Origin of the sequence: Sphaerospermopsis sp. LEGE 08334 (genome assembly GCF_015207205.1) — a bacterium.
Lineage (GTDB): Bacteria > Cyanobacteriota > Cyanobacteriia > Cyanobacteriales > Nostocaceae > Sphaerospermopsis.
In genome coordinates this window covers 1-57671 of the sequence record NZ_JADEXH010000036.1, presented here as the reverse complement: position 1 = coordinate 57671, position 57671 = coordinate 1, and the positions used below count along the sequence as shown (strand labels likewise).

Sequence of the window (57671 nt, the reverse complement as noted above, 5' to 3'; positions counted from 1 at the left end):
CCAGTGAATTTATTATTAACCCCACACCAGAAAAACCTGTTGAGGTGGAAGTGGTTTCTGTAACCCCAACTCAGGAATATTGTCAACAGGATTATATTTCATCTAATCAGTTTTTGAATTAGTTGAATTAAATTTAACCTCAAACTTTTGGGTAACAAATAAGGTTGAAAGGGTAAGGAGTAATAACACCTTTACTCTTTACCCTTTCTGAGATGAGGTCAATGTTCCTTATTAAGGGGGGAAAATCAATAAAGGTCTCCCTTTAAAAGAGGGATTTAAGGGTATCTACAAATGTTGGATCCCACACGAAAAAGTTTTCAGACATCCTCTAAAAACAAGCTATATTATTTACATGATTGTTTTGTAGCTTGAATTGGAAGTTCCTGGTAATTTATGAGGTATGGGTCATTAAATCTACATGGTAAAATTCGATATATAAAACTTGAAATGTGACTACAAATGTTGGCATTTATATGAAAAAATAATCACTGACGGCAAACACTATAAAAAGGCAGAATCCTAATCAAAAAACCCTAAATTTAAACCAGTCTCAGGACAGATGAGAACTAATTTAAATCGCTTTAAATTAGCAGACAAGAAGCAAAGGGCGTGACGATGGGTGCAGCTGCGCCAATCACCAAAATAAAAAACACAGAGTAACAAGCATAGTGTTTACTCTGTGTTTATCTGTTTATCAATTGAAAATTGACAATTTTTTATTAAAGGTTTAAAATCTTCCCTTTCCAGGGGAAAAAGGCAAAAATTCCGTTTTTTCAATTCTCCTCCGACTCCTGACTCCTAAATGATTATGAATTATTTTCATCTCGTCGTTGTTCATAATCTTCAGAAGATTTCGGATCTAGTTCCCAACGTGCATCATCACGATGTTCTAAAATATCGTTGGTGCGAAGAAAAGCATAATCATTCATTTCTAAACCTACTGCTGTTTCTAATTCCTCCGTTACATTTTTTTCAGGAGTAGCAACAGTACCACCCACAGCTTCATCTCCTACCGTATCTTGCCAATAACTATCAACTTCATCACCCGCAATAGGGTATTCAGCAGGAAATTCAGGACTATTTTCTGTATACTCTTGTCTATTTTCCCACAGCGATCGCTCACCAATATTATATCCCGGTAAGTTTTTTACGCCTGTACCATAGGATTCAGTAATTCCCTGTGGCAAATCATCCGTTTTATTTTCCTGTTTTTTTCGTTTTTTTGTCATGATAATAGCCACTTGCTGCATTTTTAGTAATTATTCAGCTATCAGTAATCAGCTTTTTGCTGCAATAACAAAGATTCAGAAATTGTAATTTCAGAAACGTTATCTGCATCTGTTTATTTTCACTCTTTGTATTTCAATATTTCAGCTACATGGCTGATGGCTGAATGCTTAACGTTTTCATTATAACTTTTAACCAAATATATTTATCTAACTAAAGATTTATAACTTTAGTTATAAAAAATATATCCCTTGAGAACGAAGTGAAGCAATCTATGAAGTATTAATCTAGTAGGTGGTAAATCATTAGCAATTATAACTAGCAATTAGTTTAGTAATGTAATTGGTAAAAAATTATTTTCAGATTTAATAAATAGAGGAGATTAAAAAATGGAATATACAGAGTTTATTACCCATGTACAAAGTCTAGCTCAATCAAATTCCCGTGAAGAAGCAGAAGTTGCTACTCGTGCGACATTAGAAACAGTGAGAGAACTGATTCCTAAGGATGAAGCACAAGAATTAGCTGCACAAATACCACCAGAATTAGGTAAATATTTACGTGGTAGAGAAACAGAAGCTAGTCAATCTTTTCATCTGCAAGAGTTTATTGAGCGTGCTAGTCAGAAAGAAAATATAGAACCAACTACAGCAGCAATGCACGTGCGGGCAGTTTTTGCGGTTTTACAAAATGCGGTAACTCCAGAGAAATTCAAGAAATTTCATGCTTATTTTACCCATGATTATGAGGAATTATTTGCCACTTCATCAACCAGTGAAATGCCAGCATAACAGTTACAGCAGATTTCATTTATAAGAGGTACAAAACTTACAAAACACGATCATAAAACTCTTGTGGGGTGGGCATACTTCGACAAGCTCAGTACAAGTCTTGCTCGCCAATAGTGTACCTCATTACACCAGAAAGTGCTGTAATTAGAGATCAAATAGATGAGAAAAGTTTAACAAGTTTAATTTGATAATTAACCAGGGAAAGAAAACCAATGATCAACAATAATCATCATTCTAGTCAGAAAAAAGTTGCTATTCTCGTTGAACAAGCAGTAGAAGATTTAGAATTTATAATTCCTTGTCACGCACTCAAACAAGCGGGAATGGATGTAGTAGTTTTGGGTTCAAGGATGAATGAAAAATATAAGGGTAAAAGGGGAAAACTGAGCGTACAAGCTGATGGAACAACAACAGAAGCTATAGTTGATGAATTTGCAGCAGTGGTTATTCCTGGGGGTATGGCTCCTGATAAAATGCGGCGTAATTGTCACACAGTTTGCTTTGTGCGGGAAGCCATGAAACAAGGTAAATTAATAGCCGCAATATGTCATGGACCACAGGTTTTAATTGAAGGTGATTTACTCAAAGGTAAACAAGTAACTGGGTTTACTGCTATTCGTAAAGACATCAGCAATGCAGGAGCAAATTATATAGATGAGCCTGTAGTTGTGGATGGTAATTTGATTACATCTCGTGAACCTGGAGACTTGGCAATTTTTACAACTGCACTTTTAAAACGTTTAGGTTATGGTGGTAAAGATGCTAATTTGCCTGATGAAAAAGACACAAGTGTAGAATGGTGGAAATTAGCTGATGCTTGGGGTGGTTCAACCAAGAATGAAATTGTTAAAGGTTTAAATATTGCTTTAGGTGGAGAACGTTATTCTTTAGAAGCTCTAGAAAAGTATCTAGAAAAAGAATCTGAACAGGAGGTAAAAAACCTGTTTCAAGAAATGATAATTAATAAGCAAAGTCACATTCAAAAACTGGAAACTTATCTGCATAGATTACATGAAAAACCATCTTTTGGCGCTAATATTGCTAATCAATATGCTAAGGTAAAATCTGCATTGACTGGTAGTGATGATATCTATCAAATTCGTTGTGCATTGGGTGATGTACAAACAGGTATTGGTGATGTTAGCCATTTGTCGGCAATGTATACTGACCCAGTAGCAACGGCAATTTTTAAAGAAATTCACAATGATTTAGGTAAATATGAACAGCGATTAGTTGAACTATATCGTTCACGAATTGCCGCTGGTATTAAGCCTCCTAAACCTACTTCTAGTGCTGCTGTTGTCTAAGGATTTAGTATTCAACAAAAACCCTATTAGCAAGGATAATTATGAATCGTCTTTTTAAGAGTTTTCAACGTCTAATTTTACGTCTGCTAGTCATCTCTTTTGTGGTATTTGCCTTTTTTGGTTTCCAAGCTTTTAGCTCTAGTAATGCTATGCTATTAGCACAAGCTGATACCGTGATAACTCCAGAAGGTACTTATTATAAAGGTACTCCTGATCAAGAAGCAATCAGAAATGAGCAGCCCCTAGAAAATACTCAAAGACAACTTCAAGAAACTGCTGATAATATTAGAGAAAAACTCAATCTTGATGAACCTATTCCTGAATCTACCAGACAGTTTTTAGAAGATGTACGCACAAATATTGACAAAAGTTTAGAGCCAATTACTGGTGATAAACCAGGTTATTATCAAGAGAATATACCACCAGAAAGAATATTGAGAGACAAGAGATAAAGCAAGATGTGATGAGTTAGGAGTCCTCACTCCTGTCTTCATTAAAGTTCAAAATACTTCAAATTTAATGCTGTTTGCGGTCTAAAATATTATGAGTGATACAAGTGTTAAAAAAGTAGATTCTGCCTATTCTCCCACAGGTAAACTTGGTCAAAAGTATTTGGCATCGGGAAAAACTGTTTCGATGCGACTATGGGAAAATGAAGAACCAGGTGAGGAAAAAGTACCAACTCAACGGGAATATGAAACTGTTGGTTATGTAATTGATGGACAAGCAGAATTAGATATTTCTGGGCAGACAATTTTACTAGAAAAAGGTAGTTCTTGGGTTGTACCAAAAGGTGCAATTCATTCTTATAGAATTCTGCAACCATTTACAGCAGTTGAAGCGACGAGTCCCCCGGCTCAAATTCATGCTAGGGATGAAAATTAAATATAAAAGATAAAAATATCAAAGGTGTAGGATGTAGATCCCCGACTTCTGTGAAAGGTTGGGGATTTATTTTTGCAGATTATTGATATTTTTGTTGTTTTGTTGTAATATCATTTCTGAAAATTTACCAAGATATCTATAATTTATTGTTTTCATCATGTTGAATTTAACTAAAGTTAAACCTCCTGATATTAATGCTATCGTTAATTTAACTCTTCCACTTACCGCTGAAGAACGCACCCGTAGCCGTCACAAATTTACATTAACAGATGGAAAGGAGGTTTTTTTGCGTTTACCGAGAGGTACCGTTTTACATAATGATGATCTTCTCACTGATGAAAATCAAAACAATTTCATCAGAATTATTGCTAAACCTGAACCTGTTTTGACTGTGGTTGCACACACACCTTTACTCTTATTAAGAGCAGCTTATCATTTGGGTAATCGTCATGTACCTGTGGAAATTACTCCTAATTATTTACGCTTATCTCCCGATTCAGTTTTACGCACAATGTTAGAAAAGTTAGGGTTAGAAATTAAGGAAGAAGTTGTACCTTTTCAACCAGAATTAGGCGCTTATGGAGGAGCTTATGGACACCATCACTCTCACTCATAGTCATTTTTTATCTATTTTACAGTTAGCTAGTCCGGCTTTACCTGTGGGAGCTTATAGCTATTCTGAAGGTTTGGAAATGTTGGTAGAAAATGGTACTATTAATAATAGTAATAGCTTAAAAAATTGGTTAGAAGCTGAGTTGAATTATGGGTCAATTCGCATAGATGTATCTGTGATGATTAGAGGTTTAGAAGCTGCAAAAATGGGAAATTTAGCAGATTTAAAACGATGGAATTTGTGGTTATCTGCGGTGAGAGATACAGAAGAATTACGCGCTGGTAGTTGGCAAATGGGGCGATCGCTCATCCAATTATTAAGTAAACTTGCACCAGAAACTTTACCATTAGCTACCGCTGTGGGTTATCCTTGCAATTATGCGATCGCCTTTGGTATTGCTTGCGCTCATTGGCAAATTAACACTGATGCGGCATTATTAGCATATCTGCATAGTTGGGCAAATAATTTAATTACCGCTGGAGTCAAACTCATTCCCCTTGGTCAAACTGCTGGACAAGAATTATTATTAGAATTGCAAACATTATTAAATATTACAATGTCAGAAATTCTCACCTTAGAAGATGATAATTTAGTTTGTTGTAGTTGGGGTTTATCCCTAGCTAGTATGCAGCATGAAACTCAATATACAAGGTTATTTAGAAGTTAGGGGAGAGGTGACAGGTGACAGGTGACAGGTGACAGTTATCTGTTATCTCTATTCCCAATAACTAATGACTAATGACTAATAACTAATAACTAATAACTAATGACTAATTCTATGAATGCTTTTCGAGTTGGGGTAGCTGGACCCGTAGGTTCTGGAAAAACAGCTTTAGTAGATGCTTTGTGTAAAGCACTGCGAGAAAAATATAAATTAGCGGTTGTTACCAATGATATTTACACTCAAGAAGATGCACAATTTTTAGTGCGTTCTCAAGCATTGGAGAGCGATCGCATTTTAGGAGTAGAAACAGGAGGTTGTCCCCATACTGCTATTCGTGAAGATGCTTCCATGAATTTAGCTGCAATTGAACAACTAGAAGAAAAATTTATAGATTTAGATTTAGTTTTTTTAGAAAGTGGTGGTGATAATTTAGCCGCTACCTTTAGTCCTGAATTAGTTGATTTAACAATATATGTCATAGACGTTGCTGCTGGGGATAAAATTCCCCGCAAAGGTGGTCCAGGTATCACTAAATCAGATTTATTAGTCATTAATAAAATTGATCTTGCACCATTCGTTGGAGCAGATTTAAACGTCATGGAAAGAGATGCAAAAAAAATGCGTGGAGATAAACCCTTTATTTTCACTAACTTAAAAACCAAAACCGGTTTAGCGGATGTGATTCAATTCATTAGCACACAAATCTGCTAAATTTGGAAATTTTATATTTTTTTTACTTTTAGATCCCCAACTTCTTAAAGAAGTCGGGGATCTGAGTATGATAGGTATTTTTGTAATATAAATTTATATTTTTTTATATTTTGCTGCATTCTAGTCGTTTGTAAATAAACAATGCTATGATATCCGTCAAATCACCAATAATACATAGATGTTTCCTAGAACTTCGATTCAGTAATGCTAGGTAATCTGTTTTTACCTTGTAGGGGCGAAGCATTCGGGTGATAACCTATAGCTGAAACCAGTTCATATTCTGTCCGAATGTTATGCCTCCGGCACGCTACGCGAACGCCCTTACGATTAATGAATTGGTGTTCTAGAACATCTGAATATTGGTCAAAATATTAATATTACTCAAAATTTTTGATGAGGACTTAGTGATGACAGTCGATTATTCCAAAGCAGTGAAAATGGCAGTGTGCTGTCAAGAAATTTATCAAGACTTCTCTAAAATAGCCTTTAGCGGCTGGACTGAAAAACCAATTTTGATTAGCGACAAAACTACCGATACTCAATTGGCAATTTTAGCAGATTCCTCAGCAGTAACTATAGTTTTTCGTGGTACTGAATCAAGAATGGACTGGCGATATAACTTCGATACTGGCAAGATAAGTAAAGACATTGATCAACAGAAGAAAAATAAAGAATTTGATGAGAAAATAATTCAACAACAAATTGTTGCCAAAACCGAGCAGATTTACCCATATAAAAAAGGCAACAACTCTGGACCACTCATGCATTCTGGTTTTAGCAATGCTTACCTTTCCGTTAGAGATCAGATTCATCAATATATCAAAGATAATCAGACTGCTAATATCATTGTCACAGGCCATAGTTTAGGAGGAGCATTAGCAACCTTATGTGGTGTAGATATTCAATATAATTTTCACCCTCAATTATCTTCCTTAGAAGTCTATACATTTGGCTCGCCCAAAGTAGGCAATAAGAAATTTTGTCAATCTTATAATCAGAGAGTTCCTAACACTTATCGCTTTATTTATGGCATGGATATAGTACCTGCATTACCCAGATGGTGGCAAGGAAGATATGGTCATGTAGATCAACAATTACGACTAGGACCTTGGTTTAGTTTCAACTTCATTTCTGCACGAGTGAAAGATCATGATATCCGCAATTATATTAGGTTGCTAGCAAAAACACTGAACTAATTCTGAAAATTCAAAATAACCTGTTATCAATTGACAATTGTCAATTGTCAATTGATAATTGTTTATTCAGCCATCAGCATCTGCAAAAATGACTCACCACATTTTACAAGCTACCAAAGAAACTGTACATTTAGGTGGCTTTTCTCACCTCTTAAAACCAGTATTATTTGTTGATTCCCATGACACAATAGACATAGAAACATACACAGGTTATTACGTTTACGAGAAAGCACCTTCAGAATTTCTCACACCAGAATTTATTGATATCTGTGAAAATTTACCACCAGAACGCAAAATAGCACCCGGACCCCATTTACTCACCGGACCAATTTACATCCACAATGCACAACCAGGAGATGTTTTAGAAGTACAATTAGAGTCAATTTCACCGCGTTTACCTGTTGGTTTTAACACTATTCGTGCAGGTTGGGGAGCATTACCACAGCAGTTTTTTCAACCTGCGTTAAGATTTATTACCCTCGATTTAAAAAATAATTTGGCCGAATTTCCACCCGGTTCAAATATCAAAATTCCCCTCACACCTTTTTTTGGCATTTTAGGAGTTGCTACCCCAGAAAATAACCGCAATTCTATACCTCCAGGTGCTTATGGAGGGAATATTGATAACCGTCAATTACAAGCAGGTGCAAAATTATTTTTACCAATATATGTTCCTGGTGCATTATTTTCTCTTGGTGATGGACATTCTGCACAAGGAGATGGGGAAGTGAATGTAACTGCTATTGAAACATCTATGAATGGTAGAATTAAACTCATATTACGTAAAGATTTACAACTAACAACACCCATAGCGGAAACTCCTACAGATTTCATCACAATGGGTTTTGCAGAAACATTAGATGATGCTTTGGAAGTGGCGTTAAAAAATATGATTGATTTTCTAGAACGTTTTGCCAATTTATCACCAGAAGATGCTTATGTTTTATGTAGTTTAGCGGTAAATTTTCATATTACTCAAGTGGTGAATAGTCCACAAAAAGGGGTTCATGGAATGTTATCTAAATCTATTTTACCCAAGCTCAGTTTATAGGTGAATATTCAATAATTGATAATTGATAATTGATAATTTTACTCTATTTGTTCCAAAAAGTTATTTTTTTTATACAGTTGTTTTAAAGATAATTCAAGGTTAATTGATGCAAGTTTGAAAATAGCATCTTCTGTTTCATACTCTGTCAAAAGCCATTGATTTTCATTATTTTTCACATATTGCATTACATAATATTTATATTGATCAATCAAAATATATTCTTTAAATTCGGGAATTGAACGATAATAAAGAAATTTATCACCCCGATCATAGTCTTTTGTAGATTTAGATAAGACTTCGGCAATTAATAAAGGATTGGTGACAATTGTGGTGTTTGTACTATAATAAATAGGTTCACCTTCTATCACCATAACATCAGGATAAGTAAATTCTCTATAACGTGGTATCCACAGTTTTACATCTCCAATATAAACTTCATAGTCTAAATCATCTAACGCTAAATTCAGGCTAGTTGCTAAATTTAATGCCAGTTTATTATGATTTGTTGTTCCGCCAGTCATTGGTATAATTTCTCCATCTCTATATTCATTTTTGTACTCTGATTTTTCTTCCAGTTCTAAATATTCTTCTGGGGTATAGTAGGCTTTAACAGTTTTGATTTCTTGGATAGTTGTTTGTAGTTTCATAGGTTTATTTGTCTCAATGATAATTTCACGATTTCAAGATTTACACGATTAAAATAATTCGGAAATGGGAAATTGTCTTTGTTTATCTAATTCTTGTATCCGCATTTTATCAGCATATATAGCATCTGCATAAGATTTATATTTATCTGGTTCTGCTTGTGGATCAATTTTTTTCCACAGTTCCATAAAATGACGATAACGTTTTTCTCTTAACACTCGTTCCATACAAGCTAAGGTTGCTTGTACAACTTGGGGAGTTCTTAATATTTCTGTTTTGTTTTTCTCGTTTAAATGAAATACATGAGATACTATTTTTAAATCTTCTTCCAATTCTAAATACCGATTTTGTAATTTAGAAATTAAATCAAGTTCTTGTAAGGGAAATTCTAAACTTTGTTGCCACAAAAAGCGATGATGAGAAAGACTAAATTCTAAATTTCTTTCTTCTAATTCCTCAAATATTACTTGACGTTGTTCAGCACAATGTAAAAATATCCGCAATAATAACGCCTCCGCTTGTTCTAATAAACTGCGTTCAGTGGTTACTAGAGATAGCTTTGGCGTTTTTGACTCTGGTTTGCGTAAACGCAAAGGTGGAGTTTGCACACTAGCAGGTGCAATTTGAGTTAGTAGGTTCTCAACTCTTAGGGGTATTAATCTAGTGTCACCTAAGCTGAGTATTTCTGCACAGTAGGAAATATAATAATTAAGTGTATCACTATTAACGATTTTCTGCAAGAGTTTAACTATTTCTTTTGTAACGATTTGAAAATCAGTAGCTTGTTTTAAGTCTCTATCTTTAATAATTTCCTCTATTTGCCAATTTAACCACAGTGGTGCATTTGCTAATAGTTGCTGATAATCTGCTGCTGTATGACTATGCAAATATTCATCCGCATCTTTACCGTCGGGAATGTTGAGAATTTTTAACTGTACTTCGCCTTTATATGCTAAGGTGGCAATTTCACCAATAGCTCTTTCTGCGGCATTAATTCCAGCTTTATCTGCATCAAAATTAAGTATTAATTGTTTGGAATCTGAGTAACGCAATAATAGCCGCACTTGTTCTATACTTAATGCTGTACCCAGGGATGCAACGACGTTATTAATTCCTGCTGCATGAAGGGCGATCGCATCAAAATATCCCTCTACAACTACCCCTTGATCGGATTTAGAAATACCATCTTTGGCTTGATCTAAAGCAAATAAAGTTTTACCTTTACTAAATAATTCGGTTTCCGGTGAATTTAAATATTTTGGTTGTTCATCTGTTAAAGTTCTGCCACCAAAAGCAATTACTCTTCCTTGAACATCCCGAATAGGAATCATTAACCTATCTCGAAATACATCATAACAACCTCCCCCTTCTTTTCTCGGTTTAATTAAACCAGCTTTTTCTACCAACTGCACAGGATAATTTTTATTATCCACCAAATAACGATATAAAGTTTCCCAACCAGGGGGAGCATAACCTAAACCAAATTGTTGAATTGTTTCTATTTTAAATTGCCGATTTTCCTGTAAATATTGCATCGCTTTTTGACCCAAATTTTGCCTTAAAGCGTGTTGATAAAATTGGGCTGTAGATGCTAAAATTTCATATAATTGCTCACGTAAAGATATCTGACGTTGTAATTCTTGTCTTTGTTCAGGTGCTAAAGTTTTAACAGGTACTTGATAACGTTTTGCTAAATCTAAAACGACTTCTGCAAAATGTCGTTTATTCAAATCCATGACAAACTTAATGGCATTACCCGCAGCTTGACAACCAAAGCAATAATACATCTGCTTGCTTGGACTAACCGTAAAACTAGGGGTTTTTTCATCATGAAAAGGACATAACCCGACAAAATCTTTGCCTCGTCTACGTAAAACTACGTTATCTGAGACAACATCAACAATATCAGCCCGGTGTTTAACTTCTTCTATTGTATCTGGATGTAAACGGGGGATTTGCATTTTTGGGTGATTGGTGATTGGTGATTGGGGAGAAATATTTACCTTCTGCCTCCTGCCTCCTGCCTTCTGCCTCCTGCCTTATTATAATTCTTGATCCCAAACCCAAAATAATCGCTAAAATTGCATAGTGCTGGAGCTTAACAACGGGAATAATTAAAAATGGGACGTATTTTTATTTCGGCCGCGCATGGAGGTAGGGAAGCTGGCGGAATTGATCCTGGTGCGATCGCAGGTGGTACAACTGAAGCCAGAGAAATGATTCTGTTACGGGATTTAATTGTAACAGAACTGCGGGCGCGTAGTGTGGAAGTTTTAGCTGTTCCAGATGATTTAAGTGCTGCCCAAACTATTACCTGGATTAATTCTCGCGCTCGTTCTACTGATGTCGCCTTAGAAATTGAAGCTGATGCTGCTAGTAGTCCTACGGTTAGAGGTGCTAGTGTTTACTATATTGCCAGCAACAATCAACGCAAGCAAAATGCAGAAACGTTACTCATGGGATTGTTGCGTCGTGTACCTCAATTACCTAATCGCGGAGTCAGACCAGATACAGACAGCGGCTTCGGTAGTTTACAATTCTGTCGCCGCACTACTCTACCGGCTTTAGTTATGCAAGTAGGCTTTCTCAGCAGTCCAGACGATCGCAATTTATTACAAACTCGTCGTCGTGATTTTGCATTAGGAATTGTTGACGGATTAATAGCCTGGAGTCGAGGAGTTGATCCAAATCCGGGAACTCCTGTAGAACCAAATTATCCACCAATTAATATTAACATCAATGGGCAAAATTATCCAGAACAAGGGGTATTAATTAATGGTAATTCCTATATTCCCATTGACTTAGTAGATCGGTTACGGATTGATTTATCAAGATCGCCTAATGTTAACCGTGTTACTTATCGCCGCGTAGTTTATATCAAAGCTATCGAACTGCGAGATTTTAATATTTCTATTAGTTGGGATAGTGCAACTCGTACTCTTAAACTCCGTTCAATTTTAACTATTTGTCCTGCCCACATTGAGCAAATTATTTCTAATGGAAATACCACAGAAGTACAGCTACAAATCTTTTTGCGGAATAACAATGAAAACGCTCTAGTGCAGTTTCCTGACATTCCTAAACTTTATCGGGAAGAAGCGATCATGGAAGGCGTAAATCATGATCTTGCCTTTTGTCAAATGTGTTTAGAAACCGGCTTTTTACGTTTTGGAGGAGACATTAAACCTCAACAAAATAACTTTGCTGGTTTAGGAGCAATAGGTGGTGGTTCAGAAGCAGCATCTTTTCCTAGTGCCAGAATAGGAGTGAGAGCGCATATTCAACATTTAAAAGCCTACGCTAGTTTAGAACCTTTAGTACAACAAGAAGTAGATCCTCGCTTTAGATTTGTGACTAGGGGTGTCGCTCCTTCTGTTGATCAACTATCAGGAAGATGGTCCGCAGATTTAGATTACGGAACTAAAATTAAAGCCTTGTTTAAAAGACTTTATGAATCAGCAGGATTGATTTAATTAGTTATCAGTTATCAGTTTATCTGCGTTCTCTTGATCTTCTGGAAAAAAGATTTTTATCAATAAAGGGTGGTCTATTCTCAACATTATTGAGAATGAAGTCAATAATGTAACGAATTTTCGTTATTTCAGCTAGGGTGGTTGACAGTGTTCTGAGTTTTTGCTATAGTCATTTTATGTTTAGAAATCTGTCCGCGCCATATATAACAGGTTTTGAGTTGTCTGTTTGAAAATATCCCCGACTTGGGAAGCAGAGGATGATAACTGGTTTCCAATTACGAATTACCACATCTAAATTAGCTGTAATTATACTTAAAATAAAGTATTAATAGTTACTATTGTAGTGCAATAGAAATTAAACCAAAGGCAGCCGCCAAATGGAAGCATAGCAAGTATAATTTATATCGCAAAGTATGTAATTATTATTTAAGTGATTTTGTCACTGATATACAATTGAAAATAAGTAAGTCGGCTTGAAAAAACCGAGGTATGTTACAAAATGTACAATCCCTCAAAGTCTCTTCACTCTTGCCTTGTCTCAACGATAAATTTCCACGCCTACCTACTTACAATGAGTGAAAAATTGGCTAAATTTACTAAAATTAACAATATTCAATATTGACATTACGTCAAATGTGCTTATTATTATAGTCATGACCTATGCAACTGCCACATTAACAGGGTGCATCAGATATCAAAAATCTGTTTATTTACATGATTTATGCCGTCTAGCACATATTACAAAAGTTTCTATGGTGTAATACTTGCATAAGTCATAATAGATAAAAATAGCGTGCTTGTTACATCGATCTAAGGTTCTAATAGTACGGGATAACACGGGCTATTTTTAGCTAATTCTTTCCTATTAGTGAATGCACGAAATTGTCTGAATATTCACCAATCATTGAATCAGAACAATGATTTGATCGCGTCTGACTAAGGCGTGAAATTCTACTGAGGGATAGGCGCTCCCATGCTCTTATTTTTCATTGAGGTAGAGGGTGAAGTCTAGTTTTGTCTAAGTTTGAGATAGCAGTTCACAATTCAACAAACACCAAAAGGATTTTTATGGTTTTTACTCGCAGAAATGTATGGGCTAAAGGTGGGAATTTCAATGATCCGGTTTTGTACTGGTACGCCCGGGGTGTTAGAATCCTCCGATCCAAGGAAATTTCAGATCCCACAAGCTGGGAATTTTTAGCTGCTATTCATGGTTTTGATCCCGTATTATGGCACGTTGAAGGCTTCCTGACCTTGAGAGAAAAGTTACCACCTTATTGGGTACAAAGCCTTTACTGGAAACAATGCCAGCACGGAAGCTGGTACTTCTTACCTTGGCATCGTGGCTATTTGCTGTCATTTGAAACAATAGTGCGTGAAGCCATTAAAGAGGCCATGATTGCAGACGAGAAGAAAGGTATCAAACTTACTTACCATTGGACAGATTGGGCTTTACCTTACTGGAACCCCGCAGATTTAAATGATCATCGTGCAGTAGGAATACCACCAGCATTTACCAGTAAGTATATGCCAGATGGGTCTGACAATCCCCTGTATATAGAACAACGGTACGGGCGACTAATCGAGTTTCCAAATACAATTGCTAACGCATCAAACGACCAAGATAAAGAAGAGGCAAAGAAAAAGTATGAACAGCTAAAAACACAAGCGCTAAGTCTAGAACAGGTATTGACTGAACCCAATTTTATAGGAACAAGTCTCTCTTCAGTTGGTTTTGGAGGCTTAAAAACCAATTTTTCCCATGAAGCTACAACCTTTGGTAAAATTGAGAGTAGTCCACATAACAACGTTCATGGTCTTGTTGGTGGCGGTGAAGATCCGAAGACCAAGCGACGTGGTGGACTGATGGCCGACCCAGTAACCGCAGGTCTTGACCCTCTATTTTGGTTGCACCATGCCAATGTTGACCGCTTGTGGGAAGTTTGGGTCAACCGTAATCCGAATCATAAAAACCCATATTTGCGACCTCTTCTAGAAGAAACCAAAGAAAACGAATCGGACAACCAAACAATAAAAACATTCAACAGAACACAAAAAGAGTGGCTCGATGGTCCGGGTGAACGTGGCTTTATGGTACCTTTGACATCTGGACAAACCTGGGAGTTCAGACCAAAGGATGTTGTCAATACCTTGAAACTGCAAGTAGATTACCAGTATAATCTCAGTTATGAATATGATGACATTTCAGATCCTCTAAAAGGTCTTCCTAGTAAGAGTACAGGACAAGGTGCTAAAATGATTGGCGCTAATCTCACTGGGCTAGAATTAAAAGAAAAAAACAGAACTTCGACATTCATTCAAATAGATCCTCCTGCCTCCTTTGTTCCCTCCGAAGTTAGGTTTTTCCTGCGTCTGGAGAACATCACCAGCGACAAGGATGGTAGGATAATTAACGTGTATATTAATCTTCCTCCAGGTGCTCCACATACTGATTATCCTGATCTGTATGCGGGTAGTATCTGCTTTTTCGGTGTTCGCCAAGCATCCGTAGGTGGGGGATTAGGAGTTACAGAAGTTTTTGAAATTACCGATATCATTGCTAAACTCCAACTTCGGCAATTTAAAACCCTTAAAGTTTCTTTCATCCCACTAAATGACAACACTCCACCCGATGATATAAAAGTGGAGCAAGTAGCCCTGTATAGTGAGACGGTTTAAGACAAAGCAATGGGAATCAGATTAAGTCGCTACATATCATTTATTAGTGAGCCTCCTCTACCGACGCTGGTGAAAGTTTCCCTGATTGCTTGGGGGGTGATGTTGCTACCAGGAGAACTTCATCAGGTAATGTCAGGACGGATGATTGCTGTCTCAGTTCACGGGCATAGCCAGATGATTCACTCACTAGATGGTATCCTCTCTTTCCACTCCCTGGCAATAATGGTATTGTATTGGCTGGTGATGTTGGTTGCTATGATGTCTCCTGCGTTAGCCCAACCAATCCGTCACCTTTGGGGACGTAGCTTAACCCAGCGGCGTTGGATTGCCATTGTTTTGTTTCTCATTGGCTATGTCACTATCTGGATTCTGGCAGGTGTGATATTAATGCTTGTTGCCCCTGGGCTGAGGTTTCTTGTGGGCGAGGGATGGCTTGGTGCTTCTGGTGTCGCTTTAGTATTAGCTATTTTTTGGCAGTCCAGCCCGTGGAAGCAGTCCTGCTTGAACCACTGCCATTGGACTCCTCGCCTTTCACCTTTTGGACTAGCGGCTAATTTAGACTGCTGGCGCTATGGGATGGTTAATGGCCTTTGGTGTGTAGGAAATTGTTGGGCTTTAATGCTCTTACCTCTAACTGTCTTACAAACACACCTGATGATTATGGCTGTGGTAACTTTAATACTAATGTTTGACCGATACCGTCCCGTTCGTCCTATAAAATGGCGGATTCCCTTTGAGGAAGAAATCCTGTACAAGCTGTCACAACTTATTTGTGACTATCAACTATGGCGTAGAAAGAAATTGACGATTGATTAACTCATTGTGTAGTTAATGCAAAAATGTAGAGATGTTATATAGAACGTCTCTAGAATAGACCACTGGTAACATAAGATGTAGGGACAATTCATGAATTGTCCCTACATCTTTTTCGGAGATGTCTTATAGACATCTCCAGAAATTACATAAGTGGTTTCCAGAATTTATCAAGGTTTTATCTTTATTCAGCAAACCCTAATCACGAATTATATACTTCTTCCATTTTATTAGCTGTTCTGTAGTCTGGTGTCGGGTGTCCAAGCTTGCATATTGTCTGAATCAGGATAACCAGGATTAAAGGATTTTCAGGATGTGATTGATAAATTGGTAGTGGGGATTTTTTGATGTGGATGAAAATGACGATGTTGGAAGTTGAAAATTTTACTATATATGCGCCCACAGATTTCCACTCATAACATAAGTGTAAAATAATTATTTCGACTTGTCAAGACTAAATTTGTGAGAATCAGGATAACCATGATTAAAGGATGTACAGGATGTAAGTGATAAATTAGTAGTAGGGATTTTTGATAAAGTGCGATTGCGCCGCAGTGCCGGAGGCGATCGCCAAAAAACCTCTTTCCTCTGTGTTTTCTGCGCCTCTGCGGTTCATTAAAAAATCTAACTAAGAACATAAACTTAACATCCGCGTTTATCTGCGTTCATCTGCGTTTAATTGTCAGAATCAGGATAACCAGGATTAAAGGATTTTCAGGATGTGATTGATAAATTGGTAGTGGGGATTTTTTGAATGTGAGTGAAAATAACGATGTTGAATATTTAAAAGTTTACTATATCTGGCTCCACAGATTCCCACTCATAACATAAGTGTACAACAAATTTTGCGACTTGTCAAGTCTTGAAACTAAAAAAATGAAGAATCCTGATTCTGACAAGAGGTAGGTTACAGTGCAAATTTAGTTACACTCCTAACCCACCTACAGATCAAACCTCAATAGATGTCTCTGTTTCCTCGGATTCAGGAGTGCTTTCCTTAACACGACGAATAGGTAAATTTGCGATTAATGCGGTTGTGCGTTGGTTGCTTTCTAAAGAAAACTCCAAACCATCTGTTTCAATTTCTACATAACGACAGACAATTGCTAGGATTTCTTGGCGCATTTTTTCCAAGGTTTGGGCATCTAAGTCTGCTCGGTCGTGGGCTATAACCACTTGCAGACGACGTTTAACTTCGGTGCGACTGGTGTTTGGTGTGCGAACAAAAAGTTTTTCTAAAAGTTCAAGAATCATTGCTGGCTAGGTTATAAGGCGGGAACTGAAAAAAAATTAAACAATCTTTGTCCGTAACAACTTGCGTAACCGGGAAAATAAGTTGTCGTTGGGGGAGTCAAGATCAAGAAATTCAATAGTTTCCCCTTCTAATCTACGAGCAATGTTTTCAAAGGCTGAGGCTGCCAAAGAAGGAGTTTCCGATAATACTAAGGGTTCGCCTCGGTTAGTAGAGACTATTACACGCTCGTCATCAGGGACTACCCCGATTAAGGGAATGGCGAGAAGTTCCTGAACATCCTGTACAGACATCATATCATTTGCCCGTACCATTGCCGGTCTAATCCGGTTGATGATTAAATGAATCTTTTTCACACCTTGGGCTTCTAATAATCCTACTACCCGGTCAGCATCACGAACTGCGGAAATTTCGGGGGTGGTGACAATGAGTGCTTCTTTGGCTGGGGCGATCGCATTTTTAAACCCCATTTCAATCCCTGCGGGACTATCTATGACTACATATTGGTATTTTTGCGCTAGTGCATTTACTAGCAGTTTCATTTGGTCTGGTGTTACTGCGTCTTTGGTGCGATTTTGGGCTGCTGGTAGCAGTACCAGATTCGGTTGTCGTTTATCTTTGACTAAAGCTTGATCTAAACGACACTCTCTAGCTAATACTTCTACTGCTGTGTAGACAATGCGGTTTTCTAGTCCTAGCAACAAATCTAAATTTCTCAGACCAAAATCCGCATCAACTAAGGCCACTTGTCGCCCGATTTTGGCTAAAGCCATACCCAGATTTGCGGAAACCGTGGTTTTACCCACTCCTCCTTTACCGGAGGTAATTACAATAATACGACTCATAACAGCAATGCGCTCGATTAGGGTTGGTGGAAATAATACTAAATATTTAGAGAATATTTAGAAATAGTTATAGCAGTAGACGGGGCGCTGATCACATCAATATATGATGAAACTTCCAGCATTATCAGGTTTTACTCCTGATTCCTGCCATAGAGACTTTGATTAATTTTGCTTAACTGACTGCGAGAAAAATCAGTAGCTTTGGCAATACGGATACCTTCGGGTGTGATATGTGCCACTTCTGGGAAAAAATGTGTTAGTGATTTTTCAGGCGCTCTAGCTACTGCATCAGCGATTCGCAGTTGGGTTGGTTCCATTTGCAAAGCCATAATTAGACAATCACGATTTCCCCCAGCGCCGGCATGAGCTACCCCCCGCAAACGCCCCCAAACGAGAATATCACCATCTGCAACCACAATACCACCAGGGTTGATATCTCCCAAAATAATCACAGTGCCGGGATGGCGAATTTCTCCACCTGATCTTACTGTCATTTCTAGATAGAGCGCATCTGCTAGAGGTTTGGGACTTGGTTGAGCGTCAGCGGTGAAGGATGGTTGTAGTTGGATTTGTTCGACAGAATAACCTAATGTACAAGCGGCGATCGCTGTTTGTCTACGACTTGTGGCAACTGATTTTAACTCTAGTTGCAGTTCCTTTAAAGTTTCTGCCAGTTCTTGCAGTTGTCTTGAGTCTAATAAGCGGTCTTTCGCTACCAAATGTACTATAGTGTTAGGTATACGTAGGCGATCGCTACCATTGAGCCGCTGTCTCATTTGTTGCCAAATCTCGGACGAGCTGAAATCGGAAGCCGTTACTTGAGATTCTGTTGGCAAAATTAATAATAGTCTTCCCTCCTCAGTTTTTAATTGAACTTGAATATTATTGTTGTTATTATTTCCTGTTGATACTAACTCATCACTGTTCAGATCAATTAATTCAAAATTGGTTGTTTCTGTTTTCTTCTCTTCAGATTTTTCTTGAGATTTTTCTTCAGAATTAGAATCTACCTTCCCATCTGCATTAGCTTGTAAATAGGCAAGAACAGAATTTAGCTCTCCAGTGGGAATGATAGAATCACTATCTTTAACATCTACATTACTATCTGCCTCTTTATCAACAGGTTTGGCTTTTTTTTCCTTTCTATGATTATTCATAGAGATTGATTCTGCATCGGTAAGTGCAGAATTTGACTCCATTTCCAAATCTTTTGGTGATTTCTTAGAATCAGAATTCATTCGTAATTGATTGGTGATTGGTGATTGGTGATTCTATTTTGGATTTTGGATTTTGGATTATATTTCATGAATTAATCTAAAATCTAAAATCTAAAATTCTCCTGACTCCTGACTCCTGATAACTGATAACTGATTACTGATTAGTCAATCTTTGATAAATTGTAGCCAAGGCATCAGCATTACCGACATTACCGGGAAATAAAACCACAGGTAAATTAGGAAACTGAGGATGATCAGATGGTGTAATTACCATTGAACAACCGGCTAAAATTTGACCTAATAAACGAGCAGAAGTTAAATTTAAACCTGTACTCAAGACATCATTAGAAGTTATACCCCCCTTGCTGATTAAAAATCCTATATCAGCTGGTAAACCCTTTACAATATCCATTAGTAAAGCCGAAACTCTTGCCCCAAAGTCTAACCTAGTTTTGACATCTTTAAAAGTCAATTCCTGACGGCTAGTATAAACTACTGGTGTTTTACCAGCGTTATGTACTCCCTGGACTTGTTCTAGAATCTCGGTTAGCAGTTTAGCAGATTCATTGACTCCATCATCTAGTAATCTTCCCACATTAACTTCTATCCCTACCGTTCCCGCAACTGTTAACAGTGATTCTAACTGTTGAGTTGTCTTTTTCACATGAGAACCAACAATAACTGCACCCGGTTTACCACCACGCACATATTCTGCCATATTTTCAGCAGCTATGGGTTGGGGGGGTAAAGCAGCTAAAGCTGTTAATATACTAGCAGCGGAACGGAATAAAAAGCGTTTACCTTGACTTGCGGCTGTTAATATATCTACCGCAAAGGTGTTAAGATCCGCTTGAATTTCTCCATCAACTACCCCACACTGGTTATCATGCAGTTGCAATAATCTTTCTAAGCATCCTTTACGGATATCATCAAGTAAAAATCTGGTGACAGTAGCTTCCTTGATGCGTCCTTTGGTTTTTTCTTCTACATACTTGGGCAGGTAGCTGTAATTGTAACTAAAAACAGAATCACGAGCAAATTCTGTTTCATGTACGGGGGTGGGTACACCATCAATAATTAAATAATGGATGCTGTCGCGGGTAATTCTACCACCTTCAAAAAATGCCGGTACGAGAAAATGAGCGTCAAAAGGTCCGAGTTCTTCGGCAATGACATCGGTTTCTATGGGATAATGACCGCGTAAGGTAGAGTCAGAACGACTAACTACGAGAAAATCCTCGATGTTTTCTGCTTCTAAGGCGATTTTCAGGTTATGACAAACTTCTCTGGTGACATTTGCTGCATCTTCTGGGGTAAGCGATCGCGTGTTGGTTAAAATAAAGAAAATAGGAGCATCATCTTTTAAACCTAAACGCAAGGTTTCCACATCCCAGCGCATTAATAACAAACAACTGTGAACGGTTTGAGAACCGGTGGGATCATCATCTAAAACGATTATTTTGGGTTGGTTATTCATGGAGTATGTTAATGGTGGTAAATATTCTACATTTAAAATATGATGACATTTTTTTGAGATTTTTCAATTATTTTTGCATATCTAAATTTAACTGCAATCATTGATTTAAGATCAGCATTGAGCCGTCAGCTATCAGCAGTCAGCAAAAACCTGAAACTATCAATAATAGGCTGTAAATTGCTCTTATTAAATCTCGTGTAATTGGACAAACCTGGAGCATCTTTGTTATTAACTCAGTCTCTCTCTAGATAATAGCTGATTACTGATTACTGATTACTGATTATTTTCTATATCTGATAATAATTCTTCTTCACTAAAATAAATTAAATACACTCCATAATCATTTAATTTGTGAATAAAATTCACTCTTTATACTCCTAATAATGCAGCAGCCATACCAGAAGAAAGGCGGTTCATTTCATATAATTTTACAGCCATTGCCCATTTTGCTTCTTGTTCAAATTGTTCTCTAGTTTTACCAACAGCATCAGGTAAAGTTTCAGGATAGTTAATTTTAAGTTGCAAAGACATTTTTTATAGGAAAGCTACATAATTAATTGTACAATATATATTAGGTTATGAAGACTCTGTAATAGCATTCCCAGTCTGAGACTGGGAACGAGTTAACAAGTTACAACCCTATAACTAAGGATACAAACCCCTATCAGTCAAAGCTTGTGCCACTCTACCCACGCCAAGGGTATAAGCAGCCAACCGTAAATTTACTCGGCGCGTCTGTGCTTGTTGCATCACTTGACGGTAAGCATTTACCATCAAATGTTCCATTTCTCGGTTTACTCTCTCCTCATCCCAGAACAAATAAGAAAGACCTTGCACCCATTCCAAATAACTAACTACTACCCCCCAGCATTGGCTAAAATATCCGGTAAAACGGTTACTCCACGGTCTTCTAAAACTCGGTTAGCTTCCAAAGTCACAGGTCCATTAGCTGCTTCAGCAATCATTTGCGCTTGAATCTGATGCACATTTTCTTCCGTAATTTGATTTTCTAAAGCAGCAGGAATTAATACATCACAAGGTAAAGTGAGTAAATCTGCGTTACTAATGGGTATAGCTTGGGGAAAACCTACCACACTGCGACGATTTTCCGCAGCATAAGCTTTTAAAGCTGGAATATCAAGCCCAGTTTCCGCATATACACCCCCAGCACCACTGGAAACCGCAATAATTTTCGCCCCGGCTTGGTATAACAATTCAGCCGCAGCACCCCCCACATTACCGAAACCTTGAATAGCAATTTTTACATCTGCCAGGGATTTACCTTGATCTGCCAAGGCTTCCCGGACAATAATCATTACACCCCGCCCCGTAGCCATTTCCCGACCCAGAGAACCACCCACAGAAAGCGGTTTACCAGTAACAACACCGGGTACAGCATGACCCATATTTACAGAATAAGTATCCATCATCCAGGCCATTTCCCGCGCAGATGTACCCATGTCTGGGGCTGGTATATCTACTGATGGTCCGATATCTTTAATTAACTCACTGATATAACGGCGACTAATTCTTTCTAATTCTCCCACACTGTATTTTTTCGGATCTATGGGAATACCACCTTTAGCACCACCGTAGGGAATACCTAACAACGCACATTTCCAAGTCATCAACATCGCTAAAGCGGAAACTTCCCGTAAAGTCACCGCTGGATGGTAGCGAATACCACCTTTATATGGTCCTAAAATATCCGAATGTTGTACCCGATGTCCGGCTAAAACCCGCACTTCCCCATTATCCATTTTGACGGGTATGGAAACTGTGACGACTTTCCGGGGATGGCTGAGAATTTCTAATAAACCAGGATCTAATTTTAACTCTTTACCTGCCCATTCTAAATAACTACAAGCTTGATCAAACGGGCAAATATGGGCTGGGGAATGATTTTCCCACACTGGGCGCGAGGTTGTAACCATAACATTTACTCCTCATCACGGTACTTTGGTGAACCGGATATGTAAGGTTAGCTTACCCTGTTTTTTTGAAAAAATATGAATTTTGTAGTTTTCGTTACAATTTTTTAGTTTTATTTCTGCATGGTGGCAACTTGGCCAGAATTAACAAATATATTACAATTGTTTAAGTTTTATTAAATAAATAAGTTAAACACAACATGAAAACCCAAGACAACAAATTACAAAATCAATTACCTTTACCACCTGGAAACTTTGGTTTACCTATCATTGGTGAAACAATTAGTTTTTTAACAGATAAAAACTTTGCCAATAAACGACAAAAGAAATACGGCAACGTTTTTAAAACTAATATCTTTGGTTCTCCTACAATTATGATGATAGGAGCAGACGCAAACCGCTTTATATTTAGTGGTGAAAATCAGAATTTTACAATTCAATGGCCTAAGACTGTTTCAGAATTGCTTGGTCCTGCATCTTTAGCAACACAAACTGGAAGCATTCATCAAACCAGACGTAAATTATTAGCTCAAGCATTTCAACCCAGAGCTTTAGCTAGTTATGTACCAGGAATGGTGGAAATTACTAATAGCTATTTACAAAAATGGGTAAATTTAGGTCAATTAACCTGGTATCCTGAAATCAGACAATATACTTTTGATGTAGCTTGTAAATTATTAGTAGGAACAGATACTACTAATGATGCTCATTTTGCGGAATTATTTGAAGAATGGTGTCAAGGTTTATTTACTCTTCCTATTCGTTTACCTTGGACTAAATTTAGTAAAGCTTTAAAAAGTAGAGAATTGTTATTAGCAAAAATTGAGAAGATTATTTTACAACGTCAAAAGCAACCAAGTTTAGAAAATTCAGAAACAGATGCTTTGGATTTGTTGTTAAATGCTAAAGATGAAGATGGTAATAGTTTGAGTGTAAATGAACTCAAAGATCAAATTTTGACATTATTATTTGCTGGACATGAAACTTTAACTTCGGCAATGTCTTCTTTTTGTTTGTTGTTAGCACAAAACCCGGACATTTTAGCAGCAGCAAGAAAAGAACAACAACAAATAAATTTTACAGGTGCGCTCACATCTGAACATTTAAAAGAAATGACTTATTTAGACCAAATACTCAAGGAAGTTTTGCGAGTTATTCCTCCTGTTGGTGGTGGTTTTCGTTCTGTAACTAAAACTTGTGAATTTAATGGATATAGTATTCCTCAAGGTTGGAGTATACTATATCAAATAGGGAAAACCCATCAGGACGAAACTATCTATAAAGATGCCCAAAGTTTTGACCCTCAAAGGTTTGGTGTAGAGAGAAATGAGGATAAATCTAAACCCTTTAGTTATGTTACCTTTGGTGGGGGAATGAGAGAATGTATAGGTAAAGAATTTGCTAAGTTGGAAATGAAAATATTTGCTGCGTTGCTGTTGCGTGGTTATGAATGGGAACTTGTACCAGGACAAAATTTAGATTTAAAAATGACACCCACACCTCAACCCAGTGATGGTTTAAAGGTGGTTTTCCGTTCTATTTAAGTTGATTTAATTTTTAGTAATTTGTTGGGTTGCGCTATCGCTTAACCCAACCTACATTAATTAAATGAATATTTCTGGTGTAAAACTCCCATGTAAACTGTATGGAATATGATGTTTAAGGTGTAATTTTGCGATCGCACCTTTTGAAAAATCCTGAGCATCTAAAATCACTACATCTGAACGATGATGTTCAGCATCATAAACTAAAGCTATTACCCAACCTTCATCTTCTTGTTGAGAATTAGGACGAGGAATAAAAATTGGTTCACCCATAAAACCCCGTGGTGCTGCACTCCAAATTTCTCGCTTTTCTGTTTGTAAATCTACTTTCATGATTGCTTGTAAGGGTGCATTTCCTGTGGGGTTATGTGCCGCAGCAATGTACAAATAACGGTATGGTCTACCTACATTATTCGGGTGAATAGTGGGAAATTCAGAAGCACGCTTATCTATTAATTGACTTTGCACTTTTTTCTCTGACAAATTAATATCAAATCGCCAAAGTTGTCCTGGTGCATTAGTGTCAAAGTTGGTTTTTAGATAATCAGTATTTGGTTCTACTTCTGGTAATGATTCATAGCAAATTGAATCAATGATAATTTCAGTTTCCACTTCAAAAGCATTGACATGATGGAAAATAAAACCTGCTTGAGTTTCTAAAGTTCTGACTTCTTCTTTTTCAGCTTTACTATCTTTGCGGGGAATAATAATGATTTTTGTGGGTTGATTTTTTTGAACTTTAATACATTGTCCTGCACTGGCCATTCCTAAAGCGAAAGGTATGGGGTTAAAATTAACCGGGTTTTGAAAGAAGATACAGTAATTTTCGGTAATTACAAAATCATGAATAAAGCAAAAACCAGGAACACTATGATTTTGTTTGCTGATAATTTCGCCGTTGGTATTGAGTTCAAAAATTGTAATTGTGGTTGATAGTCCTGGTTTAATGGCAAAGTTAACTAATTTACCGTTGGGATCTATGCGGGGATGGGCGCTAAAAGCTTCACCTTGGGATAATACACCATTGAAATATTCGTTTCCTAATGTTTCTAAAGTTTGCGGGTGCAATAAATAAGGTTCTGCTGCTTCCCATAATGCTAATAGTTTTTTACCCCAATAGATAACATTAGTATTAGCAATATGTTTGATTTTAAAATCAAAGGCGTTAGCTAACCAACCTCCTGGTTTTTGTGTACCAAATACGCCACGATAAAGAATTTTACCAGCTTTTTTTTCTGCTAAATAACCTTCTGTTTCTACAAATCTATTACGAAAATGAGCGCGTCCGTTGGTAAATGTGATTTTACTGATCATCCCGTCACCATCAAAGGGATGATGCAATCTTTGTCCGTTGATATCTAATAAACCGGGTCCATTTCTCAATAGTGTTCCTTGTAGTTCTGCGGGTATTACCCCTTCTATTTCATCAATCCAATAATCATATTCTTGTTTTAGTGATTCATATCCTTTTTGCCAATCTTCACGAGTATAGGATTTTGGTAAAGTTTGGTTTTGTTGATTTTTTAATGTTTGCATATTTGAGAAAATGATTTCTTGGATTTTTTGTAATGTGTTGGGAAGTTTAAATCCTATGGTTAGGGCTGTATGGTTAGGGCGGGTAAGACTTGTACTGAGCCTGTCGAAGTATGCCCACCACACAAGATTTTTATTGTCAGGATTCAGGATACAGAAGACTGATTAAATAAGTCTTTGAGTATCATATCATAATTGATGTTTTACAAAATTATTGAATTTGCTATTTACTGATTTGGCTATGATTCTAATTCCTGAATCCTGAAATATGTACTTAATTATTAATTGAATTAGCTGTCAAGGTGTGGATTTCTGGTTCTTGTTCGCTGGGTAAGAATTGAATAAATAGCAGCGGTAAAAGGGCAATCAAATTAGTGATAATCACTAATAACCAGAGGGTATCAAAGTTATTTTCGGTAATGCCTAACCAGTGCATGATTAAAGCCCCAAACTCTCTGGAAATAGCTCCTCCTAAATTGAAGATTGACATTAAGAGGGCAAATAATGTAGCTTCGATTCCCAAGGGACAAATTCTTGCTGCTAATACCATCACTGGCATGAATGCAATTTGTCCCATGACGGCAAGAATTAAGCTATCACCTAAACTGAACCATTGATCATCTATTCCTAATGTTCTATTTGTGTGTGTGACTAACAGTAACATCGTCATTCTTAATAGTGTGGAAATGACGATACTCCAACCACAAATTACCCGAAATGGTACGGATTTTAAGAACCTTTGGAAAATCCAAATACCAATTAATGAGGCTAAACTTGTAACTAAATGTACTCGGCCTAAAAATTCAGGTTGAAAGTGTAATTCGTTGGTGAAAAAGTAGAAAAAAGCTGCTTCTCCGCTAGGGGTAGATTGCCAGAGAAAGATAAATGCTGTGGGTAGCCAAATTGCTTTTTGTGTAAAGGCTTTGCCTACTTGTTTGAGTTGATTTGGGATGCTGAGTGGTTGATTCTGCTGATGCTGTGGGGTATCTTTATTAACTGGCGTTTCACTAATTAACCAAGCTACCACGGAAATAATTAGCGGAAAAAATGCCGTGACTAAAAATACTGTGCGTGTGCTGAAATATTCTAAGAGTAAGCCGCTAAAGTAAGCTGTAATTAATCCGCCCAGAGCGGTAGCACCCCAACACAGAGATTGTAGAGAACCTGCTTTGGCTTGACTTTCTACTCTGGCACGTTCAACAACGAGGGAGTCAACTATGACATCACTGAAGGCAACGGAAAGAGAAGATAGAGCGATCGCAATTGTTGCCGCCCAGCTACTATTAACTATTGTTCCCAAACTTACCCAAGCGGATGCGCCTAGTATCCCAGATAACACCAAATATGGACGGCGACGGTAGCCAAATATGGGCAAACCATCGGAAATAAAGCCAAATAATGGCTTAATCATCCAAGGTAGAGCAACTATTCCCAACAGTGCTGATACCTCAACTGGACTCAGTTGTAATTCATCTTTGAGGAAAAAGCTAACGGCTAGACGCGATAACCCTAATATGCCTTGAACAAAGTAGACTGCTAGAATCGCAATTAGTTCTGGTTTAGGTTCATTACCTAAGAGAATTTTTTTGCCTACTGAGTCTTTGACTTTGGGCAAGTCAGATGAGTGAATCAGCATTTGATGAATATTCTTTAAGTTTTATCTACTTTTATATCATATCGACATTAACTGGAAGTTATCCGCTGTTCTAGCAACAAAGTCAAACCAAAGCGCAAGCGCCATCTCTAGCTTGACGCTTGCTCTCAACAAATATGATATTCACTTGTCTATTTCCACTCTGTAGATATTCAGAACCAGCCGCAGGAGATTACTCTACTGAGTTAACAGCAGACGGAGTAACTACTCCTGTGTTACGGGTTTCCAAATGATTTGATAAGCGACTGATGGTTAACAGTGGTACTTCTTGTCGGCACGACAGGCAAAACCAATATAGTTCACCATGACGGACATGACGTAGAATTGATCCACCGCAGCATGGGCAAGTGTTGGCTCTATTACTCATACCAATGTCCTCCTAAAAAAGTTTGTTGTTTTAATCAAGCAAAAAAATTTTGATTAAACCTAAATGGATGTATCTGTGAAAGTTCCAACCTCTCCGCTTGGTGACAGAATTTGCATATTTTGGGATATTTTCTGGTGAAAATTGAGCTAATATGCTATATCTTGCGATTCTTGGTTTGGTCTACAAAGAGTGTCAACATCATATATATTGATTTATTGATTTGACATCACCTGCTACCGATCCTGAAATTATTTTATGAGCTAAAAGCATTTATACTTACTTTTCTTCCATTTAAGTTAACTTTTCTGACTGACTATTAGAAAAGCGTATTCTCGGTTAACTGTATTATCAACTCACTCACAAATGTAATATCACAGTCGTAGCAAGTGCTAACAATTAACGTCTTTATTAATATACAAGCAAGGATTTTATATTTTCATCTATCTGGGGGATCATAATCATTTATAATGTTCTGTAGCCTAACTTACAATTTTGCCTATTTTGTATTTGCGAATACGCATTTACAACAGGGATCAATTACTTATAGCTTATTTTTGCGTGAATGGAAGATAGATCAAAAAAATTAACAATCAAAAATGATTACAAAAAATTTACATATTCTATATTTCTTTATTTACTATCCTACTGATAAGTAACTCATGAAAATCGCTACTTGGAATGTCAATTCAATTCGGACTCGTTTAGAACAGGTGATTAACTGGGTAAGTGAAAATCCCGTTGATGTCTTGTGTTTACAGGAAACGAAAGTTATAGATCAAGATTTTCCCCTCAATTCCTTTGAAAACTTAGGTTATCATCCTTATATTTACGGACAGAAAGCATATAACGGAGTGGCGCTAATTAGCCGTAAACCTTTGGAAGATGTGAGTATGGGTTTCTGTTCAGTGTTAACAGATTTAGAACCAGTTTTGGATGAACAAAAGCGGGTAATTAGTGGTGTAATTGATGGTGTAAGAATTGTCAATCTTTACGTTCCTAATGGTTCATCGGTGGGAAGTGAAAAATATGAATATAAACTGCGTTGGTTAACAGTATTACGGAAATATTTGCAGCAATTACTATTATCAAATCCGGCTATTTCTATGTGTGGTGATTTTAATATTGCGTTGGAAGATATTGATATTAATGACAAAGTAAAAATAGAAAATCATATTATGGCTTCTGATGCAGAACGCCAAGCTTTAAAAGATGTGCTTGATTTAGGTTTTGCGGATGCTTTCAGAAAGTTTAATCAAGAGGGGGGAAATTATAGTTGGTGGGATTATCGGACTGCGGCTTTTAAGAGAAATTTAGGTTGGAGAATAGACCATCATTATTTAACACCTGTGCTTTATGAACGCGCTCAAAGTTGCATTATTGATGTTGCACCCAGGAAGTTAGAAAAACCTAGTGATCATACACCGGTGGTAGTGGAGTTTTAGAGGATAGCAAGTAAGGCGATTGTCTACGGCAGTGCGCTCCGTGCGATCGCACTTTACCAAGCTAAACAATAGAAAGCGATCGCCTATGATTTACACCTATCATCTGATTTATTATTCTCACTCATTGACTAACTCACTTGCTTCACCAGGATAAAAACCATCATCTAAAATTTCCTGTAAACTATAAGGACAATTAGAGGGAAAATTGCTACGAGGTAAATCAGTTTCTTTAACAGCTAATTCCACACCTTTCAAATAAGCTTTACCAAGTGCCTCCTCAAGATAGGATTTTAAACTCGGATTTTCCTCAAGTAATTCAATAGTATCTAAGCGTTGAATGCGAAGGGTTGCTAACCAAATACGACTGCGGCGTTGTGGTTGAAACTGCCATTTTAATAAATGTCCTATTAAAATACTTAAACGATTTCGCAGTTCTTGACGTTGCTGTTTTCCCAAAGATTCAACTTCCTCAATTAAATTTTGCCAATCAATTTTATGCCATTGATGGTTGCGGAGTAAATCAGCTTGTTCCTGTGTCCAAGCATAAAAGTCACTAACATAGAGACTGGATACAGGTATTTTCAGCTTTGGGTTTGTTTCTGGTATTTGCATCAGTTTTACTAAATCCCAACTAATCCCAACATTATTATTTTAAACAAAAATTGTAAAATTTCGGATTTTAGGAATTTGCTGATTTTAAAATAGTGATTAAACTTAACTACATAAAGCCCCATACTCAAATCCAAAGGTTATGATTCTAGTAACTGGAGCAACGGGAGATATTGGCCGCCGCGTGGTGCGGTTATTACGTCAACAACAGAAATCTGTACGGTGTTTTGTTCGTCTTACATCCCATTACAGCGAGTTAGAACACCGGGGTTCTGATATATTTATTGGTGATCTACGAGAAGAAAAGGATATCAAAAAAGCCTGTCAAGGTGTGAAATATATCATTAGCGCCCACGGTTCAGGAAATGATGCTTTATCTTTAGATTATCGCGCTAATATTGAACTAATTGATCAGGCAAAAATTCAGGGTGTTGAGCATTTTGTCTTGATATCCGTTTTAGGTGCTGAAAGAGGATATGAAGACGCTCCCGTTTTCAAAGCTAAACGCGCAGTAGAAAAATATTTGCAAAGTAGTGGCTTAAATTACACTATTTTACGCCCATCTGGTTTAGCATCAAACCTGCTACCTTTAGCGGAACGGTTTAGAGAAACTGGTTTATATTTGCTCATCGGTGATCCCAAAAATCGCACATCTATTATTAGCACCGATGACTTAGCCAAAATAGTGGTAGATTCTTTAACTGTTACTGAGGCTCGTAATCAAATTTTACCAGTAGGAGGACCAGAAATTTTATTGCGTGAGGACATTCCGAAAATTTTTAGTCGCATCTTTAACAAAGAACCAATTATCATTAATGTTCCTTTATTTGCGGTTGATGGTTTACGGGGAGTATGGGGTTTATTTGACTCTTCAGCACAAACAGGTTTAGGAACTTTTCGCACTTTATTAGCTAATGAATTTTACTGTACATCAGAAGAAAATGCCAATTTAGAAAGAATTTATAACTTTCAATTGGAAACTGTAGAAAACTTTTTGCGGCGTTATTTAGCGATTTAGTCATTAGTCATTAGTCATTGGTCATTAGAGGATATTTTTCCAGTGTACTGTTTTATGGGTTCACTAATAACCTGTAAAAATCTGGAATAGTCTAATAAAATCCTGGATAATTTAATTACAATTGTGACAAAATCCTCTGATCAATCAAACTACACCAATGACTAATGACTAATGACTAATAAATAATAACTAATAACTAAGGACAAAATATATGAAATATTCCCTATCTGCAAATCCTGTTCAAGCACGTCAAACAAAAGAAAATTTTGCTAAACCAGAGGAACAATTATCCTATGAATTGGGTAAAGCTGTACAGGAATTACCACCACTTTATACAAGATTATTAGCAGGAACTATTAGCGTTATTGTATTTGGTACTATTTCCTGGGCGCATTTTTCACAAATAGATGAAGTAGCGACAGCACCGGGAGAATTAATAGCTTCTACTCAAGTGAGACCGGTGACATCTTTAGGTAATGGATCTATTGTAGCGGTAAAAGTGAAGGAAGGCGATCGCGTAACTAAAGATCAAATATTAATTGAACGTGACCCCAATTTTAAACAAACCGATGTAAACAGATTAGCGAAATCTAGTAAATTAATTGAAGAAGATTTACAAAGATTACAAGCTGAAAGAACTGGGGGAAATATTGCGGGGACAAAATTACAAGATGAGTTATTAAATTCCCGGTTATTAGATTATAAAGCTAGACAAGCAGCAGCAGAAGCAGAAGCAGAACGCCAACTTTCAATTATCAAACAAGCGAAAATTCGTTTAACTCGTTTAGAAGAAAATTTAGCTAATGCTAAAACCGGTGTGAGTAATGCTCAAACTAATTTAGTCAATGCCGAAAATATCCGTGCTAAACTAGAAGAAAGTTTAAAAATTGCCCAACAACGAGAAGAAAACCTGAGAACTTTATTAAATCCTGGTGCTGTTCCTAGAGTTGATTATTTAGAAGCCCAGGAAAGATTAAATCGAGCAAATACTGATATTATTAGAGCTACCAATGAAGTAACTAATGCCAAAAATAGAGTCACAGAAACACAGGATAAAGTAGCATCTTTAGGAAAAGATATTGCTGCTCAAAAACAAGAAATTAATCAAGCTGAACAAGCTTATCAAGCGGCAAAAAATCAAGGTTTAAGATTAGCATCAGAAAGAAAAAGTGAAATTTTAACGCAAATAAATCGGCGAAAAGAAGAATTAGCCAATGTTGCTGGACAATTAGAACAAGCAAAACAAGAAAAAGACGGAGAAACCATTAAAGCACCGGTAGCGGGAACAATTTATAAAGTTAAAGCTACAAAAGGACCTGTACAGTCTGGGGAAGAATTGCTTTCAATTTTACCCGAAGGGGAAGAAATGGTTTTAGAGGTAAAAGTTTTAAACCGGGATATTGGTTTTATTCGTGAGGGAATGACAGCAAAGGTGAAATTAGCAACTTTTCCCTTTCAAGAATTTGGTGTAGTTGATGGGGAAGTTTTACAAATTAGTCCGAATGCGGTAGTTGATGAAAAATTAGGATTAGTTTTTCCGACGAGAATTAAGTTAAATAAGCATTCTATGAATGTGCGGGGTAAAGAGGTGGAATTTACGCCAGGGATGGTGGCTAATGCGGAGATTGTGACGCGGAAGAAGTCAATTTTAACCTTTATTGTTGAGCCAATTACCCGCAGATTTAGTGAAGCTTTTTCTGTGAGGTAATTATTATTAAATAATTGCAAAATCTTGTGGGGTGGGCATACTTCGACAGGCTCAGTACAAGTCTTGCCCGCCCTTTTTATAGGTTTATCAATATAATCAAATTCAACATCCTCAATTATCCTGTTTATTTTCTAAAGATTCTAACCGCACCTTAATTAAATCTATTTGCAGATACACATAATCTCTGAGAACTGAAATTTTGCCTATTTGAGATTCTAAATTATTGCGTTCTTCCTGCATTTTTGCTAACATGGATTTTAAATTATCCAATTGTTCCTCAATCCTTGATATTTCTGATATTTCTGTATTATTATTTGTTGCTGTTGGCTGAGTATCTATAAATCCCATAATTCTTTTTTCTATGATTTTAAGTAAATTCGTATCTTGCAAATCAGCAGAATCTTTAACTATTTGTATATTTTTGATTTGTGAATCTAAATTTTGTTGTTCTTGATAAAATTTCTCTAATTCCAGTTTTACCTCATTTAATTGTTTATTTATTTTCAGTATTTCTAAGTTAGTATTTGCTTGATTATCTTTGATTTCTGATAAGTTTAATTGTGATTTTAAAGCTAAGTTTTCCTGCTGTAAATTTTCTAAATGTAACTTAACATCATGTAATTGATTATTAATTTTCTCAATTTCTAAATTATTTTTTTGTAAATTCTTTTTAACTTGATTTTCTTGCTCATCTGTATCTAAATGTGAGCGAAATGAAACACCAGAAACATGATTAGTAAATTCTAAAATTCCCTTTTCTAATAACTTCCATTCCTTACCATTAGGTAAACTGGATACTCTAGCAGGTTTAATTAATAGAAAATGAGTATCTACTGTGGGAGTAATACCACGAAAATCAAATAATTTAGCTACTGTTTTTAGTTTATGAATATGCAATTTAATATTAATGCTAGGTAAGAGAAAGATATTATTTTGATTAGATACAATGATCCAATATTTACCGTTTTCATCCTTTTCTAATAAAACAAGCTGATTTGGGTTATCTTCTCGATAACTTTTAGCTGTTAATTCGGCAATGATTGAATTTTTTAATAAAACTTTGGGAACGTTATTATAAACTTCGATTAATTCTGATTCAGATATATTTAGGGGGGTGATTTTTTCTGCTGTAAAAGCACCAGTGACGATAACTGAACCATTTTGGACTTTTTCAGTAAGTGTAGATAGGTAATTTTCTATGCTAGTGATTCGCGGTGCCAGGTTTTGTTGAATAATTTGCTGTAGTTGTTTAATTCTACGAATTAAATCTTCTTGAAAATTGGATGTCATTGATTATCTATCTCCTCGTTTAACCTTTAAATTGCTTAAATTCTTATTCATATTCATCTATTCAAATTGAATAATTCCTTTTTCCGTCAATTGCCAAGTCTTGGTATTCTCTATCATCACTACTTTAGCAGGTTTTATCAACTTAAACTTACTTGTCTCCTTTCCTTGGTATTCAAATATTACCCTTAAACTGGCTACAGTTGTCTGATTTATGGTTAAATATTTTATGGGCATGATATATAATTGATCTCTAGTGACGCATAACCAATAATAACCTTTAGGTTTAATTTCTAAAACAACAGCTTCATTTTTTCCTTGACTACGGTTTTCAATACTATAATTTGTCTCAGCAACTGTATTTGCGCGTTGTGCTATAGCTATAAATTGATTAGAATTATACACTTCCACAATTTGTATTTCTTGAGGAGAAAGATGCACTGTACTATTAACAGATGGAGATGTTTGTTTAGTAATTTCCTGTACCGTTTCTTGTACCTTTTCTCCTGAAGAAACTTGAGAATTATTTTCACTACATCTAAAATTTGCTGATTCAATATTTACTAATTTACTGTCTAAAGCATTGTATTTATCGTTTAATACTTTAATTTCTTCTTTTAATTGTTGTTGAGTAGTGATTAATTGTTGAATTTGATAATTTAATTGATTATTTAATTGATTAATTTCTTCTTGTGACTGTTGTACATACTGTTGAAATTCTGATTTTGATACTGATGGTACTATATTGGTTGTTTCATTTTGAGGATGACTTTCTACAAGAAGTTTATTTTCTATAGTTTTACCATTATCTTCAGCAACTTCTAATAATGATGAATTACTAAAATCTAAAATTCCCGGCTTGTCTAAGATCCATCCCTCTCCACTACTATTAAGATATACCTGAGCAGGTTTTTTAAGTGTGAATTGCAGAGAATTTATATTACTGAAATTTTGACAATTAAACAATAAATTAAATATTTCATTTTCATGAGGATTAATTCTACCATTGAGTTTAGTTACAGGAAACAACCAATAAATATCATGATCATCATGATCACTGTTAATTACCCAATATTTTCCCTGCTGACTTTCTGTTAATAGTAATTCTCTGTTACTACTCTGATAATATTGCTCAGAAATATTAACTAAAATGGCGTATTTTTCAATTAACCTGGGAATATAATTATATAAGATTATACATTCCTTTTCTGAATAATCTACTTTTTCCATTTGCTTAGCTTTGTAATGATTTCAGTTTTATTGAACATCAACTTAAAATTCTAGTTCTCCCACTTCAATTAATTCCCATTTGTCTCCTATTGAAGATACCTTTGCTGGTTTAATCAGCGTAAAATTATTAATGGAATTGGGATTATATCCCGAACAATTAAAAAAGGTGGAAATAGTTAAATAGTTATGTTCATTAATTTTCATTTTTGCTTTAGGAACAAGATATTCCATACTACCTTCGACAATGATCCAATAATTACCCCGACTATCAGATTCTAAAATAGGTTGAACATTACGTCCAAGACGACGTTGTTCTGCGGTATACTCACTTTCGGAAACAGTGGTTGCTTGATCTGATAATGACCTCGCATTCATATTATATACTGATACTAATTGAATATTTGTATTAGATAAATTAGATAAATTTGCTGATTGATATGACTGACTTGTAAATGTTTTGGTTTTAACAACTGGTTCTGTGCGTTGTGGAGTCGCGGGAAACTGACTAGGATTAGATTTATATGAATAATTTTGAGGTTGGTTTTGAGGTTGGTTTTGAGTTTGGTTTTGAGATTTATTTTTGTGACTATTTTCCAGTTGTTTTAATCTGGTATCGAGATTATTTAAGGTTCTAAAAATCTCATCCATCTGCATTTGGAAATTTTCAGTATCAATAAAAGTTTGATTGCTTTTTACTAAACCTGCAAGTTTACGTTGTTGTTCGACAATGCTAATAATTCTGTAAATACAGAATAGGACTAATCCTACCAACATAAAACCCAAAATAATCACAGTTACAGTTAATGTATTTAATTTACTATTAACTGTATTAACATCTATTCTATCATGATTTACTGGATTAACAGTATTATTACTTTGGGAAGTAATCGCATTATTTGATGTTACTTCCTGGGTAGTAAGTAAAGTTTCAAGAGATTTAATTTCTTGTTCTAATTCCTGAATTTTGTTATTAGTAAACTTCTCTATTTCTTCCTGCGTAGTTTTTCCAAAAGTTCCATAGTATTGTGGATCTATCTTTCTTTTGGGGAAAAATCCCAAATCTTGTTGTACTTGAGTTACTGCATCTTTTGTTAATCCATTTTCTAAAGGTTTAATAATTTGCTGCATTTTTGTGATTACAGCATTACTCTTAGTTACTGCTGATGATAACTGAGGATTATTAGATAATAAATTAATTTCTTGTTGTAAATTATCAAGCTGCTTAGTAAGATTCTGAGAATTAACTTTATTTCCATTTTTCTTCTCTTCAGCAATTATTCTCAAATCTTCATTAAAAGATTTCACTGCATTTTTAACATCTTCAAATTTTTGGTTGATGTTATTGCGTTGATTTAAATTTTGAGCAATGATAGTTTCAGTAATGTTATCATTACCTACAGCATACACTTCAGAACCACATAGTAAGCTGGTAGATAATATCAAGATGGTAACAACAGTGTAAAATTTATGTTTCATGACTAATTTTCAATTGATTGTTGATTAAAATTCTAAAGTTCCCATTTCTTCCAATTGCCATTTTTCTTCACCATTAATAGAAGAAACTTTAGCAGGTTTAATTAAAGTCATATTATCCGTTGCATTTTGTTCATAATTGAAACATTCAAATAATATGGATATGGTTTTATAACTATGCTCATTTATTTTTTGTTTAGGTTTAGGAACTAAATATTGATTATTAATAATCCAATAATCTCCTCTACCTTTGTAATTAGGTTCAAAAACTGCGGGTTCTTGACTACCACCCCAACGTTGTGATTTACTATGTTCTGTTTCGGAAACTTCTATTTTATCGGGAAAATCTGCGCGTTGATTGTAATTTTCTACTAAATCATATACTTCTGCATCATAAATTATATTATGATCATGACTATGCTCATTTGGATTTGATAAATCCTCTGGTTCAGAGATTTCATTTTCAGACTTGGTTTCATTAGAAGAGAGATTTTCTTGATATGCTAATTGCTGTGATTGAAACAACCTGTTAAAATTGTTAGATTGATAACCAAGATGTTCGTTTATTTGTTGTAAAACATTTAGCATTTCTGGTAAAGACTGAATATTGCTAGATATATTTTGTAAATGTTGTTCTAACAATGAATTATTTTGTGGATTTTGATGTGTTTTCTTAGCTGCTTCTAACTGTTGCTGTAATTGTGAATTTTGTTTATGTAATTGATATGATTTCTCCCAAATTTTTTTAGCCCAAAGTAATGTTTGTTGATCTCTTTTTTGGATTTCTGAAGGTATTTCTCCTAAAATTGATGGATATGGGGCAAGATACCAAGCACATCTTGGACAAAATTCAACTGTACCTTCAGTATATTCTTGATTACATACGGGACAATTTGCCATTTTCTACCTCTAAATTATCTAAATTTTGTTAATCACATCAGAGGGCGATTTAATTCGCCCATTTATATCTGAATTAAGTAAAAAATGTGTGATGTGTTTTTATTTTCCTGCCCATTCTTTACCTAAAACTCTGAGTAATGCCTTTAATGCCATGATGAAAGGAGGTTCTTCTCGAATATCCTCAACTTTCCCTTGAATACTATTGAGAGAATTTCTGAGTTCCCTTTCTGTAGCACGCCACAATTTTTCATTGTAATCTGGTTCAGGATCATCTATATATTCCTTGATTTCATACTTTTCTAATGGTTCAATACCATCAATTCCTAACTCATCCAAACTAATATGAAAAGCATTCAAAAATAACTTCAATTGATTGAGTGCTGGAATTTCATATTTGGTAATACTGCTACCTTTGAACTCCAAACGCTGTTCCCAGCCAAACTTTTCACCACTGATAATGCAATCTTCACCTGCAATAATTGGATCTTTTTCTTTTCTACCCAAACCCTGTAATCTTCTATCTTTTAAAACTAAACCACAAGCGGCTTCATCTTTGGGATTTTCACTCAAGCGTGTCAGTTCTTCTGTATCAGGAAAACCAGAAGCAATACTCATCATTCTACTAAATAAAGCATTGATTTCTGAATTGCGGCTAAATTCACCACCTTCTGCTAACCAATGCAATAGACGAGAAGCATTTCCACCAATGTAAACAGGTGTAATTTCATTTCTGGAATATTTACCTTCTCGATATAAAACTAAGAGAATTTGACCAACATAGAAATATAATCCAGAAACACCAATTGCCATTAAGCGAATTAGTCCTTGAAATTCTTGATCTTCTTCAAATCTATCTCGTTTTGTCTCTAACCATTTGGCAGCTTCCAGACGCATCCAGACATCAAGTTTGGCATTAAAAGCAGGACCCTTTAATTTACCCCAAACCTGAATATCTTTAATATTAGGATCTAACTTTTTCAAAAAGTTAGGATTCATCTCTATGAACTGGGAAAATAATTGACTACCTGCTAACAAAACTGAACATTGATGTAGTAGTGTATCATCCTGCCAAATGGAAATGTCGGATGTACCACCACCCATATCAATACAAGTGCTGCTAACTAAATCATATCCTTCTTGTTCAGCAAAATATTGGGCAACTGCTAAACTTTCAGTCCGAAAATAAGTAGGATCATTTTTATCTGGACTGTTATGAATAATTCCTGTTGTATTTGCTAATTCTTTAGTTAATCTTTCCCAATTCAGGGCATATTTTTGTTGTTCTCTAGAAGAAAATGCGGAAGGGAATGACAAAGACCATTGAATATTTTTTACCCCATCTTTAGCAGCTAAAGCGGTAATATGCAATGCTAAATGTTTGAGAAATAATTGATTATCTGTCAGATTGGCTGTGTCCCATTTCAAATTAGTTTTAATCCATGTTTCTTGGGGCGCAAATCTTTGAAGATTGGGAATGTAAAGACGACCATCAAAAATGGGAATTACTTGTTCATCTTTAGCATTAGTTTTACCACGTCTAGTTAATACTGTAGACATGGGGAAAGGTTTGTCTATGGGAATAAAACTTTCGGGAACAAAGAACTCAAACAAAGCAGAAAAACGGGTATCTATAGAAACATCTGTAACTTTACAGTGCAGATTTTCTAGTGTTAACCGTTCTACAACTCTATCATTTTTATTGACATAAATGTTAGTGAAGGAAGTTCCAAAATCAACACCAACTACCCAATCACCATCAAGCTTAATTTGTTCTGGAGTTGCCAACAAAATTAAACCAATGGTGTTTCTATAGATATCTTTACAATCAATAAAAGCAGGGAACTCTTCAAAATTAACTACTTGATAAATACCTTGTCCTTCTGTAAAGCTGTGAGTATTTTTGGCTGCGGGAAAACTAACTTGAAAAGTATCTTCTCCCAAAGCAGCATCATAGTAAAAACCGTAATATTCTTTCCATCCCTCAGCCCGGAAATTAGGCCAAATTTCTAAGACAGGAACTTCAGAAATAACATTTTCTTCTAAGAGAGGATATTCTTTAGTGATATAGAAGTTTTGCGGTGCTTTTCCGCCTTTCACACCATACAAAGGTAAGGTTAAAGTGACTTTTACTAATGAAGTTCCAGAAGAATTTTTAACCAATTGGAATTTAACAATTTTCTTGGCTAAATCTTCAGGTGTGAAGTAGTTCAATAATATGGGATTGACAGGAATTAAAGGAGTAATATTTTGACCTTTAAACAATAAAGATTGTGAACCATCAGGAAGTAAAGCACCCGGTAAAATTCCTTCTTGATCAATAAATTTGAAGTCGGGTAAAAATAAATCTTGTGATGGCAAACAAATTACTTTTTTACTCTTGTTCCATGTTTCTATATCTTCAGCACGCAAAGCTGCTAAAGTCTTACCTTCATAAACCCAGATATTTTGTAATGGTTCATTCCAAGTTGTGGCAATATCGGGATCAATAATTAATAATGGCGGAACATTAGGTTTAACTACACTGGGAACAACCCGAATATTAGATTCTCTGGATTCAACTTTAACCGGATGATTGAGTGCAGCTAAAGCTCCTCTATTTAATGGTACTTCAAAAAATGCTGGATTATCACTTAATTGGACATTAGGTGTAGATGTAAATCCTAAACTATTACTAAAATCGTTGATTAAACCAACAATTATATCAACTGCTCTTGTATCGTCATTATGTCCTCTGATTTCTCTTTGCACATAATCTAACCAAAATTTCAGTTGGGCTTTTTCAATATCATTCAGATATTTATAGATGGGTTCAAAGGTCATTGTATTGGCATTCCACCAAGGCAACCCATCCCAAATACCTTCTTCTGAAGGTACAACCAAGGTACTCGGAGAAGTCATTCCTACAGGGCGATTATTCCAAGTGAAAATATATATATCTTCCCAAGGACTTTTACCATTACTAAATTTGTAAATACTATTGACATCATCTGGTAAAAGTTCATAAAGTGAACGGGCAAAAATATGAGTATCTTTTTTTGATCCTAGTTCTAAAAGTTGGGCTTTAATGGGAAAACCGCGCACTTCTGCTAAGGCTAAAACGGCTAACATTCCTTGCCATTGAATAATCATTTGTTCCCGAATGGGATAAGCATCATTATGTAATGCCATTTCCATTGATAAAGGACGCGCCCAAATTGTGGGAACAGAACTAATATTTTTAACTTCTCCTGGTGCTTTGTAATCTAAACTAGAAGCAACTTGGTTAAAAGTAGTCGGTGCTTGAGCATCCCAAGTCCCAGCATTGCCAGATTTAACGTCACAATCATCTTTGAGTTTTGGTAATAATAAACTTGTCATTTTTAATTTTCCTTTTTTCTTCAATCAGCAATTTGCAATCATTAATTTTTAATCAGATAAACTTTTAGTCAGTGAGACGACAAACATGATATAAAGCTTTAGCTAGTCCAATAATTCCCTGATTGGGAGGTTCAATAGCTTGAGGATTTAATCTTTCTTTCAGTCTTTGGATGATGTCTTGAGATTTTTTGTTTTGATCTCGACTATCACCTGAACCAACAATTAAATTGGATAAATTATCTGGATTAAGTTTGCTGGATTTGAAATAATCTACATTAAACAATTGAATACTTTCACCATGACATTGATGAATATATGACAACCAGCGTAAATAATCTTCACACCAAGCGGTCATTATTTCTATAGCATCCTGTTCTTTGGTATCGTTAAAATTAACATTATTCTGGGTATTGCCTCCTAAGATGCCTCTAGAAGCAGGAAAGAATTTTACAAACCAATAACCTTCGGTAGATTTTTGAAAGTCTTTGACTCCAATTTCTTTTGCTTTTGCTAATCCAGGAGCAATATTAGATAACCAAACAAATGCAAACCGGGTAGCTTTAATTAATTCTGGTGCTACTTCTTTGACATCGGGGATATCTTTCCAGGTTAAAGTTCTCAAATTCTCCCGATTCATTAATACAACTGTTTTTTGTCCTGGGGGTGTTTTTAATAAAAATTGCCTAGCAGCTAAAGCCGCATAAAATTCAATAAAATGAGGATCATTACGTTGGGTATTTTTACCAACACTAAATTTTTTCACTGGTGATAATTGTTGATTGCCTAATAAATAGACAGTATCAAAAGTGTCTTGGGGCTGACTACCATAATAACGCAGTGCTGCTTCTGTATTTAATAAAAATTGTTCAGAACGAGCATAGACTTTTTCAGAATTTTCTCCCAGTTCAGGAGTAAAACCGAAATAAGGTAAAACAAATAGACAACCTAAATCTACTTTATCCCGAATTTTTAAGGTTTCTAATTTATTATGAATTAACCGCCCAATGGTTGGTAATCCTGAAGCCCCCGTACCGCCAAAAATTGAACCACATAAAAATACTTTTGGGCGTGTTCCTCCCCCCGTATCTTTTTGAATTTTTCCCATTAATTTACCCCAGGAATCACTATCTAAAGCATCTAGTTTTACCTGGCTCATCACTGCTGCCCCAATAGCAGGCCGTCCCCGAAAACCTACATCTAAATTTGCATCTCGTTCTTCTGAAGTGTAAAGAACATCAAATAAATTCCCTAATGCCGGTTCATCTTGTTTGAGAATGTTGTATTGAAAAAATGAACCCAGATTTTTGTTAATGCTATTGTTAGCAAATGGCGACCATAAAGGAAATGTTTCAATTTTTGTTTGCATCCAGGGATGTTTATCCTTTAAATCCAAACCATAACATTTTTGATAAATTTCTAAACTGGTTAATGCTCGGTTCAGATTACCATTTGTTTCATCTGCATCCACAAATAATAAATGTAGAGTTTCTGCATTAAACAGACCAATGGCTGCTAATTGAATGATAGCTTCAATAGATTTAGCACCAGTGCCACCAATTCCTATTACATAAATTGACATTTCTTAATCTCCCATTAGCTGATGACGTAATAAAAAAGCTCCTGGCGGAATATATTTGACTGCTTCAGGAGAACTTGTGGCTGTAGGCAACCAATACAGCAATAAAGTATCCAATACGAAAAATCCCATTAACGAAAGCTGGGCTTCGTCACTACGGTTAATGTAAAAGACTGTAAAACCAATACCAGCCATCGGTAGCAGTCCTAACAACCACCACATCAACATCCAACGCCCAGTAGCAGCACCATCATTAAAGCGACTAATGGCAGCTAATACACACCAAAAAATTGTGGAAAACAGACAAACACCGAACATAATCAGTGAAGCTGTGGTATAGTCAGCAGCAAGCCATGTATCCAAGGGGACTTTTTGAATGGGTATGATTTGATTTTCATATATGAGACGCTGCCCCAAAAACATCAGTGCAGCACCGATCACAGTAAATATAATGATTCTGATGATTTCCCACGGCTTCATTAGCCCTCCTAATTATTTCTACTGATCTAGAAATTTGTGTTTTTGTTTAGACTTAACATGGATATTATTTGTTATACAATCATATTGTTCTCAGAATGTCAACACAGTAAACCGTAAAATTACTTAACAAGTATTAATTTTTGGCAACAAACCAACAAAATATTGATATTGAATAATGGAGAAAAATGACATGATGCGTATAAAATGGACAGTCTTAGTATTAATTGCAGTTTTTTTAGTTGCTTGCAACAAAAAAGAAGAGTTAAGATGTGATATTCCCAATGTTAATTCTGTCAATAATCAAACAGCTAGTAAGTCAGATAATCTGAATGTGGCTATTTATCTCGATGGCAGTGGTTCGATGTTAGGCTATGTCAAAGATGGAGAAACTAACTACACTAAAGCTTTAAAATCTCTCAGAACAGTATTTGAATTAACAGGGAAATTACCAGTTGAATATTATCGTATTGGTAATCCCATGCAGAAGATTACAAGTAGTGAATATTATAGTTTTGGAGCAACTTCTGTCTTTTATGATGGCAGTAACGCTAAATTTAAAGCAGTCTCTAGTCCCATAGATGCTGCTATTATTCCCTCGGTTAAAAATCAACCCAAAATGACGGTAATAATTACCGATTTAGAACAAAATAGCGGTGATGTAACTAAATTAAATAAAAAAATCCAAGATATTTATTTTAATTCTGATAAAAAAGATTATGCTGTCGGTGTTTGGGCTGTTAAAAGTGAATTTAATGGTAAGGTTTATATAGATAAAAATAATCAACTTCAAACCTTTGATTATAATTCTGGTAAACAACCAGAAAAGCTCAGACCATTTTATGTTTTGTTCATTGGACCTTACCAGGATGTGAAATATTATTTTGGTGAATTACAAAAATATAACTCTAATCAATCATTAGCTAATAGCGATATTAGTAAGTTAATGATTTTCCATCCTGATCATATCATTGAACAAGTATCTAGATTAGAAAAATTACCAACAACACCTAAAGGCATAACAAGAACTCTATCTTTAGTTAAGGATGGAGTTGCAGCTAGTAAAGTTAATCAAGGTAACTATGAACTATTACAAATAGATTCTCGTCAACAAGATAGTTTAACAATTAATTATAGTATTAATTTAGCACCATCTAAATATAGTTTATTTGTTGATTCTAATTCCTTGAAGGCACAAGTTAAAGCTGAAAAGTTTGATAAGTTCGCTAAAAATTTTACAGCAGTTGATTCTATTTCAGCAGTAAATAGTCCGATTGAATTTAAAGATTGGCAAATTATTCCTCAAGAAAATAAATTAAATTTTACTGCTGTCATCCAACCTCAGAAATTCCCTGAACCTGGTATTTATAAACTACAATTTGATATTTTGACTGAAAACCTACAAATTCCTACTTGGTGGAAAGAATGGGACTGGCAAACTAGAAGCAATGAACAGGATGGTTCAAAAACGCATAATTTAGAAGAGTTTTTTATGGCTTTAAAAATTAGGACAGAAACTATGAAAGTTGAAAGAGCAAAAAATACTGACGATAAAAATCAAACTCCACAATGGTTAGTTGGTCGGTTGTGTTATGGAATTCAGAAAAATTAAATGGCAGTAGCGAAAATTGCTTAACCTTCGACAATATCATACTTTAAACATAAATAGATAAACTTAAATTCATGGTTTTAACAACCATAAATTTGAGTTACATGAGGTACACATCCCTCCACTTACCAAGGGGAGGGTGCGCGATAGTGCGGGTGGAGTAATTATTGGGGTTTAGACTAATGTGAGGAGTACAATAGGTAACACTAAACATAGTCTAAACTCCAAATATCCATATTTTCTAGATTCATATCATAGTCCCGTAATTCCCATCTATCTTTGCTCTCACTGTAGTAATTAAGGGTTTCTAAATTGGGAGTTTTGGCATTATAATCACCAAACCGTAACCCTAAATCTTCATTACTAATAGATACAACAACCGACGGTAATTGAGATGATTCTGATTGAAAAGGTAAGGGAAAACTACCACCAATATTGCCAATATCAGTCGGAAATTGAGAACCGATATCAATCATATCAAAAGGTAAAAAAGAATCTAAAGGTGGAAAGAAAGAAGGCATAGAAGGCGAAGGATTTGTAGGTTGAGGTTGTTGGGGATTTGTACCATTTTCCGCCGTACTGATGATAATTTCCCGCACTTGACTTTCTGTTAAATTCGGGTTAGCACTCAGCATCAAAGCTACTACACCAGCAACGTGGGGAGCGGCCATAGAAGTACCGCTATAACTAGCATATTTATTATCAGGAACTGTAGAATAAACATCCTTACCTGGAGCAGTCACATATTTAATTTCTTGAGAACCAGAACGATTAGAAAAATCAGTCAGTTGATTATTTTTATCCACCGCCCCCACAGCAATACCTGACTTATCAGCATAACGCGCAGGATAAGATGGTGTAGCATCGCCACTATTACCTGCGGCCATCACCACAATTACACCTTTACTGCTCGCATATTCAATAGCTGATTTGAGAGTATTATTACCAGAATTTCCTCCTAAACTGAGGTTAATAACATTAGCACCATTATCTACAGCGTAACGGATACCATTAGCGATATTTGCATAAGAACCTGAGCCATTTTCATCTAAAACTTTAACTGCCATAATTTGCGAATTATAGGCAATTCCAGTTACACCAATACCGTTATTTTCGGCGGCAATAGTTCCCGAAACATGAGTTCCGTGTCCATTATTATCTAAAACATTATTGTTGTTACTATTAAAATTCCAACCTAAAACATCATCAACATAACCATTACCATCATCGTCTATTCCATTACCAGCAATTTCTTTGCTATTAGTCCAAATATTATTTTTTAAATCTTCGTGATTATAGTCAACTCCTGTATCTAAAACCGCAACAATTACACCTTTTCCTGTATGTCCATTTTGCCAAGCTGTGGGAGCATTTACCAAGTCTGCACCCCAATTATTTCCACCCAATTTTGGAGCATCTGGATAGGGAGTTACACCAGCGGCTTTACTCACTGCTTTTCCTGCATTGACTAAACCATAACCATTTTGAGAGTTATAGCTGTTTGTAGTCACATGAGACTGAATATTTTCATCTTTTGGTAAGCTACTACGATTACTCCAATTTAAACTATTGTCAATGGGAGTTTGAAAAGTATCACCTGAGTAAATAGGTGTAATGTTGATTTCCTGACGGGAGGAAAAATAGTTAGTATTATTCAATGTCATCAGACTTTTATCCTTAAAATAATAATCTTTTTTTCGCAGTCTGAATCTTTCAAACTTTGTCAGATAAAAGTTTGAAACAACGTTAAAACTTACAGTTATTCCCCTTGGTTAAAAAATACTATGAATCCTCTCATATAAAAAGCTAATTTGATTACGAAGTTATTATTTTAAAATTAAACTTTGCTCACAAAACCTAAGTCATAATTTAATAACTTAATGCTAGAAAAATGTGAGGAATTAATAACAATAAATAGAATAATAATAAACAGGTAGAATGCACCGGAAGTAGCAAAAAAGACAGTTTTAGATAATTAATGAGAGTATTAAACTGATTCTTGCCAATTAGGTGGCGGTTCGATATAATCAGGAAGGCGAGTAGTGCGATCGCCCACTGCGTTAATTATCTGTTCAGATTTCAGGTTTTTAGCACCATTTAAAATCGCCCCAGTCAGTTTAACATCATCAAGTTGAGCGCCTAATAAATTAGCACCGATGAGATTAGCTTCAGAAAGATCAGCTTCATCAAGTATTGCTTGAGAAAGATTAGCGCCCATCAAATTAGCATGATTTAAATCGGCTTCTGTTAAACTAGCTGCACTAAGGTTAGCAAAATAAATATCTGTTTGCTGTAATTTTGCAGCATTCAAATTTGCACCTTGTAAATTTGCACCATTAAGATTTGCACCTTGTAAATTTGCAGCAATTAACCCTGCTAAACGTAAATTAGTTTTCCCTAATTTCGCACCTTGCAAATTAGCTAAAAATAACTTAGCACTTGATAAATTAGCAGCCTTGAGATTAGCTTGTTGCAAATTAGCTTTATACAAGTTGGCAGATTGCAAATTAACTGAACGCAAACTTGCACCAAATAAATTAGCGGAACTCAAGTTTACTCCATATAAATTGGCAAGATTCAGATTAGAACGACTCAAATTAGCTCCCCGTAAACTAGCCTTAAATAAGTTAGCTTGATAAAGAATCGAACCGATAATTTTAGCACCATCCAAAACTGCTGCACTTAAATCAGCATTTCGCAAATCTGCACCACACAAATCAGATCCTCGTAAGTCTACCCCTTGCAGTTTAGCTCCTGCTAAATCAACTCGTCTGATGTCAGTATTACGTAAATCTAATTTTTGATTTTCTCGATCATGTTGAAAATTGCGTCTCCCGATCACAGTCAAAGCTGCTTGAATATCAGTACGCAGTTTCCAAGATTCTGGTAGTAGAGAATAATTGGCTTGCTGTTGTCGGCGTATCCGATCACGATTGTTACCAAAATCAATAGTCATGAAATCTTCTGGTTTTTGTACTTTCCTCTCTAGTTGTATAGGTGCATTTTCGCGGACAAACGCAGTGAGAACTTGCATAATTGTCCAATGTTCTTGGGGAAAATCTTGGGCAATTCTTTCTAAGGCATAAATAGCTCCTGTGCGCGTTTCTACCTTATCATGTCCTAACTGGGAAATACTGCCAATAAAACGTTCTGCAATTAGTCTTTCTTGAAGAAGTTTGGTATTTTCAAGACTAATTGCTAGATTTTTCTCAGATGTAATTGCATTTTTTTCTATTGCTTGAGTTCTTTTGGCTGCATAATAAACATTAACTATGACAGCTACACCCAGAAAAACTATAGCAATAGTAGTTAATGCTTGATTTTTTTGAGATATTTGCTGTTGAAGTGATAACTTGTCAATATTAGTAGATGCGAAGACAATCAGTATCAATGACAGAAGCACAATAACGATGATAGTGATCAACCAATGCAAATTTGCATCTGTCTTTTTAGCAGACATACCAGAAAGATGCTTCACAATAATAAGTTATTACTGAGATGATAGAAGAAAACAGTATAGCATTTAGCCGCAAATTTCGATATGTAAAATTTTATTTCACACAAAAAAAGGTAAAGATTTTTTCCTTACCCTTTCTTGCTTACCGCTTAAAACAGAAGTTTTCGCGTATATATGGTCTATTAAATAGTAAACTTCGCTTCTCGTAGATTTGCTCCCTCTAGGATAGCATCACTCAAAATCGCATCTTTTAAACTCGCTAAATATAAATTAGCTCGATGTAAGTTAGCACCAGTTAGATTTGCACCAGTGAGAATAGCACCCTCTAGGTTAGCACCAACCAGATTTGCTTGTGATAAATTAACTTGATAAAGGTTAGTGTGTGCTAAGTTTATACCTTGTAAATTTAGTCCCCTTAAATCTGTGTAACTTAAATCAATCTGCTCATTTTCTGGGTCTTGTTTTACGTCTCTTTTACCAATTACAATCATAGCTGATTCAATCAGTATTCGTTTGTCTACCAAGGAATCACTAATTACTTCTTCTGGGGGTAGATTGGCTGCTTTATTTCTGACAAAATTAGTTAGCATATCCATAATTATCCAGTGAAATTGTGGATTTTCTTGCGCCAGAAGTTCTAATTCATTAATTGCAGATAAACTGGTTTCTATTGCATTATTCTCCAGTCGTTGTAGAAGTTTCATTAAATAATCTTGATGAGAGTTATCGCTTTAATTATTGTTTACCTGCTTCTGAATTGCCAGCATCCAATGGATGATTTTTCTTACTAACATACATTAATGAAAACAATCTTGATTTACTGGGATATTTACAGCACTTTCCTTTGTAATGAGGTACACAATTGGCGGGCAAGACTTGTACTGAGCGGTTAGTGAGCGCAGTCGAACTATGTCGAAGTATGCCCACACCACAAGAGTTTCATAATTATAATTTGTACCTCATAATCATGAAATCTGCTGTATATTGATATTGAATTCCTGATGAAATTTATTGCAGTTTCCAGATGCAGCAAAATTCCCAACCAAGCCTAAAAAACCTAAAAAACCTAGTGTTAATAGGTGGTGGTCATAGTCATGCCATTGTTTTAAAACTTTTTGGTAATCAACCTTTGGCTGGAGTAAATTTGACTTTAATTACTTCAGATCAATATACACCCTACTCTGGGATGTTACCCGGACATATTGCCGGATTTTACAATTATTCTCACTGTCATATTGACTTGCAAAATTTAAGCAACTTTGCTAATGCTCAGTTATATCTTGATCAAGTCGTGGGTTTAGATTTAGAAAATAATCAGGTTTTTTGTGCTAACGGATCTGTGGTAAATTTTGATATTGTATCTCTTGATATTGGCAGCACTCCCGCTAAATTGTCTGTATCAGGTGCGGCAGAATATACAATTGCTGCTAAACCAGTTAAACAATTTTTAGAACATTGGTATAAATTACAAAATATGGTTTCTGAAAATCCTCAAAAACCGCTAAGTATTGGTGTGGTTGGTGGTGGTGCTGGAGGTGTAGAATTAGCTTTATCAATGTTGGCAGGTTTACAGAAATTAGGAATAGAAAATTTAACAATACATTTATGGCAACGCACTGGGGAATTAATGCCAAATCATCACCCAACTGTAAGGCGAATTATGCAGGATGTTTTAATTAATAAAGGTGTAAAATTACATTTAGGTGAAAATGTCTGTGAAGTTGCACCTAGCATAGATAATCAATTAGAAATTACATCGGAATCTGGGTTAAAATTAAAATGTAATCAAGTATTTTGGGTAACACAAGCCTCAGCAGCAAATTGGGTCAAAGATTCAGGAATTGCTACCGATGAAAAAGGGTTTATTTTAGTAAATGATAATTTGCAATCTATTAGTCATCCTCAGATTTTTGCGGCTGGTGATATTGCCACAATGATTAATTATCACTTACCAAAAGCAGGTGTATTTGCGGTGCGTCAAGGTAAACCACTGTATGAAAATTTGCGAAGATTGATTTTCAATAAATCGCTAAAACCCTATAAACCACAAAAAGAGTATTTAAGTTTAATTGGTACTGGTGATGGACGCGCTTTAGCTACAAGAGGAAATTTCACCTTACCACCTCATCAATTATTGTGGCATGGTAAAGACTGTATTGATCGGCGGTTTATGGCACAATTTCGCCATGATTGAAAATTGAAAATAGTGCAAATCTTAGGGAATTTCAAATACAAAAAATATACAAATATTTCTTGTGGTGCGGGCATCTTGCCCGCTAATTATCAAGCTAATTATCAAGGGCAGGCAGGATGCCTACCCCACAAAATAAGATAATTTATTTCTGTCATTCCCTTAGATCCCCGACTTATTCAAGCAGTAGGGGATCTTTTGATCCAAAAAACCTGATACATTGCACTATCAGTCAGAAGATAGAGTAATAGAAATTAAAAAAAGATTATGAAACGCAGACAAATTATCAATACCGGGGCGATCGCCACTGCAACAGCCGTACTGACAACAGCCTGTGCTAGAAAAACTACATCCACCGCCACACAAAGTAGTTTACCCACAGTCAGATGGCGCATGGCCACTAGTTGGACAAAAACTTTAGGGACTTATATCGGTGCAGATACCATCGCCAAACGAGTGAAAGAAATGAGTGGTGGACGCTTCACCATTACCCCCTTTGTTGCAGGGGAAATAGTACCCGGTTTGCAGGTATTAGATGCAGTGCAAGCGGGAACTGTAGAATGTGGACACACAGCCAGTTATTATTACATAGGAAAAAATCCCGCCTTAGCTTTTGCTACCTCTGTTCCCTTTGGTTTCAACGCCCAACAACAAAACGCCTGGTTATATCAAGGAGGTGGACTAGAAGCCCTACAAAAAATTTATAGTGATTTTAATATCATCAACTTTCCTGCTGGTAACACAGGGGTACAAATGGGGGGATGGTTCAAAAAAGAAATCAAAACTGTTTCTGACTTAAATGGTTTAAAAATGCGAATCCCCGGTTTAGGGGGACAAGTGATGTCTCGTTTGGGGGTAAATGTGCAAGTTTTACCCGGAGGAGAAATATATTTAGCATTAGATAGAGGTGCTATTGATGCCGCAGAATGGGTTGGACCCTATGACGATGAAAAATTAGGTTTAAATAAAGCTGCCCAATTTTATTATTATCCTGGTTGGTGGGAACCGGGTCCAACATTAGATGTATTGGTTAATTTGAATGCTTGGAATAAATTACCCAAAGAATATCAGGAAATATTCAAAACAGCGGCGGTAGAAGCCAATGTGAATATGTTCACTAAATACGATGCTTTAAATGGGGAAGCAATGACCAGATTAGTAGCTGGGGGGACAAAATTAACTCCTTACAGTCAAGAAATTATGGAAGCAGCACAAAAAGCATCCTTTGATATTTATGAAGAAAATGCGAGTAAAGATGCAACCTTTAAAGAGATTTATGAAGGGTGGAAGAAATTTAGAGAACAGATTTACACTTGGAATAAGACCAATGAATTAAGTTATGCCAATTTTGTAACGGCTAATAGTAAGTAATTTAGTCTGGTGATTGGTGATTGGTGATTGGTGATTGGTGATTGGTGATTGGTAATTGGGGACTTGGAAAAATAACTCCTGTTCGCTGTTTGCTTATTTACTATCACCTGTCACCTGTCACCTAATATCTTACCCTGCCAAAGAAGGTAAAAAACTGACAATTCCCGGAAAGATAATAATTAACATTACCACCAACAATTGCAGTAAAATAAACGGAATTGCCCCTTTATAAATATCACCAGTTGTTACCTCTGGAGGTGCAACCCCACGCAGGTAAAACAACGCAAAACCAAAGGGAGGTGTGAGGAAAGAAGTTTGTAAATTTGCCCCCAAAATTACACCATACCAAACTAAATCAATTCCTAAATTTTGGGCAACAGGAACAAACAAAGGTACGATGATAAAAGCGATTTCAAAAAAGTCAATAAAAAAGCCCAAGAGGAAAACCACAGTCATACTCAAGGCTAAAAAACCGACTTGACCACCAGGGAGATTAGAAAGCACATCAAACATAAATTGATCGCCATTTAATCCCCGAAATACTAAACTAAAAGCGGTAGAACCCAACAGGATAAAAATTACCATGCTGGTGATTTTTAAAGTGTTATCGCAAACTTGACGCAGAGATGCTAAGGTTAATTGACGGTTAGCAGCAGCAAGGGCGATCGCACCTGCACATCCTACCGCACCGGCTTCTGTGGGTGTGGCAATGCCAAAAAAGATACTTCCTAAAACCAATAAAATCAAAATCAATGGCGGTAACATCACCTGAAAAACCCGCTTTCTTAAAGCTTTTCCGCCAATTTCCCGTACTTCCGCAGGTAAAGCCGGGGCAGCATCAGGTTTAAGAAATGCTACAATTAATACATGAAGGGCAAACGACCCCGCCATCATTAAACCGGGAATGACTGAACCGATAAATAAATCACCGACCGATATACCCAACTGATCACCTAAAACCACCAATACCACGCTAGGGGGGATAATTTGCCCCAAAGTCCCGGAAGCCGCAATTACACCGGTAGCTAGTTGTTTATTGTAACCGTAGCGCAGCATGATAGGGAGAGAAATTAAACCCATTGCTACCACTGTCGCCGCTACCACACCCGTAGTTGCTGCGAGTAATGCACCTACCAACACCACAGCTAAAGCTAGTCCACCCCGTAAGCGTCCCAATAAAATCCCCATCGTTTCTAAGAGTCTTTCAGCAATGCCAGATTTCTCCAACATTGACCCCATAAAAATGAAGTAGGGAATAGCTAACAGGGTATAATTAGCCATGATGCCAAAAATTCGCTGGGGCATGGCAGTGAGAAAGATTGGGTCAAAAACCTCCAAAGCAATACCGATAATGCCAAATAAAATTGCTACACCACCTAAAGCAAAGGCGACTGGATACCCGAAAGACAGTAAAACCAAAGCCCCCGCAAACATTAAAGGTCCTAACCATTCATAATCCAGTGTCATGGTTTTCCCCCTGTGGTTGTAATTTGCCTTGAATGATTGCCACGTTTTTAATAGCTTCCGAAATGCCTTGGAAAATTAGCAGCACGAAAGCAACAATAATCATGGTTTTAATCGGGTAGCGTGCTAAACCTCCCGGATCTGGTGATGTTTCCCAAGTTTGCCAAGAAGCAATAATGCTATCCCAGGAAAAAATAATTACCATGATGCTGAAAGGAATCAGGAAAAATACTGTACCAAACAAATCGGCGATCGCTTTCTTTTTCCCTGATAAATTACTGTAAAAAACATCCACCCGTACGTGTTCATTATGTTTGAGGGTGTAAGCTGCACCTAAAAGGAAAACTAAATCAAAAATATACCATTGTGCTTCGATATAGGCGTTGGATGTAAGATTGCTACCAGTAAAACGCCCAATGTATCTACCTGCAACATTCCACACACCGAGTATCACCATCACCAGGACTAACCAACTCGTCCAACGGCCGATGCGTTCATTACAGGTATCAATAAACTTTGATAGTTTTAATAACTTGTCCAACGGTTTTATTCTCCTCCTGAGTAACTGTAAATGTAGTTTACATTGTTCAGTGATTCAGATCCCCTGCTTATTGAAAAAGTCGGGGATTTATATGCTGACCTTTTATTTATTGCACAAATACGGTATGGTAATTTAAAAGACTTTGAGCATCAGAATAATTAATTATGAATTTGTCAATAAAGAACCTTGTTGTTGCATCTTCCTTGTTGATAACTACCGTAGCAATAACAGATAATGCGATCGCCCAAACTCCGGGAACTCCTGGTAAATTTGATTTTTATGTTTTAACATTATCTTGGTCTCCTGATCATTGTGCCAGAAACGGTAAACGTGATGTACAACAATGCGGAACAGGGAAAAAATACGGTTTTGTTTTACATGGACTTTGGCCACAATATCAAAAAGGTTATCCTGCTAACTGTTCTACAGAAAAATTACCCCCATTAGTTAAACAAAAGTTTAGAGGTTTATTTCCCAATGATCGACTTTTTGATCATCAATGGCAAAAACATGGAACTTGTACAGGTCAAAAACCTATGGAATATCTAACATTAAGTAGAAATTTAAAATATTATCTAAATATTCCTTCAGCTTATAAAAATCCAGAAAAACCATTCCGTACCACAATCAAAGATTTTACAACCTCCTTTGCCAGTGCTAATAAACAATTTACATTTAATGGTATAGCTCCTTTTTGTTCTGATTCTGGTAGATTCTTAAAAGAAGTATTCTTTTGTTATTCCAAAGATGGAAAACCTGGGATTTGTAGTGAAGAGATTTTAAGACGTTCTCAAAAAAGTTGTGGACAGGATAACTTTTTAGTACGGAATGTGAGATAGAATTAAAAAGATAGAATTATCAAAAAAACAGGTATGGTTTAAATTATGAACTGGGAAAAATACATTCATTCATATCCACAAATTTTATTAGGCAAGCCAACTATTAAATATCATGCAGTCTTTACCAAATAATTGGCAAGATATTCAACCCGATGTCGTCTATGTTGTGTCTCTTGTATCTGGTGATTTGCAAGTCTCATTTAGTGCAGAACAAATAAAATTAGGTATAAAATATGATCAACAAGGAAAGCATTTAAAATCAATTACCAAAGGAATGGTACACCCACGGGGTAGTGTTGGACTCGTTCCTTCTCAAGAAGAAGGATATGATGTAAAATCTAAAGTGTTAGGTAAAGGCGGTGATAGACGATTTCACGCGAAATATATTGATGGTATATTGCATTTTCCTGGTTTTGTAACAGAACATTAATCTATCTGAAAATTATGACTACACTCCAATTAAAAAATCACCCAGTTTGGCAAGATTTAACTGAAATATTAGAAAATTTAGATCCTAATACTCTTGCTAAAGAAATATTGGAAGAATGCTTTTATACAATTAATGGTTATTGGGATGAAGAGGATAAATATTATGAATCAATCACTTTACCTAGTAACACAACAACAGAATTAATAAGCAGTTTTGTAGGATTTAGCAACAACAAAAGATTTCTGAAATTAGCATTTTCCTTATTAGCTTATTTTTCTCCCATTCAAGAAGAAAATCAACCGAGAGCAAAAATAGGTGAGCTAGTTATTATCTATAATGAAAACATGGAATTTATTGATGAAAATTGGATTTTAGAAATAGATTCTCCCCTGCTTCAGAAGAGATAAATTACTGGTTGATATTATAAAAATCACTTCCTTCTTCTCTTCGTGTCCTTCGTGTCTACCCTTTGGGAACAGCTTCGCTGAACGTGGTTCATTAAAAAAAAGCAAAATCATCTTTAAGATGACAAAATATAACACTTATGTCCTAAGATTTAAATTGCACCTGTATATACCTGTAAAATTTGCCCCATGAGTCAAATTATTTGGATCGCCAGACACGCCAACCGCCTTGATTTTGTTAACCCTGACTGGTTTCTCACAGCCGAAAAACGCTATGATCCACCCTTATCAGAGGACGGGTTTATTCAGGCACAACAACTAGCAAAAAGACTCAAAGGCGAAAAAATCAAACATATTTTTGCCTCACCCTTTTTGCGAACAGTCCAAACAGCCAACGCAGTCGCCGAAGCATTAGAATTAGAGATTAGACTAGAAACAGGCTTAAGTGAGTGGTTAAATCCCGCATGGATGACAGAAGAACCAGAAAAACTCTCAACCCCAGAATTAAAAGCATTATTTCCTAGAATAGACACAGGCTACACACCCCAGATAGCAGCAAAATATCCCGAAACCCATGAACAAGTGAGACATCGTTCTGCACAAACCGCTAGATGTTTAGCAGCAGAATTTTGGCCAGATGATATTCTGTTAGTAGCACATGGGGCTTCTGTGTTAGGTGCGGCAATGGGATTTGTCGGAGACATAGCCAAAGCAGAAGTGAAAGCTACTTTATGTTCTTTAGTAAAAGTGGTGCGTCAAGAATCACAATGGTTGCTAGAACTAAAAGGAGATACTTCCCATTTAACTACAGTAGAGGAAGTAGTAAGATTTGTATAAGTCAGGAGTCAGGAGTCAGGAGTCAGAATATTTGATTTTGAGCAATTATTTGGAAGTAAACCTGAAAAATATCAATACTGTTTACTGATAGGTAAATAATTAAAGTACAAGTCACACACAAACCAACAAACTAACTGATAAATTTTATGACATTACTATTAGCAGGAGATATCGGTGGCACGAAAACAATTTTACGCCTGGCAGAGTCTTCAAACTCATTAGGTTTAAAAACCTTATATGAGGAAAGTTACCGCAGTGGAGATTTTCCTGATTTAGTACCAATTGTCCAAAAATTTTTAGCCGCAGCAAATCTATCAACAGGCAATACATCTACACCAGAAAAAGCTTGTTTTGCGATCGCCGGACTAGTAGTACAAAACACCGCTAAACTCACTAACTTAGCTTGGTTTTTAGACACGGAAAGATTAGCAAAACAATTAAATATCCCGGCAATTTCCCTAATTAATGACTTTGCAGCCGTCGGTTATGGTATTTTTGGTTTAACCACACAAGATTTAGTCACCTTACAAGTTGGTAAATATCAACCTGATGCACCGATGGCGGTTATTGGTGCAGGAACAGGTTTAGGACAAGGTTTTTTAATCAAACAAGGAAACCAATATCAAGTTTTTCCCTCCGAAGGTGGCCACGCAGATTTTGCCCCCCGCAATGAATTAGAATTTCAACTGTTAAAATATTTATTGTCTAAACATGATATTCAACGTGCATCTGTAGAAAGAGTAGTTTCCGGTTTAGGGATCACTTCCATTTACCAATTTTTAAGAGATAGACAAATAGACACAGAAAACCCAGAAATAGCCCAAATAGTCAGAAGCTGGGAACAAGAAGCCGGAAAAGCAGAAAAAACCGTTGATCCTGGTGCTGCTATTGGTAGTGCAGCTTTAGAAAAACGCGATCGCCTATCAGAACAAACCATACAAATGTTCGTCGAAGCTTACGGTGCAGAAGCCGGCAACTTAGCCTTAAAACTCTTACCCTACGGAGGATTATATATTGCTGGAGGCATTGCCCCGAAAATTCTGCCCTTGATGCAAAATGGGAGTTTTATGTTAAATTTCACCCAAAAAGGCAGAATGCGTTCCCTCCTCGAAGAAATACCGGTGCATATAATTCTTAATCAACAAGTAGGATTAATAGGTGCGGCTTTATCTGCAAGGGTTTTAAGAAATTAATTATTTAGCTTTTTAGTAATTCCCTCATGATTCCCTAAATTAAGATAATTCTATCTTTAATTGTTGGGTTTTAGTCAATGAGGGAATATTTTTTATTGATAAGTTTTTCTGGTAGGGCGATGTGTAATTTTAGTATCTAGCTTATATATCTTATATTCTTACCCTTTCCAAAATCCTATAAGGAATTGTGCAAGGAATTGTGCAACAAATTGTATAAGGATTGATTTTTAGCTCCTTATACAATTTGTGCAAGGAATTGTACAAGAAATCCTTACACAATCTAGGTTTTAGCTTTCTCCGGGGGCATTTTTTGAAACCTTAATGATCTAAAAAATCTTCTCCATCAAGTTACGTCCCATAACCCATTTTGGGTAGTACGTCTG

At 36.0% G+C, this 57671-nt stretch carries 49 protein-coding genes and 2 pseudogenes (1 of these 51 running past the window's edge); 25 read left to right on the top strand and 26 right to left on the bottom strand.

All coding sequences use genetic code 11. The features are described 5' to 3' along the window. Positions 1-122, top strand: the end of a protein-coding gene (locus IQ237_RS19135; RefSeq protein WP_194058020.1) for a hypothetical protein. The gene continues 775 nt to the left of window position 1, outside the view; only the last 122 of its 897 coding nucleotides appear in the window; its start codon lies beyond the left edge, outside the window; the stop codon is at positions 120-122. A 684-nt stretch (positions 123-806) separates the two neighbouring features. Here the strand turns inward: IQ237_RS19135 and IQ237_RS19130 are convergent. Continuing rightward, entirely contained in the window at positions 807-1229 is a 423-nt protein-coding gene (locus IQ237_RS19130) for a DUF6335 family protein (RefSeq protein WP_194058018.1), read from the bottom strand. Positions 1230-1616: 387 nt separating this feature from the next. On the opposite strand from IQ237_RS19130, the gene IQ237_RS19125 reads away from it, so the two are divergent. The 9 genes from IQ237_RS19125 (at position 1617) to IQ237_RS19085 (ending at position 8445) form a co-directional block, all read left to right on the top strand. After that, a complete protein-coding gene (locus IQ237_RS19125; protein WP_096572398.1) occupies positions 1617-2018 on the top strand; it encodes a DUF2267 domain-containing protein in 402 nt (133 codons plus the stop codon). 212 nt (positions 2019-2230) lie between these two features. Beyond that, the gene (locus tag IQ237_RS19120; RefSeq protein ID WP_194058016.1) at positions 2231-3325 is read left to right on the top strand and encodes a type 1 glutamine amidotransferase domain-containing protein; all 1095 of its coding nucleotides are present in this window, start codon (positions 2231-2233) and stop codon (positions 3323-3325) included. A gap of 41 nt (positions 3326-3366) precedes the next feature. After that, a complete protein-coding gene (locus IQ237_RS19115; protein ID WP_194058014.1) occupies positions 3367-3777 on the top strand; it encodes a hypothetical protein in 411 nt (136 codons plus the stop codon). Positions 3778-3868: 91 nt separating this feature from the next. Next, complete coding sequence (locus IQ237_RS19110) at positions 3869-4210, top strand: cupin domain-containing protein (protein ID WP_194058012.1); 342 nt, start codon at positions 3869-3871, stop codon at positions 4208-4210. A gap of 157 nt (positions 4211-4367) precedes the next feature. Further along, positions 4368-4826, top strand: coding sequence for an urease accessory protein UreE (gene ureE / locus IQ237_RS19105; protein WP_194058010.1), 459 nt, complete (start codon positions 4368-4370; stop codon positions 4824-4826). Continuing rightward, entirely contained in the window at positions 4801-5490 is a 690-nt protein-coding gene (locus IQ237_RS19100; RefSeq protein ID WP_194058009.1) for an urease accessory protein UreF, read from the top strand. Before ureE ends, IQ237_RS19100 begins: the two co-directional genes overlap by 26 nt. 111 nt (positions 5491-5601) lie before the next feature. Next, positions 5602-6198 carry an urease accessory protein UreG gene (ureG, locus tag IQ237_RS19095; RefSeq protein ID WP_194058039.1) on the top strand — a complete coding sequence of 199 codons (597 nt, stop codon included), beginning with the start codon at positions 5602-5604 and terminating at the stop codon, positions 6196-6198. 407 nt (positions 6199-6605) lie between these two features. After that, entirely contained in the window at positions 6606-7394 is a 789-nt protein-coding gene (locus IQ237_RS19090; RefSeq protein WP_194058007.1) for a lipase family protein, read from the top strand. A gap of 88 nt (positions 7395-7482) precedes the next feature. Next, positions 7483-8445: an acetamidase/formamidase family protein gene (locus tag IQ237_RS19085; protein WP_194058005.1), complete on the top strand. Its 963-nt coding sequence runs from the start codon at positions 7483-7485 to the stop codon at positions 8443-8445. 38 nt (positions 8446-8483) lie between these two features. Here IQ237_RS19085 and IQ237_RS19080 read toward each other — a convergent pair whose 3' ends face one another. Beyond that, on the bottom strand, positions 8484-9092 hold the full coding sequence (locus tag IQ237_RS19080; RefSeq protein ID WP_194058003.1) for a Uma2 family endonuclease: 609 nt from the start codon (positions 9090-9092) through the stop codon (positions 8484-8486). Positions 9093-9140: 48 nt separating this feature from the next. Beyond that, positions 9141-11051, bottom strand: coding sequence for a DNA primase (gene dnaG / locus IQ237_RS19075; protein WP_194058001.1), 1911 nt, complete (start codon positions 11049-11051; stop codon positions 9141-9143). 159 nt (positions 11052-11210) lie between these two features. Between dnaG and IQ237_RS19070 the strand changes: the two genes are divergently transcribed. Continuing rightward, complete coding sequence (locus IQ237_RS19070; protein WP_194057999.1) at positions 11211-12563, top strand: N-acetylmuramoyl-L-alanine amidase; 1353 nt, start codon at positions 11211-11213, stop codon at positions 12561-12563. A gap of 1014 nt (positions 12564-13577) precedes the next feature. Further along, a complete protein-coding gene (locus IQ237_RS19065; protein WP_228020484.1) occupies positions 13578-15242 on the top strand; it encodes a tyrosinase family protein in 1665 nt (554 codons plus the stop codon). 43 nt (positions 15243-15285) lie between these two features. Here the strand turns inward: IQ237_RS19065 and IQ237_RS19060 are convergent, their stop codons facing one another. After that, positions 15286-15429, bottom strand: coding sequence for a hypothetical protein (locus tag IQ237_RS19060; protein WP_194057995.1), 144 nt, complete (start codon positions 15427-15429; stop codon positions 15286-15288). On the opposite strand from IQ237_RS19060, the gene IQ237_RS19055 reads away from it, so the two are divergent. Next, a complete protein-coding gene (locus IQ237_RS19055; RefSeq protein WP_194057993.1) occupies positions 15417-16058 on the top strand; it encodes a DUF2182 domain-containing protein in 642 nt (213 codons plus the stop codon). The two genes, IQ237_RS19060 and IQ237_RS19055, sit on opposite strands and share 13 nt — an antisense overlap. Positions 16059-17003: 945 nt before the next feature. Here the strand turns inward: IQ237_RS19055 and minE are convergent. From minE to IQ237_RS19025, 6 genes and pseudogenes are all read right to left on the bottom strand, one after another. Then, positions 17004-17309, bottom strand: coding sequence for a cell division topological specificity factor MinE (gene minE / locus IQ237_RS19050; protein ID WP_194057991.1), 306 nt, complete (start codon positions 17307-17309; stop codon positions 17004-17006). A 36-nt stretch (positions 17310-17345) separates the two neighbouring features. Beyond that, the gene (gene minD / locus IQ237_RS19045) at positions 17346-18152 is read right to left on the bottom strand and encodes a septum site-determining protein MinD (RefSeq protein ID WP_194057989.1); all 807 of its coding nucleotides are present in this window, start codon (positions 18150-18152) and stop codon (positions 17346-17348) included. A 131-nt stretch (positions 18153-18283) separates the two neighbouring features. Then, positions 18284-19390: a septum site-determining protein MinC gene (minC, locus tag IQ237_RS19040; protein WP_194057987.1), complete on the bottom strand. Its 1107-nt coding sequence runs from the start codon at positions 19388-19390 to the stop codon at positions 18284-18286. 133 nt (positions 19391-19523) lie between these two features. Continuing rightward, positions 19524-20846 carry a four-carbon acid sugar kinase family protein gene (locus tag IQ237_RS19035; protein ID WP_194057985.1) on the bottom strand — a complete coding sequence of 441 codons (1323 nt, stop codon included), beginning with the start codon at positions 20844-20846 and terminating at the stop codon, positions 19524-19526. A gap of 273 nt (positions 20847-21119) precedes the next feature. Then, positions 21120-21377: pseudogene (locus tag IQ237_RS19030) on the bottom strand (UPF0175 family protein). Between the two features lie 114 nt (positions 21378-21491). Continuing rightward, positions 21492-22780, bottom strand: a pseudogene (locus IQ237_RS19025) (Glu/Leu/Phe/Val dehydrogenase). Positions 22781-22977: 197 nt separating this feature from the next. Here IQ237_RS19025 and IQ237_RS19020 point away from each other — a divergent pair. Continuing rightward, positions 22978-24321 carry a cytochrome P450 gene (locus tag IQ237_RS19020; RefSeq protein WP_194057983.1) on the top strand — a complete coding sequence of 448 codons (1344 nt, stop codon included), beginning with the start codon at positions 22978-22980 and terminating at the stop codon, positions 24319-24321. Between the two features lie 60 nt (positions 24322-24381). On the opposite strand, the gene IQ237_RS19015 is transcribed toward IQ237_RS19020, so the two are convergent. From IQ237_RS19015 to IQ237_RS19005, 3 genes are all read right to left on the bottom strand, one after another. Continuing rightward, positions 24382-25857, bottom strand: coding sequence for a carotenoid oxygenase family protein (locus IQ237_RS19015; protein ID WP_194057976.1), 1476 nt, complete (start codon positions 25855-25857; stop codon positions 24382-24384). A gap of 271 nt (positions 25858-26128) precedes the next feature. After that, the gene (locus tag IQ237_RS19010; RefSeq protein WP_194057974.1) at positions 26129-27490 is read right to left on the bottom strand and encodes a folate/biopterin family MFS transporter; all 1362 of its coding nucleotides are present in this window, start codon (positions 27488-27490) and stop codon (positions 26129-26131) included. Positions 27491-27680: 190 nt separating this feature from the next. Beyond that, positions 27681-27875 (bottom strand): hypothetical protein, encoded by a 195-nt coding sequence (locus IQ237_RS19005; RefSeq protein WP_096572371.1) that lies wholly within the window; start codon positions 27873-27875, stop codon positions 27681-27683. Positions 27876-28534: 659 nt separating this feature from the next. Between IQ237_RS19005 and xth the strand changes: the two genes are divergently transcribed. Then, positions 28535-29317 (top strand): exodeoxyribonuclease III, encoded by a 783-nt coding sequence (gene xth / locus IQ237_RS19000; RefSeq protein WP_194057972.1) that lies wholly within the window; start codon positions 28535-28537, stop codon positions 29315-29317. Positions 29318-29434: 117 nt separating this feature from the next. Here xth and IQ237_RS18995 read toward each other — a convergent pair whose 3' ends face one another. After that, positions 29435-29929, bottom strand: a complete 495-nt coding sequence (locus tag IQ237_RS18995) for a DUF29 domain-containing protein (RefSeq protein WP_194057970.1) — start codon at positions 29927-29929, stop codon at positions 29435-29437. Positions 29930-30068: 139 nt separating this feature from the next. Here IQ237_RS18995 and IQ237_RS18990 point away from each other — a divergent pair, with 139 nt between their 5' ends. Continuing rightward, positions 30069-30944, top strand: a complete 876-nt coding sequence (locus IQ237_RS18990; protein WP_194057968.1) for an SDR family oxidoreductase — start codon at positions 30069-30071, stop codon at positions 30942-30944. Positions 30945-31155: 211 nt separating this feature from the next. Then, positions 31156-32652, top strand: a complete 1497-nt coding sequence (locus IQ237_RS18985; protein WP_194057966.1) for an HlyD family efflux transporter periplasmic adaptor subunit — start codon at positions 31156-31158, stop codon at positions 32650-32652. Positions 32653-32763: 111 nt separating this feature from the next. Here the strand turns inward: IQ237_RS18985 and IQ237_RS18980 are convergent, their stop codons facing one another. The 7 genes from IQ237_RS18980 to IQ237_RS18950 all read right to left on the bottom strand — a co-directional run bounded on the left by IQ237_RS18980 (position 32764) and on the right by IQ237_RS18950 (position 42955). Further along, positions 32764-33942 carry a hypothetical protein gene (locus IQ237_RS18980; RefSeq protein ID WP_194057964.1) on the bottom strand — a complete coding sequence of 393 codons (1179 nt, stop codon included), beginning with the start codon at positions 33940-33942 and terminating at the stop codon, positions 32764-32766. Between the two features lie 57 nt (positions 33943-33999). Continuing rightward, positions 34000-35169: a hypothetical protein gene (locus IQ237_RS18975; RefSeq protein ID WP_194057962.1), complete on the bottom strand. Its 1170-nt coding sequence runs from the start codon at positions 35167-35169 to the stop codon at positions 34000-34002. Between the two features lie 42 nt (positions 35170-35211). Continuing rightward, positions 35212-36645 carry a prefoldin domain-containing protein gene (locus IQ237_RS18970; RefSeq protein ID WP_194057960.1) on the bottom strand — a complete coding sequence of 478 codons (1434 nt, stop codon included), beginning with the start codon at positions 36643-36645 and terminating at the stop codon, positions 35212-35214. A gap of 24 nt (positions 36646-36669) precedes the next feature. Beyond that, the gene (locus IQ237_RS18965) at positions 36670-37542 is read right to left on the bottom strand and encodes a hypothetical protein (protein ID WP_194057958.1); all 873 of its coding nucleotides are present in this window, start codon (positions 37540-37542) and stop codon (positions 36670-36672) included. A 99-nt stretch (positions 37543-37641) separates the two neighbouring features. Continuing rightward, on the bottom strand, positions 37642-40899 hold the full coding sequence (locus tag IQ237_RS18960; protein ID WP_194057956.1) for a hypothetical protein: 3258 nt from the start codon (positions 40897-40899) through the stop codon (positions 37642-37644). 64 nt (positions 40900-40963) lie between these two features. Next, entirely contained in the window at positions 40964-42478 is a 1515-nt protein-coding gene (locus tag IQ237_RS18955; protein WP_194057954.1) for a hypothetical protein, read from the bottom strand. A 3-nt stretch (positions 42479-42481) separates the two neighbouring features. Beyond that, positions 42482-42955, bottom strand: coding sequence for a hypothetical protein (locus IQ237_RS18950; RefSeq protein ID WP_194057952.1), 474 nt, complete (start codon positions 42953-42955; stop codon positions 42482-42484). A 190-nt stretch (positions 42956-43145) separates the two neighbouring features. Between IQ237_RS18950 and IQ237_RS18945 the strand changes: the two genes are divergently transcribed. Then, positions 43146-44564, top strand: coding sequence for a hypothetical protein (locus tag IQ237_RS18945; RefSeq protein ID WP_194057950.1), 1419 nt, complete (start codon positions 43146-43148; stop codon positions 44562-44564). Positions 44565-44767: 203 nt separating this feature from the next. Here the strand turns inward: IQ237_RS18945 and IQ237_RS18940 are convergent, their stop codons facing one another. The 3 genes from IQ237_RS18940 to IQ237_RS18930 all read right to left on the bottom strand — a co-directional run bounded on the left by IQ237_RS18940 (position 44768) and on the right by IQ237_RS18930 (position 48722). Beyond that, complete coding sequence (locus tag IQ237_RS18940) at positions 44768-46225, bottom strand: S8 family peptidase (RefSeq protein WP_194057948.1); 1458 nt, start codon at positions 46223-46225, stop codon at positions 44768-44770. Between the two features lie 323 nt (positions 46226-46548). Continuing rightward, entirely contained in the window at positions 46549-48021 is a 1473-nt protein-coding gene (locus tag IQ237_RS18935) for a pentapeptide repeat-containing protein (RefSeq protein ID WP_194058037.1), read from the bottom strand. Positions 48022-48200: 179 nt separating this feature from the next. Further along, positions 48201-48722 (bottom strand): pentapeptide repeat-containing protein, encoded by a 522-nt coding sequence (locus IQ237_RS18930; protein WP_228020483.1) that lies wholly within the window; start codon positions 48720-48722, stop codon positions 48201-48203. Between the two features lie 320 nt (positions 48723-49042). Here IQ237_RS18930 and IQ237_RS18925 point away from each other — a divergent pair, with 320 nt between their 5' ends. Both IQ237_RS18925 and IQ237_RS18920 read left to right on the top strand, forming a co-directional pair. Beyond that, the gene (locus IQ237_RS18925) at positions 49043-50212 is read left to right on the top strand and encodes an FAD-dependent oxidoreductase (RefSeq protein ID WP_194057946.1); all 1170 of its coding nucleotides are present in this window, start codon (positions 49043-49045) and stop codon (positions 50210-50212) included. A gap of 264 nt (positions 50213-50476) precedes the next feature. Beyond that, a complete protein-coding gene (locus tag IQ237_RS18920; RefSeq protein WP_194057944.1) occupies positions 50477-51580 on the top strand; it encodes a TRAP transporter substrate-binding protein in 1104 nt (367 codons plus the stop codon). A gap of 129 nt (positions 51581-51709) precedes the next feature. Here the strand turns inward: IQ237_RS18920 and IQ237_RS18915 are convergent, their stop codons facing one another. Further along, entirely contained in the window at positions 51710-53047 is a 1338-nt protein-coding gene (locus IQ237_RS18915; RefSeq protein WP_194057943.1) for a TRAP transporter large permease subunit, read from the bottom strand. Beyond that, positions 53031-53585, bottom strand: coding sequence for a TRAP transporter small permease subunit (locus IQ237_RS18910; protein ID WP_194057941.1), 555 nt, complete (start codon positions 53583-53585; stop codon positions 53031-53033). The genes IQ237_RS18915 and IQ237_RS18910 overlap by 17 nt, the downstream gene beginning before the upstream one ends. A gap of 164 nt (positions 53586-53749) precedes the next feature. Between IQ237_RS18910 and IQ237_RS18905 the strand changes: the two genes are divergently transcribed. The 5 genes from IQ237_RS18905 (at position 53750) to IQ237_RS18885 (ending at position 57288) form a co-directional block, all read left to right on the top strand. Further along, positions 53750-54424 (top strand): ribonuclease, encoded by a 675-nt coding sequence (locus IQ237_RS18905; RefSeq protein WP_194057939.1) that lies wholly within the window; start codon positions 53750-53752, stop codon positions 54422-54424. Positions 54425-54536: 112 nt separating this feature from the next. Further along, positions 54537-54854, top strand: a complete 318-nt coding sequence (locus tag IQ237_RS18900; protein WP_194057937.1) for a hypothetical protein — start codon at positions 54537-54539, stop codon at positions 54852-54854. A gap of 14 nt (positions 54855-54868) precedes the next feature. Further along, entirely contained in the window at positions 54869-55261 is a 393-nt protein-coding gene (locus IQ237_RS18895) for a hypothetical protein (protein WP_194057935.1), read from the top strand. 186 nt (positions 55262-55447) lie between these two features. Next, entirely contained in the window at positions 55448-56095 is a 648-nt protein-coding gene (locus IQ237_RS18890; protein ID WP_194057933.1) for a histidine phosphatase family protein, read from the top strand. Positions 56096-56241: 146 nt separating this feature from the next. Further along, entirely contained in the window at positions 56242-57288 is a 1047-nt protein-coding gene (locus IQ237_RS18885) for a glucokinase (protein WP_194057931.1), read from the top strand. Positions 57289-57671 lie beyond the last annotated feature (383 nt).

Excerpts from the sequence above, each read along its gene's own strand:
- IQ237_RS19130 (WP_194058018.1), bottom strand. The coding sequence starts at position 1,229 with ATGACAAAAAAACGAAAAAAACAGGAAAATAAAACGGATGATTTGCCA.
- IQ237_RS19125 (WP_096572398.1), top strand. The coding sequence starts at position 1,617 with ATGGAATATACAGAGTTTATTACCCATGTACAAAGTCTAGCTCAATCA.
- IQ237_RS19120 (WP_194058016.1), top strand. The coding sequence starts at position 2,231 with ATGATCAACAATAATCATCATTCTAGTCAGAAAAAAGTTGCTATTCTC.
- IQ237_RS19115 (WP_194058014.1), top strand. The coding sequence starts at position 3,367 with ATGAATCGTCTTTTTAAGAGTTTTCAACGTCTAATTTTACGTCTGCTA.
- IQ237_RS19110 (WP_194058012.1), top strand. The coding sequence starts at position 3,869 with ATGAGTGATACAAGTGTTAAAAAAGTAGATTCTGCCTATTCTCCCACA.
- ureE (WP_194058010.1), top strand. The coding sequence starts at position 4,368 with ATGTTGAATTTAACTAAAGTTAAACCTCCTGATATTAATGCTATCGTT.
- IQ237_RS19100 (WP_194058009.1), top strand. The coding sequence starts at position 4,801 with ATGGACACCATCACTCTCACTCATAGTCATTTTTTATCTATTTTACAG.
- ureG (WP_194058039.1), top strand. The coding sequence starts at position 5,602 with ATGAATGCTTTTCGAGTTGGGGTAGCTGGACCCGTAGGTTCTGGAAAA.
- IQ237_RS19090 (WP_194058007.1), top strand. The coding sequence starts at position 6,606 with ATGACAGTCGATTATTCCAAAGCAGTGAAAATGGCAGTGTGCTGTCAA.
- IQ237_RS19085 (WP_194058005.1), top strand. The coding sequence starts at position 7,483 with ATGACTCACCACATTTTACAAGCTACCAAAGAAACTGTACATTTAGGT.
- IQ237_RS19080 (WP_194058003.1), bottom strand. The coding sequence starts at position 9,092 with ATGAAACTACAAACAACTATCCAAGAAATCAAAACTGTTAAAGCCTAC.
- dnaG (WP_194058001.1), bottom strand. The coding sequence starts at position 11,051 with ATGCAAATCCCCCGTTTACATCCAGATACAATAGAAGAAGTTAAACAC.
- IQ237_RS19070 (WP_194057999.1), top strand. The coding sequence starts at position 11,211 with ATGGGACGTATTTTTATTTCGGCCGCGCATGGAGGTAGGGAAGCTGGC.
- IQ237_RS19055 (WP_194057993.1), top strand. The coding sequence starts at position 15,417 with ATGATTCACTCACTAGATGGTATCCTCTCTTTCCACTCCCTGGCAATA.
- minE (WP_194057991.1), bottom strand. The coding sequence starts at position 17,309 with ATGATTCTTGAACTTTTAGAAAAACTTTTTGTTCGCACACCAAACACC.
- minD (WP_194057989.1), bottom strand. The coding sequence starts at position 18,152 with ATGAGTCGTATTATTGTAATTACCTCCGGTAAAGGAGGAGTGGGTAAA.
- minC (WP_194057987.1), bottom strand. The coding sequence starts at position 19,390 with ATGAATTCTGATTCTAAGAAATCACCAAAAGATTTGGAAATGGAGTCA.
- IQ237_RS19035 (WP_194057985.1), bottom strand. The coding sequence starts at position 20,846 with ATGAATAACCAACCCAAAATAATCGTTTTAGATGATGATCCCACCGGT.
- IQ237_RS19020 (WP_194057983.1), top strand. The coding sequence starts at position 22,978 with ATGAAAACCCAAGACAACAAATTACAAAATCAATTACCTTTACCACCT.
- IQ237_RS19015 (WP_194057976.1), bottom strand. The coding sequence starts at position 25,857 with ATGCAAACATTAAAAAATCAACAAAACCAAACTTTACCAAAATCCTAT.
- IQ237_RS19010 (WP_194057974.1), bottom strand. The coding sequence starts at position 27,490 with ATGCTGATTCACTCATCTGACTTGCCCAAAGTCAAAGACTCAGTAGGC.
- IQ237_RS19005 (WP_096572371.1), bottom strand. The coding sequence starts at position 27,875 with ATGAGTAATAGAGCCAACACTTGCCCATGCTGCGGTGGATCAATTCTA.
- xth (WP_194057972.1), top strand. The coding sequence starts at position 28,535 with ATGAAAATCGCTACTTGGAATGTCAATTCAATTCGGACTCGTTTAGAA.
- IQ237_RS18995 (WP_194057970.1), bottom strand. The coding sequence starts at position 29,929 with ATGCAAATACCAGAAACAAACCCAAAGCTGAAAATACCTGTATCCAGT.
- IQ237_RS18990 (WP_194057968.1), top strand. The coding sequence starts at position 30,069 with ATGATTCTAGTAACTGGAGCAACGGGAGATATTGGCCGCCGCGTGGTG.
- IQ237_RS18985 (WP_194057966.1), top strand. The coding sequence starts at position 31,156 with ATGAAATATTCCCTATCTGCAAATCCTGTTCAAGCACGTCAAACAAAA.
- IQ237_RS18980 (WP_194057964.1), bottom strand. The coding sequence starts at position 33,942 with ATGACATCCAATTTTCAAGAAGATTTAATTCGTAGAATTAAACAACTA.
- IQ237_RS18975 (WP_194057962.1), bottom strand. The coding sequence starts at position 35,169 with ATGGAAAAAGTAGATTATTCAGAAAAGGAATGTATAATCTTATATAAT.
- IQ237_RS18970 (WP_194057960.1), bottom strand. The coding sequence starts at position 36,645 with ATGAAACATAAATTTTACACTGTTGTTACCATCTTGATATTATCTACC.
- IQ237_RS18965 (WP_194057958.1), bottom strand. The coding sequence starts at position 37,542 with ATGGCAAATTGTCCCGTATGTAATCAAGAATATACTGAAGGTACAGTT.
- IQ237_RS18960 (WP_194057956.1), bottom strand. The coding sequence starts at position 40,899 with ATGACAAGTTTATTATTACCAAAACTCAAAGATGATTGTGACGTTAAA.
- IQ237_RS18955 (WP_194057954.1), bottom strand. The coding sequence starts at position 42,478 with ATGTCAATTTATGTAATAGGAATTGGTGGCACTGGTGCTAAATCTATT.
- IQ237_RS18950 (WP_194057952.1), bottom strand. The coding sequence starts at position 42,955 with ATGAAGCCGTGGGAAATCATCAGAATCATTATATTTACTGTGATCGGT.
- IQ237_RS18945 (WP_194057950.1), top strand. The coding sequence starts at position 43,146 with ATGATGCGTATAAAATGGACAGTCTTAGTATTAATTGCAGTTTTTTTA.
- IQ237_RS18940 (WP_194057948.1), bottom strand. The coding sequence starts at position 46,225 with ATGACATTGAATAATACTAACTATTTTTCCTCCCGTCAGGAAATCAAC.
- IQ237_RS18935 (WP_194058037.1), bottom strand. The coding sequence starts at position 48,021 with ATGTCTGCTAAAAAGACAGATGCAAATTTGCATTGGTTGATCACTATC.
- IQ237_RS18930 (WP_228020483.1), bottom strand. The coding sequence starts at position 48,722 with ATGAAACTTCTACAACGACTGGAGAATAATGCAATAGAAACCAGTTTA.
- IQ237_RS18925 (WP_194057946.1), top strand. The coding sequence starts at position 49,043 with ATGCAGCAAAATTCCCAACCAAGCCTAAAAAACCTAAAAAACCTAGTG.
- IQ237_RS18920 (WP_194057944.1), top strand. The coding sequence starts at position 50,477 with ATGAAACGCAGACAAATTATCAATACCGGGGCGATCGCCACTGCAACA.
- IQ237_RS18915 (WP_194057943.1), bottom strand. The coding sequence starts at position 53,047 with ATGACACTGGATTATGAATGGTTAGGACCTTTAATGTTTGCGGGGGCT.
- IQ237_RS18905 (WP_194057939.1), top strand. The coding sequence starts at position 53,750 with ATGAATTTGTCAATAAAGAACCTTGTTGTTGCATCTTCCTTGTTGATA.
- IQ237_RS18900 (WP_194057937.1), top strand. The coding sequence starts at position 54,537 with ATGCAGTCTTTACCAAATAATTGGCAAGATATTCAACCCGATGTCGTC.
- IQ237_RS18895 (WP_194057935.1), top strand. The coding sequence starts at position 54,869 with ATGACTACACTCCAATTAAAAAATCACCCAGTTTGGCAAGATTTAACT.
- IQ237_RS18890 (WP_194057933.1), top strand. The coding sequence starts at position 55,448 with ATGAGTCAAATTATTTGGATCGCCAGACACGCCAACCGCCTTGATTTT.
- IQ237_RS18885 (WP_194057931.1), top strand. The coding sequence starts at position 56,242 with ATGACATTACTATTAGCAGGAGATATCGGTGGCACGAAAACAATTTTA.